At 45.9% G+C, this 57,671-nt stretch carries 47 protein-coding genes (2 of these 47 cut by a window edge); 26 read left to right on the top strand and 21 right to left on the bottom strand.

All coding sequences use genetic code 11. The features are described 5' to 3' along the window. Window positions 1-747 carry the 5' portion of a serine hydroxymethyltransferase gene (gene glyA / locus L5M37_RS06650; RefSeq protein WP_263199864.1) on the bottom strand. It extends 507 nt beyond the left edge of the window, so 747 of the gene's 1,254 nt are visible here — the first part of the coding sequence; its start codon is at window positions 745-747; its stop codon lies beyond the left edge, outside the window. A 189-nt stretch (window positions 748-936) separates the two neighbouring features. Here glyA and ettA point away from each other — a divergent pair, with 189 nt between their 5' ends. Continuing rightward, the gene (gene ettA / locus L5M37_RS06645) at window positions 937-2,604 is read left to right on the top strand and encodes an energy-dependent translational throttle protein EttA (RefSeq protein ID WP_259213291.1); all 1,668 of its coding nucleotides are present in this window, start codon (window positions 937-939) and stop codon (window positions 2,602-2,604) included. A gap of 149 nt (window positions 2,605-2,753) precedes the next feature. On the opposite strand, the gene L5M37_RS06640 is transcribed toward ettA, so the two are convergent. Then, window positions 2,754-3,695, bottom strand: coding sequence for a LysR family transcriptional regulator (locus L5M37_RS06640; RefSeq protein WP_263199860.1), 942 nt, complete (start codon window positions 3,693-3,695; stop codon window positions 2,754-2,756). A 288-nt stretch (window positions 3,696-3,983) separates the two neighbouring features. Here L5M37_RS06640 and L5M37_RS06635 point away from each other — a divergent pair, with 288 nt between their 5' ends. The 7 genes from L5M37_RS06635 (at window position 3,984) to L5M37_RS06605 (ending at window position 13,279) form a co-directional block, all read left to right on the top strand. After that, the gene (locus tag L5M37_RS06635; protein WP_263199859.1) at window positions 3,984-4,907 is read left to right on the top strand and encodes an MBL fold metallo-hydrolase; all 924 of its coding nucleotides are present in this window, start codon (window positions 3,984-3,986) and stop codon (window positions 4,905-4,907) included. 188 nt (window positions 4,908-5,095) lie between these two features. Then, a complete protein-coding gene (locus tag L5M37_RS06630) occupies window positions 5,096-5,788 on the top strand; it encodes a DsbA family protein (RefSeq protein ID WP_263186094.1) in 693 nt (230 codons plus the stop codon). A 2-nt stretch (window positions 5,789-5,790) separates the two neighbouring features. Then, window positions 5,791-6,261, top strand: coding sequence for a nuclear transport factor 2 family protein (locus tag L5M37_RS06625; protein WP_263186092.1), 471 nt, complete (start codon window positions 5,791-5,793; stop codon window positions 6,259-6,261). 462 nt (window positions 6,262-6,723) lie between these two features. Further along, entirely contained in the window at window positions 6,724-7,773 is a 1,050-nt protein-coding gene (locus L5M37_RS06620) for a metallophosphoesterase (protein ID WP_263199959.1), read from the top strand. Between the two features lie 248 nt (window positions 7,774-8,021). Then, window positions 8,022-8,816 (top strand): substrate-binding periplasmic protein, encoded by a 795-nt coding sequence (locus L5M37_RS06615; protein ID WP_263199857.1) that lies wholly within the window; start codon window positions 8,022-8,024, stop codon window positions 8,814-8,816. A gap of 210 nt (window positions 8,817-9,026) precedes the next feature. Then, window positions 9,027-10,136: an efflux RND transporter periplasmic adaptor subunit gene (locus L5M37_RS06610; RefSeq protein WP_028761398.1), complete on the top strand. Its 1,110-nt coding sequence runs from the start codon at window positions 9,027-9,029 to the stop codon at window positions 10,134-10,136. Next, on the top strand, window positions 10,136-13,279 hold the full coding sequence (locus L5M37_RS06605; RefSeq protein WP_263199856.1) for a multidrug efflux RND transporter permease subunit: 3,144 nt from the start codon (window positions 10,136-10,138) through the stop codon (window positions 13,277-13,279). Before L5M37_RS06610 ends, L5M37_RS06605 begins: the two co-directional genes overlap by 1 nt. A gap of 76 nt (window positions 13,280-13,355) precedes the next feature. Here L5M37_RS06605 and L5M37_RS06600 read toward each other — a convergent pair whose 3' ends face one another. Further along, the gene (locus tag L5M37_RS06600; RefSeq protein ID WP_259589612.1) at window positions 13,356-14,519 is read right to left on the bottom strand and encodes a multidrug effflux MFS transporter; all 1,164 of its coding nucleotides are present in this window, start codon (window positions 14,517-14,519) and stop codon (window positions 13,356-13,358) included. 142 nt (window positions 14,520-14,661) lie between these two features. On the opposite strand from L5M37_RS06600, the gene L5M37_RS06595 reads away from it, so the two are divergent. Then, window positions 14,662-15,429 carry an AraC family transcriptional regulator gene (locus tag L5M37_RS06595; protein ID WP_263140183.1) on the top strand — a complete coding sequence of 256 codons (768 nt, stop codon included), beginning with the start codon at window positions 14,662-14,664 and terminating at the stop codon, window positions 15,427-15,429. 72 nt (window positions 15,430-15,501) lie between these two features. Here L5M37_RS06595 and L5M37_RS06590 read toward each other — a convergent pair whose 3' ends face one another. Beyond that, window positions 15,502-16,413 (bottom strand): DMT family transporter, encoded by a 912-nt coding sequence (locus tag L5M37_RS06590; RefSeq protein ID WP_263140181.1) that lies wholly within the window; start codon window positions 16,411-16,413, stop codon window positions 15,502-15,504. A 192-nt stretch (window positions 16,414-16,605) separates the two neighbouring features. On the opposite strand from L5M37_RS06590, the gene L5M37_RS06585 reads away from it, so the two are divergent. Both L5M37_RS06585 and L5M37_RS06580 read left to right on the top strand, forming a co-directional pair. Then, on the top strand, window positions 16,606-17,469 hold the full coding sequence (locus L5M37_RS06585) for a helix-turn-helix transcriptional regulator (protein WP_263140179.1): 864 nt from the start codon (window positions 16,606-16,608) through the stop codon (window positions 17,467-17,469). Window positions 17,470-17,761: 292 nt separating this feature from the next. Beyond that, complete coding sequence (locus tag L5M37_RS06580; protein ID WP_263199854.1) at window positions 17,762-18,235, top strand: NYN domain-containing protein; 474 nt, start codon at window positions 17,762-17,764, stop codon at window positions 18,233-18,235. A 112-nt stretch (window positions 18,236-18,347) separates the two neighbouring features. On the opposite strand, the gene L5M37_RS06575 is transcribed toward L5M37_RS06580, so the two are convergent. From L5M37_RS06575 to L5M37_RS06550, 6 genes are all read right to left on the bottom strand, one after another. Continuing rightward, window positions 18,348-18,824, bottom strand: a complete 477-nt coding sequence (locus tag L5M37_RS06575; RefSeq protein ID WP_263199852.1) for a group I truncated hemoglobin — start codon at window positions 18,822-18,824, stop codon at window positions 18,348-18,350. Beyond that, on the bottom strand, window positions 18,821-19,702 hold the full coding sequence (locus tag L5M37_RS06570) for a DUF3034 family protein (protein ID WP_263199850.1): 882 nt from the start codon (window positions 19,700-19,702) through the stop codon (window positions 18,821-18,823). Before L5M37_RS06570 ends, L5M37_RS06575 begins: the two co-directional genes overlap by 4 nt. Before the next feature lie 76 nt (window positions 19,703-19,778). After that, window positions 19,779-22,085, bottom strand: a complete 2,307-nt coding sequence (locus tag L5M37_RS06565; protein ID WP_263199849.1) for a GGDEF domain-containing phosphodiesterase — start codon at window positions 22,083-22,085, stop codon at window positions 19,779-19,781. After that, window positions 22,075-22,752, bottom strand: coding sequence for a methylamine utilization protein (locus L5M37_RS06560; protein ID WP_263199848.1), 678 nt, complete (start codon window positions 22,750-22,752; stop codon window positions 22,075-22,077). The genes L5M37_RS06565 and L5M37_RS06560 overlap by 11 nt, the downstream gene beginning before the upstream one ends. Before the next feature lie 443 nt (window positions 22,753-23,195). Beyond that, window positions 23,196-26,354 carry an efflux RND transporter permease subunit gene (locus L5M37_RS06555; protein WP_263199847.1) on the bottom strand — a complete coding sequence of 1,053 codons (3,159 nt, stop codon included), beginning with the start codon at window positions 26,352-26,354 and terminating at the stop codon, window positions 23,196-23,198. Window positions 26,355-26,367: 13 nt separating this feature from the next. Next, a complete protein-coding gene (locus tag L5M37_RS06550) occupies window positions 26,368-27,606 on the bottom strand; it encodes an efflux RND transporter periplasmic adaptor subunit (RefSeq protein WP_263199846.1) in 1,239 nt (412 codons plus the stop codon). Window positions 27,607-28,024: 418 nt separating this feature from the next. Between L5M37_RS06550 and L5M37_RS06545 the strand changes: the two genes are divergently transcribed. Further along, window positions 28,025-28,648: a TetR/AcrR family transcriptional regulator gene (locus L5M37_RS06545; RefSeq protein WP_028761413.1), complete on the top strand. Its 624-nt coding sequence runs from the start codon at window positions 28,025-28,027 to the stop codon at window positions 28,646-28,648. A 93-nt stretch (window positions 28,649-28,741) separates the two neighbouring features. Here L5M37_RS06545 and L5M37_RS06540 read toward each other — a convergent pair whose 3' ends face one another. After that, window positions 28,742-29,629 (bottom strand): LysR family transcriptional regulator, encoded by an 888-nt coding sequence (locus L5M37_RS06540; RefSeq protein ID WP_263178741.1) that lies wholly within the window; start codon window positions 29,627-29,629, stop codon window positions 28,742-28,744. Between the two features lie 90 nt (window positions 29,630-29,719). On the opposite strand from L5M37_RS06540, the gene L5M37_RS06535 reads away from it, so the two are divergent. Beyond that, the gene (locus L5M37_RS06535; protein WP_263161960.1) at window positions 29,720-30,154 is read left to right on the top strand and encodes a PACE efflux transporter; all 435 of its coding nucleotides are present in this window, start codon (window positions 29,720-29,722) and stop codon (window positions 30,152-30,154) included. Window positions 30,155-30,747: 593 nt separating this feature from the next. Continuing rightward, on the top strand, window positions 30,748-31,572 hold the full coding sequence (locus tag L5M37_RS06530; protein WP_113939328.1) for a substrate-binding periplasmic protein: 825 nt from the start codon (window positions 30,748-30,750) through the stop codon (window positions 31,570-31,572). 28 nt (window positions 31,573-31,600) lie between these two features. Here the strand turns inward: L5M37_RS06530 and L5M37_RS06525 are convergent, their stop codons facing one another. Then, complete coding sequence (locus L5M37_RS06525; RefSeq protein WP_028761417.1) at window positions 31,601-32,491, bottom strand: LysR family transcriptional regulator; 891 nt, start codon at window positions 32,489-32,491, stop codon at window positions 31,601-31,603. Between the two features lie 140 nt (window positions 32,492-32,631). On the opposite strand from L5M37_RS06525, the gene L5M37_RS06520 reads away from it, so the two are divergent. Next, entirely contained in the window at window positions 32,632-33,888 is a 1,257-nt protein-coding gene (locus L5M37_RS06520; RefSeq protein ID WP_113939327.1) for an adenylosuccinate synthase, read from the top strand. A 152-nt stretch (window positions 33,889-34,040) separates the two neighbouring features. Here L5M37_RS06520 and L5M37_RS06515 read toward each other — a convergent pair whose 3' ends face one another. Beyond that, the gene (locus L5M37_RS06515) at window positions 34,041-35,021 is read right to left on the bottom strand and encodes a chemotaxis protein (RefSeq protein WP_028761419.1); all 981 of its coding nucleotides are present in this window, start codon (window positions 35,019-35,021) and stop codon (window positions 34,041-34,043) included. A 341-nt stretch (window positions 35,022-35,362) separates the two neighbouring features. On the opposite strand from L5M37_RS06515, the gene L5M37_RS06510 reads away from it, so the two are divergent. Then, window positions 35,363-35,794, top strand: a complete 432-nt coding sequence (locus L5M37_RS06510) for a thioesterase family protein (protein ID WP_168822859.1) — start codon at window positions 35,363-35,365, stop codon at window positions 35,792-35,794. Window positions 35,795-36,000: 206 nt separating this feature from the next. Here L5M37_RS06510 and L5M37_RS06505 read toward each other — a convergent pair whose 3' ends face one another. Continuing rightward, complete coding sequence (locus L5M37_RS06505; RefSeq protein ID WP_263199957.1) at window positions 36,001-37,494, bottom strand: putative bifunctional diguanylate cyclase/phosphodiesterase; 1,494 nt, start codon at window positions 37,492-37,494, stop codon at window positions 36,001-36,003. Window positions 37,495-37,584: 90 nt separating this feature from the next. Beyond that, a complete protein-coding gene (locus L5M37_RS06500) occupies window positions 37,585-38,427 on the bottom strand; it encodes an HDOD domain-containing protein (RefSeq protein WP_131523262.1) in 843 nt (280 codons plus the stop codon). A gap of 328 nt (window positions 38,428-38,755) precedes the next feature. Here L5M37_RS06500 and yegQ point away from each other — a divergent pair, with 328 nt between their 5' ends. From yegQ to L5M37_RS06485, 3 genes are all read left to right on the top strand, one after another. Beyond that, window positions 38,756-40,123: a tRNA 5-hydroxyuridine modification protein YegQ gene (gene yegQ / locus L5M37_RS06495; RefSeq protein ID WP_263199844.1), complete on the top strand. Its 1,368-nt coding sequence runs from the start codon at window positions 38,756-38,758 to the stop codon at window positions 40,121-40,123. Window positions 40,124-40,127: 4 nt separating this feature from the next. After that, complete coding sequence (locus tag L5M37_RS06490; RefSeq protein ID WP_263199842.1) at window positions 40,128-40,379, top strand: YfhL family 4Fe-4S dicluster ferredoxin; 252 nt, start codon at window positions 40,128-40,130, stop codon at window positions 40,377-40,379. 521 nt (window positions 40,380-40,900) lie between these two features. After that, window positions 40,901-42,790 carry a S8 family peptidase gene (locus L5M37_RS06485; RefSeq protein ID WP_263199840.1) on the top strand — a complete coding sequence of 630 codons (1,890 nt, stop codon included), beginning with the start codon at window positions 40,901-40,903 and terminating at the stop codon, window positions 42,788-42,790. 109 nt (window positions 42,791-42,899) lie between these two features. On the opposite strand, the gene L5M37_RS06480 is transcribed toward L5M37_RS06485, so the two are convergent. Then, window positions 42,900-43,433 (bottom strand): SCP2 domain-containing protein, encoded by a 534-nt coding sequence (locus tag L5M37_RS06480; protein WP_105251724.1) that lies wholly within the window; start codon window positions 43,431-43,433, stop codon window positions 42,900-42,902. 138 nt (window positions 43,434-43,571) lie between these two features. On the opposite strand from L5M37_RS06480, the gene L5M37_RS06475 reads away from it, so the two are divergent. Continuing rightward, the gene (locus tag L5M37_RS06475; protein WP_113939322.1) at window positions 43,572-44,582 is read left to right on the top strand and encodes a peptidase U32 family protein; all 1,011 of its coding nucleotides are present in this window, start codon (window positions 43,572-43,574) and stop codon (window positions 44,580-44,582) included. A 37-nt stretch (window positions 44,583-44,619) separates the two neighbouring features. Next, complete coding sequence (locus tag L5M37_RS06470; protein ID WP_263167027.1) at window positions 44,620-45,507, top strand: U32 family peptidase; 888 nt, start codon at window positions 44,620-44,622, stop codon at window positions 45,505-45,507. Between the two features lie 36 nt (window positions 45,508-45,543). Here the strand turns inward: L5M37_RS06470 and L5M37_RS06465 are convergent, their stop codons facing one another. Further along, window positions 45,544-46,257, bottom strand: coding sequence for a hypothetical protein (locus L5M37_RS06465; RefSeq protein WP_113939320.1), 714 nt, complete (start codon window positions 46,255-46,257; stop codon window positions 45,544-45,546). Between the two features lie 706 nt (window positions 46,258-46,963). On the opposite strand from L5M37_RS06465, the gene L5M37_RS06460 reads away from it, so the two are divergent. Then, window positions 46,964-48,322, top strand: a complete 1,359-nt coding sequence (locus L5M37_RS06460) for a YjiH family protein (protein ID WP_173243401.1) — start codon at window positions 46,964-46,966, stop codon at window positions 48,320-48,322. Between the two features lie 301 nt (window positions 48,323-48,623). Here the strand turns inward: L5M37_RS06460 and L5M37_RS06455 are convergent, their stop codons facing one another. Together L5M37_RS06455 and L5M37_RS06450 are read right to left on the bottom strand one after the other, a co-directional pair. After that, window positions 48,624-49,343 carry a hypothetical protein gene (locus tag L5M37_RS06455; RefSeq protein WP_263199838.1) on the bottom strand — a complete coding sequence of 240 codons (720 nt, stop codon included), beginning with the start codon at window positions 49,341-49,343 and terminating at the stop codon, window positions 48,624-48,626. Between the two features lie 140 nt (window positions 49,344-49,483). Further along, window positions 49,484-49,921 (bottom strand): hypothetical protein, encoded by a 438-nt coding sequence (locus L5M37_RS06450; RefSeq protein WP_263199836.1) that lies wholly within the window; start codon window positions 49,919-49,921, stop codon window positions 49,484-49,486. 804 nt (window positions 49,922-50,725) lie between these two features. Here L5M37_RS06450 and L5M37_RS06445 point away from each other — a divergent pair. The 3 genes from L5M37_RS06445 (at window position 50,726) to L5M37_RS06435 (ending at window position 54,246) form a co-directional block, all read left to right on the top strand. After that, window positions 50,726-51,823 (top strand): UDP-2,3-diacylglucosamine diphosphatase, encoded by a 1,098-nt coding sequence (locus tag L5M37_RS06445; RefSeq protein ID WP_263199834.1) that lies wholly within the window; start codon window positions 50,726-50,728, stop codon window positions 51,821-51,823. After that, window positions 51,813-53,699, top strand: coding sequence for a lysophospholipid acyltransferase family protein (locus L5M37_RS06440; protein WP_263199833.1), 1,887 nt, complete (start codon window positions 51,813-51,815; stop codon window positions 53,697-53,699). The genes L5M37_RS06445 and L5M37_RS06440 overlap by 11 nt, the downstream gene beginning before the upstream one ends. A gap of 115 nt (window positions 53,700-53,814) precedes the next feature. After that, window positions 53,815-54,246, top strand: coding sequence for a CBS domain-containing protein (locus tag L5M37_RS06435; protein WP_113939315.1), 432 nt, complete (start codon window positions 53,815-53,817; stop codon window positions 54,244-54,246). A 62-nt stretch (window positions 54,247-54,308) separates the two neighbouring features. On the opposite strand, the gene L5M37_RS06430 is transcribed toward L5M37_RS06435, so the two are convergent. Further along, complete coding sequence (locus L5M37_RS06430) at window positions 54,309-55,661, bottom strand: NCS2 family permease (RefSeq protein WP_263199831.1); 1,353 nt, start codon at window positions 55,659-55,661, stop codon at window positions 54,309-54,311. A gap of 692 nt (window positions 55,662-56,353) precedes the next feature. Here L5M37_RS06430 and L5M37_RS06425 point away from each other — a divergent pair. After that, entirely contained in the window at window positions 56,354-56,725 is a 372-nt protein-coding gene (locus L5M37_RS06425; RefSeq protein ID WP_173243387.1) for a PilZ domain-containing protein, read from the top strand. A 75-nt stretch (window positions 56,726-56,800) separates the two neighbouring features. Here L5M37_RS06425 and radA read toward each other — a convergent pair whose 3' ends face one another. Beyond that, window positions 56,801-57,671, bottom strand: the 3' portion of a protein-coding gene (gene radA / locus L5M37_RS06420; RefSeq protein WP_006082696.1) for a DNA repair protein RadA. It continues 494 nt past the right edge of the window; 871 of the gene's 1,365 nt are visible here — the last part of the coding sequence; its start codon lies beyond the right edge, outside the window; its stop codon occupies window positions 56,801-56,803.

Below are 57,671 nucleotides of genomic sequence, written 5' to 3'. Positions count from 1 at the left end.
GTACAAGTCTTCATCGTCAGCAGCAGATAGGATCACGCCACCACGAGGACCCGCTAAGGTTTTGTGGGTCGTAGATGTCACAACGTGCGCGTGTGGTACTGGGTTTGGATAAACGCCCGCAGCAATAAGACCGGCAACGTGCGCCATGTCGACAAATAAATAAGCACCGATTTTGTCTGCGATTTCACGCATTTTTGCCCAATCAACGATACCTGAATAGGCAGAGAAACCACCGATCATCATCTTAGGCTTGTGTTCTATGGCAATACGTTCCATTTCGTCGTAGTCGATTTTGCCAGACTCGTCGATACCGTAAGGAATGATGTTGTACAGTTTGCCAGAGAAGTTAACCGGTGAACCGTGGGTCAAGTGACCACCGTGGGCTAAGTTCATGCCCAGTACGGTATCGCCAGGTTTTAACAATGCCATGTAAACCGCGCTGTTTGCCTGTGAACCTGAATGAGGTTGTACGTTAGCGTAAGTTGCGCCAAACAGTTCTTTCGCACGTTCAATCGCTAAGGTTTCAACTACGTCCACATACTCACAACCACCATAGTAACGCTTGCCTGGATAGCCTTCAGCGTACTTATTGGTTAACTGTGAACCTTGCGCTTCCATCACGCGTGGACTGGTGTAGTTTTCAGAAGCAATCAGCTCAATATGCTCTTCTTGACGCAGAGTTTCATTCTGAATTGCCTTAAACAGTTCCGGATCATAATCTGCGATATTCATATCTTTTTTCAGCATTGCTTACTCCAGCTGCCAATTCTTATAGGTAGGGTTGCGCGGTATTCTACTCGGAACGCGGTCACAATCCCAGTATTTGAAACATGAAATTCCTGCAGATAGTGCTTGAACTTGGCTCATTGTCGAGTTGAGTTCGGCGCGCAATCGAGTAGAATTAGCCGCATCATTAGTCACTTAAGATAGAGAAAAATGGCTCAGTTTGTTTACAGCATGCTGCGGGTGGGTAAAATTGTTCCGCCTAAGAAGCAGATCCTTAAAGATATTTCTTTAAGCTTTTTCCCCGGCGCCAAAATTGGCGTACTCGGTCTCAACGGTTCAGGTAAGTCGACACTACTGCGCATTATGGCGGGTATCGACACCGAAATTGAAGGTGAAGCGCGCCCAATGCCGGGATTGAAAATCGGTTACCTGCCGCAGGAACCTAAACTCGATCCGAATCAAACCGTGCGTGAAGCGATTGAAGAAGCGGTAGCAGAGGCAAAAAATGCCCTGACTCGCCTCGATGCCGTTTACGCAGCCTACGCCGAGCCGGACGCCGATTTCGACGCCCTTGCAAAAGAGCAAGGTGAACTCGAAGCCATTATCCAAGCCCAAGATGCCCATAACTTAGAGTACGTCCTTGAGCGCGCCGCCAACGCCCTGCGTCTGCCAGATTGGGATGAAAAAATCGAAGTATTATCCGGTGGTGAACGTCGCCGCGTAGCGATATGTCGTTTGCTGCTTGAAAAACCAGAAATGCTGTTACTGGACGAACCCACCAACCACTTGGATGCTGAATCTGTGGCGTGGCTTGAGCACTTCTTGCAGGAGTATGCTGGTACTGTGGTCGCGATTACCCACGACAGATACTTCCTCGACAATGCCGCTGGCTGGATTTTAGAACTCGACCGCGGTGAAGGTATTCCGTGGGAAGGTAACTATTCTTCATGGCTTGAGCAGAAAGATGCCCGTCTGAAGCAAGAATCAGCCACAGAAAGCGCTCGCCAAAAGACCATTGCCAAGGAATTGGAATGGGTACGTCAAGGCGCGAAAGGCCGCCAGTCTAAAGGCAAGGCCCGTATGGCACGCTTTGAAGAACTGAACACTAACGATTACCAAAAACGTAACGAAACCAACGAGCTGTTTATTCCGCCCGGACCTCGTTTAGGTGACAAGGTTATTGAAGTGAATAACCTGACCAAATCTTACGGTGACCGCGTTTTGATCGACAACCTGTCGTTCTCTGTGCCTAAGGGCGCGATCGTCGGCATTATCGGTGCCAACGGCGCGGGTAAATCGACCCTGTTCCGCATGTTATCCGGCGCTGAAACGCCAGACAGCGGCAGCATTGAGCTAGGTGAAACTGTGCAACTGGCCTCGGTTGAGCAGTTCCGCGATTCGATGAATGATAAGAACACCATTTGGGAAGAAATCTCCGGTGGTCAAGACATCATGCGTATCAACAACATGGAAATCCCGAGCCGTGCCTATGTAGGCCGCTTCAACTTCCGTGGTGGCGATCAGCAAAAAATCATCGGCACTCTGTCGGGCGGTGAACGTAACCGCGTGCATTTAGCCAAACTGCTGCAAGCAGGCGGTAACGTATTATTACTCGACGAACCCACCAACGACTTAGACGTTGAAACCCTGCGCGCACTGGAAGAAGCGATTCTGGAATTCCCAGGTTGCGCTATGGTGATTTCGCATGACCGTTGGTTCCTCGACCGTATCGCGACCCACATTCTGGATTATCGCGACGAAGGTCAAGTGAACTTCTACGAAGGTAACTACACAGAATACTCGGCATGGTTGAAGAACACCTATGGCGCCGATGTGGTTGAGCCACACCGCTTGAAATACAAGCGCATGATTAAGTAGATCTAGAATCTAGAATCTAGAATCTAGTCAAGCATGTATCTGAGGAGTTTAACTCGAAAGGGTTAAGCTCCTTTTTTATGGCATCCCGTTACGCTATAAGTGACGCAAGCTTTGGCACTATTTCAAGCTAACACTATTTTAAACTGGCACTATTTCAAACTAGCAAAATAGGCCACCAGCATGTCCATCATCACCCTAAGTGCAGGCTGCATATGTTTGCGGGATTGATACACGCCATACACACCGAGGGACTGAGGCTTAAACTCAGTTAATAAAGGCACTAGCTGACCCGAGTCTAAATAGGGTTTCGCCGCCCAAACGGGCTGCATGGCAATCCCCTCACCTGCCAGCGTGGCATTGAGCACCACCATTGAATCATTGGCGCTAAAATTCCCATTCACAGGCACGTTAAACGCCTGACCTTGGTTTGACTTAGGATCGGAGTTCAACGCTTGAGCCTGTTTCGGCCCTACATCGGTTTTATAAAAGCGCCACATCACATCGCCAAAATAAGAATAGGTTAAACAGTTATGCTGAGTTAAATCCTCGGGATGCAGCACGGCGGCGCGCGCGGCAAGATAACTCGGTGCGGCGCATACCACAGACTCACACTCCCCTAAGCGCCTAGCGATAAGATTGGGATCGAGTTCATTGGTGATGCGAATAGCCAGATCAATACGCTCGGCGACTAAATCGACGGTTTGGCTGCTCACGTGGAAATTCACGCTCGCCTGCGAATAACTGGCTAAATATTGCTGTACCACGGGCGCTAAAATCTGATGCGCCAAAAACTGGGAGCAACTAATACGCAACAAGCCCCGCGGAATCGCCACAGCGGCGTGGCTTACCGCAGGTACTTCGTTAGCCAGTTCGAGCAGCCGATGGCAATAGTCCAGCACTTGCTCACCCGCGGGCGTTAAGCTGAGGCTACGCGTCGAGCGATGCAACAACCTAGCACCAGACCATTCTTCCATTTCGCTCAAGTAACGGGTCACCATAGAACGCGACATATCTAAGGCATTGGCGGCGCTTATCATGCTGCCGCGCTCAACAATAGTCACAAACACCTTAGCCGCTTCGAGTCTATCCATGATTTATCTCCACTCGCGTTCAATCAATAACGTTCAATCAATAACGTTTAATCACTCACTTTCAAATCACTCGAAGGTTCACTCACATACTCACGTCACCACATGAATAATAACTAAGAGTACACGCAGCCATTCGTCCGATTAATGCAACAAACATGGGCAGATACTCGCATTTATCTATTGATTATTGCAACCTATACTTAACTCACTTTTTGCAGCAGCTGCAAATCAATGAATGCTAAATCGAACCTTTTACTCTTTCACCCTGTGACTATAAGTGAGCCCCAAATGAACACATCGACCTATGCAATACGTAACACAGTTAACGCCACATTGAAGGCCTCGTCTAAAATAAGCCTAGCCGCCACCTTGTTGCTAGCAGGACTTAGCGCGGTCAATGCTGCGCCATTGCAAGTGAGCCATTTTAATCCGGGCGAAAACAGCATCTTTGCCGTGTCATCGATCTTTATCAGCGGCGAACACGAAATGATGCTAGTCGATGCGCAATTTCAAAATAACGATGCCCAAACATTGGTCGACACCATTAAGGCCAGCGGTAAAAAGCTGACTCAGGTGTATATCAGCCATAGCGATCCTGATTTCTATTTCGGCTTAGCCGTGATTAAAAAGAATTTCCCCGATGCACAAATCGTCGCGACTCAAACCACTGTCGATGCGATTAAAGCCTCAATGGAAGGCAAACTCGCCTACTGGGGGCCGATTTTAAAAGATAATGCGCCAAGCGAATTAGTGTTACCTAAGGCGATTCACAGTGACACTTTTACTATCGACGGTGAGCAAGTGATTATCAAAGGTTTTAATGATAAACACCCTAAACACACTTTCCTGTGGGTGCCATCGGCAAAAACCATTACAGGTGGCGTGGAAGTATTTGATAACACGCATGTTTGGATGGCTGACACTCAAACAGCCTCTGAGCGTCAGGAATGGTTAACCCATTTAGATGCAATGGAAAAACTGCTGCCGACCACAGTGATCCCAGGGCACTATTTAGGCAAAGCGCGATTTAATACCCACGCCATCGGTTTTACTCGTGAATATGTAAAAGCCTTTGAAATCGCTGCAAAAGCCTCGAAAGATTCAGCTGAATTAATCCAAAAGATGCTGGCGCTATACCCACAAATGCCAGCCGATGCAGGGCTTGAGATCAGCGCCAAAGTTTACATGGGCGAAATGACCTGGCCTATGTAAGCCCAGCCATATCTATCTAGGCGATTAGATACAAGCATTTAAGTGCAAATAGTTAAAGACAGGCACGTGAGCGATTGCGTGCCATTTTTTAGCTAAATAACGGTACCAACCTAACTATTTTAATCGATTTTCTCAAAGGGTTTAAGTCGCTAATGTCGCGACGAACTTAAGCCAAAAGGTTTAACACTATGACTCAGCCAACAACTCATTCAGCAAATTCAGTCAACAGCGCACAGGCTGCCAAAGAGCGCACTCTGCACGCCATTATCGACCCTTTATGTGGTTGGTGTTATGCCGCAGCGCCTTTACTCGATGCCGCCGCAAAAGCAGGCTTTACCATTAAGCTCCACGGCGGCGGTATGCTCACGGGCCCAAGACGTAAACAAATCGATGCTAACTGGCGCGACTATGTTATGCCCCACGATCTGCGTATTGCCGAGCTAACTGGACAACCTTTTGGGGAAAACTATTTTGATGGTCTGCTGCGCGATACCACAATCGTACTCGACTCGGCGCCTCCTATTAAAGCCATGCTCGCAGTCGATGCTATGGGTGGCGACAGTTTGGCCTATCTACACTCAGTACAACTGGCCCATTACCGTGATGGTCACAGCGCCAGTGATGAAGGTAATCTCGCAAGGTTAGCCGCTGAACTTGGGCTCGACCCTATAGGCTTTGCGCAACATTATGCCCAAGGTGAAGACAAGCTATATGAGCATATTGTTGAATCCAGAGCATTACTGAATCTGATGGGTGCCCAAGGCTTCCCTTCAATGGCTATAGAGGATGATGACGGCAACATCACCGCCATTAATATCAACCGCTTTTATGGCCAACCCGCCCAGTGGTTAAGCCATCTTGAAGCACAGTTTGAGTCGTAATCATGCCAACGCTTAATAGTGTTCCAACAAGCTCTTTAGTGAGTGAGCCTGCTCAGTTAAATCTTATCGAAACAGCAAGGCAAACTGATGCGAATCTTGCACTTGTCAAAAGTACTTACGAGGGACATAGCTCAGCCGAAAATGCTAAAAATCTTGAGCATGCACTGGCAAATGACGCACGCTGGACAGAGGCGGCAGGTTTTCCCTATGCGGGCACTTACATAGGTTTTAGCGCGATAGCCGCCAATGTGTTCGCCCGCCTCGAAAAAGAATGGAATAACTATCGCGTCGATATCGAAGACTATGTGGCGCAGGGTGATAAGGTTTTTGCCTTCGGCACTTATTCAGGTACCTATGTCAAAACGGGCAAGTATTTTAGCGCCCGAGTCGCCCATTTATGGAAAATACACAGCGGAAAAATCGTCAGTTTCGAGCAGTTTGTTGATAGTTATACCGTCGTCAATGCCATGTAACTGCCAATACAATGTAACGACAGTCATGCACTTATAGACATGCAATGATGGAATCACTGAATAATGAGGCGGGCAAGTTTAATTTAGCCCGCCTCACGACTTGCCGATGATAAGCCTTATCCGTATGATTTAGTATTTTCAATAGGTTGAGCACTTGACATTAAGTACTTAAGATTAAGCACTTGCGATTAAGCGTTTGGATTAAGCGCTTGAAATTGAATTCGTCACGCTGCACGTTCGAAGACTCATCAACTTAAGTGTCTAAAATGACAAAATAAATAACTAAAACAAGAACAAGGATGCGGTCTAATGCAAATCAATTCGATGCCAGTCGGGGCTCACCCAATCATGCTATCTATGACGTGACTTAGCCGAGCCAGCCAATGGATACTCAAGCAACATAGAAAATTCACGCCCCTGTTATGGCTTGTCACCGCACTCCCCTTTACCTCACTTGCGTTTATCTCACTGACGACCAATGCAAGTGAAACTGATACAGAGTTAAAAATTCAAGAAAGCAGCATCACCGATGGCCCTTATGTGTTTTTAGATGATGCTCAAAAAGACACAGCCTATTGGATTTGCCAAAGCGAGCTAAAACAAACAAGGATTGCGAAGGCGCAGTTAACTCGCCCTGCCAGTTGCGGTGAATTACCCCAACCGCACCTTTATACACAAGCTGTCACGGTTGAGCCAGATACCTTCACCCATGTCAGCAAAATTGTCGCCCTTAGCGATGTACACGGCCAGTTTGATGTAATGATTAACTTGCTAAAAGCCCATCAGATTATCGACAAAGATAACCACTGGGCCTTTGGTGACGGTCATATGGTGATGACGGGCGACATGTTTGACCGTGGTCATCAAGTCAATGAAGTATTGTGGTTTTTATATACCTTAGATCAAGAAGCCCAAGCTGCGGCCGGACGCTTACATCTACTCATGGGCAATCACGAGCAAATGGTGTTTCGCGGCGACTTACGCTACGTCAACGAACGCTATCAAGTCTCGGCAGATTTACTCAAACGCAGCTACGATGCGCTCTACAACAAAGACACCGAAATAGGCCAATGGCTTCGCAGCAAACATACCTTAGTCAAAATCAATAATATCTTGTTTATGCACGGTGGCATCAGCCCTGAATGGGTCGAGCGTAAATTAAATATCAGCGATGCTAACCAATTATTTCGTCAGCATTTAGATGATAAAAAAGCCGATTTAAAGCAAGACGATTTACTCAACTTTTTGTTTTTTACCAATGGTCCAACTTGGTATCGTGGCTACTTTAAAGATGAACTGAAAGAGTCGGATATCGATAGCATACTGAGCTATTTCAAGGTCGATCATATCGTCGTAGGGCACACATCGCAGGAACAAGTACTTGGGCTTTATCATAATAAAGTCATTGCGATAGATAGCAGCATTAAGAATGGTAAATCCGGTGAGCTGTTACTTATCGACGCTGGAAAACTCCGCCGAGGTTTGTATCAGGGTGAGCAGGTTTCGCTATAACCTGCCTCGCTAAAATCCTTTGCCCCAATACGTGAATGAGCTAGCGCCTTAATCCATAAATTCGCTGGGGCAAATAAGGCATGAATGAGCAAGGGTAAAACGGGCGCACGCCATGGTTCTCAATCGGCACAACGCTCAATCGTATGGCTCTCAACATGCACCCATCTTAATATCCATAAGTTCGCCTGTTTTAATTAACTCTGACTATACTCAAGCCAAGTGCGACTCACCTAAGTGCTGGAGTAGAAATGGGGAAGAAATTACTCACATTATCTAGCTTTTGCTTGTTTCTATTCAGCTTCTATCCCCCAGCATTTTCGGGCAGGGAACTCCAATTAGTCGCCACTAACTATCCTCCTTTTTATGCCGATGCCTTACCTGAACAGGGCGGCGTTGCGCAAGTCGTCAAAGAAGCTTTTAAACGTCAAGGTTACACTGCCAGCCTCAAGTTTTATCCCTTCGCCCGCGCGGCTTTACTCGTTAAAACTGGCCAAGCTGATGGCATCATTGGGCTCTGGTATCGTAAAGAGCGCGAGCAATGGGCCCAATATTCTGCGCCTATCCAACCCGTACAAATTGTGTTTTATAAACGTAAAGATTCACCGCTGAGTTTCAGTCAACTTTCAGATCTTAAACCTTTCACTATTGGTATAGGTCGCGGTTACGCTAATCCACCAGAAATCTTCGCCGCGGGGCTCACCACAGAGGAAGGAAATTCGGATGAGATGAATCTCAAAAAGCTGTTTTTAAAGCGTATTGACTTAGTCTTGATTGGCCATAACTTAGCGAGGTATTTAATTAAAAAAGGACCAAGTGAATATGAGGGGGCCTTTGAGCAAGTCGGCCAACCCATAGCGACTGAGGTATTTCATTTAGGGATCTCTTTGGCTGTAGCGGATCATCCGCAGTTAGTGACAGATTTTAATCAAGGTTTAGAGAGTATGCGCCGCGATGGACGATTAGCGGCAATTTTAAGCCAATATCCTCAGGTTGAAACGACTCAAACGCCGATTGAAAAAACGCGAACGGAAGTCCATCCCTAAAGTCCGTCCAGCTTTTAAAAAGCAATAACAGCACAAAAAAACAGCACAATTCTCGTTGAATTGTGCTCAATGCTCAAAAAACACAATTTCTTTCATTTTCGTTCGCTTACCTTTACAAACTTTTACCCAACTGGCGTACGTTATTCACTAGAATAGCGCCATTAGAGCGATTACCTTTTTAAACTGCCTTTGCGCGAGATAATAATTACAATGAAAAAAACCATTATTGCCATTGCCCTGCTTGCGATTATCGCCACAGCGGTGAGTTTTAGTGATGTCCTTCAAGCGGCTAAACCCGAGAACGCGCCACATCTTATGCGTACCGTTCCTGTGGTCACGGGTGAAGTGATTGAATATCCATTAGCGCAATCTATCTCTCTTATCGGCAAACTCGCGGCTGAACGTGCAGTGATCATTGCACCGCAAGTCACAGGTAAGATTAAACAAGTCGCAGTGACCTCAAACCAAGCGGTAAAAAAAGGCCAGTTACTGATCGAACTCGATGATATGAAAGCCCAAGCCGCCGTCGCCGAGGCCAATGCTTTCCTCAATGATGAAAAACGTAAACTCAAAGAATTTGAAAAACTGATCAGCCGTAACGCCATTACCCAAACCGAGATTGACGCACAAAAAGCCAGTGTTGATATCGCCCAAGCACGCTTATCCTCCGCCCAAGCAGATTTACATTACCACTCGCTGATAGCGCCTTTTGCAGGTAATACTGGCCTGATTAATTTCAGCGAAGGCAAGATGGTCAGCATGGGCACTGAGTTGATGTCGCTAGATGATTTGTCCAGCATGCGCCTCGACTTACAAGTGCCTGAGCATTTCCTATCGCAACTGAGTATTGGTATGCAAGTATCAGCCACCAGTCGCGCTTGGCCGAATGAAATCTTTACTGGCAAAATGGTAGCTATCGATCCCCGCGTCAATGAGGAAACCTTAAACCTCAAAGTACGAGTGCTATTCGATAATCCGAAGAAACGCTTAAAACCGGGCATGATGATGTCGTCAACCATCACCTTCCCTGCGATTTCAGCACCTATGGTGCCAGTGCAAGCTCTTGAATATTCAGGAACTAAACGTTACGTATACGTAGTTAGCGCCGACCACATTGCCCACCGCACAGAAGTGACACTCGGGGCACGTATCGATAACCAAGTCTTAATCGAAAGCGGTTTAAACATAGGTGACAAAGTCGTGGTACAGGGCTTAGTCAATATGCGCGATGGACTGCAAATCAATGAAGTCACGCTCGATGATAAAGCCTCAGCCCGTGCGACAGAGCTTTCAGGTCCTAAAGCAACGGAGACGAAATAATGTGGTTATCCGATGTTTCGGTTAAACGCCCTGTCGTTGCCATCGTTTTAAGCTTACTGCTGTGTGTATTTGGCATAGTGTCGTTCACTAAACTGTCGATACGGGAAATGCCCGACGTCGAAAGCCCAGTGGTCACCATCAGCACCAGTTACTCGGGTGCGTCGGCGGCGATTATGGAAAGCCAGATCACTAAGACTTTAGAAGATGAGCTAACAGGGATCAGTGGTATTGACGAAATCACCTCGACCACACGTAACGGTAGCTCGCGTATCACAGTTAAATTCCTCCTAGGTTGGAACTTAACCGAAGGAGTCAGCGATGTGCGTGATGCAGTGGCCCGCGCCCAACGCAGACTCCCTGAAGATGCAAAAGACCCCGTCGTCTCAAAAGACAACGGCTCCGGCGAACCCTCTGTCTATGTGAACTTAAGCTCGAGTGTGATGGACCGCACTCAATTAACGGACTACGCCCAGCGAGTACTCGAGGACAAATTCAGCTTAATCAGCGGTGTGAGTTCTATCAGCATTTCCGGCGGCTTGTATAAGGTCATGTACGTCAAGCTCAGACCCGAACAAATGGCAGGACGTAATGTCACCGCAACGGATATTATCAACGCCCTGCGTAAAGAGAATATCGAAACGCCCGGCGGCCAAGTGCGCAACGACACCACAGTGATGTCGGTGCGTACCAAACGCTTGTACTACACGCCGAAGGATTTTGACTATCTTGTAGTGCGTACCGCCAGCGATGGCACGGCTATCTACTTAAAAGATGTCGCCGATGTGGCTGTTGGAGCACAAAACGAAAACTCGACCTTCAAAAGCGACGGCATAGTTAACATCAGTTTAGGCATTATTGCCCAGTCCGATGCCAACCCTCTGCTCGTTGCCAAAGAAGTACATAAAGAAGTTGATCGCGTACAAGACTTCCTGCCCGAAGGCACTAGCCTAGTGGTCGACTTCGACTCGACCGTATTTATCGACCGCTCGATTAACGAAGTGTATAGCACCCTTTATGTCACGGGCGCCTTGGTCGTACTCGTGCTGTATATCTTCATTGGACAAGCGCGAGCAACGTTAATCCCAGCGGTGACGGTTCCAGTATCTTTGATCTCGGCATTTATCGCCGCCAACATGCTAGGTTATTCGATTAATCTACTGACATTGATGGCATTAATCCTCTCCATCGGTCTAGTGGTCGATGATGCGATTGTGGTGGTCGAGAACATTTTCCACCATATCGAAAAAGGCGAAGAGCCCTTACTCGCCGCCTACAAAGGTACTCGCGAAGTGGGCTTTGCCGTTATCGCCACTACGGCGGTACTGGTGATGGTATTCCTCCCAATTTCATTTATGGAGGGCATGGTCGGGCTACTATTTACCGAGTTCTCCGTGATGCTGGCGGTGTCAGTGCTGTTCTCCTCCTTAGTAGCACTCACACTTACGCCTGTACTGAGCAGTAAATTACTCAAAGCCAACGTCAAACCGAATCGCTTTAATCGTTGGGTCGACAGCGGCTTTGCTCGCATGGAAAGCGTTTATCGTGTCGCCGTGACTCGAGCGATTAAATTTCGTCTACTCGCACCGCTAGTCATCCTCGCTTGTATCGGCGGCAGTGCTTGGTTAATGCAACAAGTACCGACACAGCTCGCGCCGCAGGAAGACCGCGGCGTGTTGTTCGCCTTTATTAAAGGCGCCGAAGGCACCAGTTATAACCGTATGACAGCCAACATGGACATAGTCGAAGACAGGCTCATGCCCTTGCTAGGTAAAGGTGTGCTGCGATCCTTCAGCGTACAAGCTCCCGCCTTTGGTGGCCGTGCTGGCGATCAAACTGGCTTTGTCATCATGCAGCTAGAAGATTGGGAACACCGCGATGTGACAGCGCAGCAAGCCCTTGGAATTATTAGCAATGCCTTAAAGGATATTCCAGATGTAATGGTTCGCCCTATGATGCCAGGCTTTAGAGGGCAATCGAGCGAACCCGTGCAATTTGTACTTGGTGGTTCGGACTATGCCGAACTGTTTAAGTGGGCGCAGATATTGAAAGAAGAGGCTAACGCTAGCCCTATGATGGAAGGGGCTGACTTAGACTACGCAGAAACAACGCCAGAACTCATTGTTACTGTCGATAAAGAGCGCGCCGCAGAACTGGGGATCAGTGTCGACCAAGTATCGGAAACCTTAGAAGTCATGCTGGGTGGCCGCACCGAAACGACCTTTGTTGATCGAGGCGAAGAATACGATGTGTATTTACGCGGTGATGAAAACAGTTTCAACAATGTCGGTGACCTGAGCCAAATCTACATGCGTTCCGGTAAAGGCGAATTAGTGACGCTTGATACCGTGACCCATATCGAAGAGATTGCTTCGGCACAAAGATTAAGTCACACCAATAAGCAAAAATCGATCACCCTCAAGGCTAACGTCAGTGAAGGTTACACCTTAGGTGAAGGCTTAAAGTTTCTTGATGCTAAAGCCATTGAATTATTGCCTAAAGATATTTCCATTGGTTACACGGGCGAATCCAAAGACTTTAAGGAAAACCAAAGCAGTATCTTCATCGTATTTGGTTTGGCCTTACTGGTCGCTTACTTAGTGTTAGCCGCGCAGTTTGAAAGTTTTATCAACCCATTAGTGGTGATGTTTACTGTGCCTATGGGCGTGTTTGGTGGTTTCTTAGGTCTATTGCTCACCAGTCAAGGGATCAACATCTACAGTCAGATAGGCATGATCATGTTAATTGGTATGGTGACCAAAAACGGTATCCTTATCGTGGAGTTTGCTAACCAATTGCGTGACCGCGGCTTTGAACTCGATAAAGCCATTATCGACGCTTCATCCCGTCGTTTGCGGCCAATCCTAATGACAGCCTTCACCACCTTAGTGGGCGCTGTACCGTTAATTTTCTCGACGGGCGCAGGCTCAGAAAGTCGTATCGCTGTGGGTACTGTAGTGTTCTTTGGTATGGCATTCGCCACCTTTGTGACACTACTCGTCATCCCTGCCATGTATCGATTAATCTCGGCAGCGACCCATTCACCGGGTTATGTTGAAGCTAAGCTTGAAGCGGCAATTAAAGCACAAGAGTTAGCGGCCCAAGAGGCGGCGGCAAAGCAGCAGGAGCTTGCATCTAAAGCCTAACGCTACTCATAGCTGTTGATAATCACATAACAAAAAGCCAAGGCACTGAGTGCCTTGGCTTTTTTTCATTTACGTCTTAAGCATTTTTTACTTTATTGGCTAAGCCTAAATGTAAACCTAAGCCAACACAAAGCAGTGCACTTAACGTAATCACCATACCTAAATGGTGAACGATTCCCGTGCCGCCTAAACCCAGTCCCAACAGAATGTAATAAAACAGTCCGAAGAGTGCGCCAGCAGAGCCCGCATAGGTACGGTAGTCTGCCAGAGCCGAGCTGAGTATGTTCGGAATAGCGATACCGTAAGCAATCACAATCAATAGCATAGGCGCTAAAAAGTAAACATTATTCAGCCCTATAAAGGTCGATTGGATCAGCCAAATCCCCAATCCACCGACAAGTGCAATAGCACTGGCTAAGCGAACCAGTCGTGCACCGGTGTGGCCTCGACCCAGCATTATTTTATTAACATAACTGCCAAGGAATGTACCAAAGCCTAACAGTAAGCCACTGGTACCAAAGGCAAGCGTCGATAACCCTTGCGCCTCAAACATAAATGGCGCCAGTGAAAAGTAGCTAAACCACATCAGATTAAACGCCGCTACCAACAAGGTGTTCTTAATAATCCCGCTGTCACTAAGCATCTTAATCGCTAACTCGCCTATCGCGATTTTCTGGGTGTGTGCGGGCTTGGTTTCGGGTAGATATTTTACCGACAAAAATAACAACACGATTGCAGAGACCATGAGTGCGACAAACACCCCTTGATATCCCCAATACGCGCTGAGAATACTGCCCAATAGCAATCCGATAACTGGGCTTATTCCAAGTGACATCCCCATCACAGAAAAAACTTTCGCTAATTCCTCTCCGCTATAACTGTCACGCATCATAGTTTGGGTAATCACAGACCCCACTGCCGCGCCAAAGGCCGACAATATGCGGGCCATCAACAACAGGCTAAAGTCGCTAACCATCAAGGCTAATGCTGAGCCAATGGCATAACAGACTAATCCCGCGAGCATAGCTTTACGGCGACCAATAATGTCGGCTAAGCGGCCCCAGCAAAATACGCCGATGGCAAAGGCCATAAAGTACACAGATAAGGTTTGCGATGCAGCGGCAACCGACACAGCAAAGTTTTCTGCAATATTAGGCAAAGCTGGGCTATAGATGGTTTCCATAATTTGCGGAAACATCATTAGCAGCACAACGAGCCCTAATGGTGGTTTTATATTCATGATTTTTAGTCCATTTCAGTCATCCAAATGAGTTGGTTTACCGAAATGTCGCTCCATACCTGTCAAAGATGGCGCAGTATAGATAAAATCCAAATGTGCCAATTAGCAACACTTAAACAAAAAACATCAAAAATAGGACAAAATGGCCTTTATTCTACCTGAACAGCAATTTAATCCAGACCAGCTGGATAATCTGGTCATTGGCATTGCCGCAGATATGGGCGAACACGACTCGGGAGTGCATCACCACAGGAAGGCGCAACTGCTGTACGCCCCCACAGGCGTGATAAGATTCACCCTAGCCGAGACTCAAATGGTGTTACCGCCAACGCGTGCGGCTTGGTTGCCAGCTGGCGTTAAGCACAGCGTCACCATGCGTAATGTGGTTGCCTATCGCTCACTCTACTTTGAACCAGAAACCGTCACTTCATTACCCGATAAAGTCACTATTTTCCATGTAAACCCGCTACTCAAAGCGTTAATCGACACTATGTCGTTTTGGCCTTGGGACAAACCAAGAAGCACTCAGCACAATGCCTTTTTGCTGCTCTGCGAAGAATTGGGCCATGCCGCGGAAGAAAATCTGGCTTTACCCCTCCCACAGGATAAACGTTTAAAAAACTGGCTTGCGCAACTGCAACAGCACCAAAAACCGCCAGCCAATCTTAAGGATATGGCAGTAGAAATCGGAGCCAGTGAACGCACAATTAGCCGCATTTTTAGCGCACAGACGGGAATGGCTTATCAAGCATGGCGCCAGCAATGGCGTTTACTCTCGGCCATTGAACAATTGGCGGCGGGGGCATCGGTAGCGCAGGTGGGCTTTAATTTACAATTTTCCAGTGACAGTGCCTTTATCAGCTTTTTTAAGCAATATACCGGCACCACACCGGCACAATATTTCAAATAAGTACTGGCTCGACTGACTTACAATCGTCGAATCGAGCCTTTCCTCATGTGCATCATGACGCTAGCTGCGACGTTAGGCTTTCAGCGCTGGCGTGGTAGAAGACTTAAACCAAGCAAGCGGTCTTTGACGGCGCGTTAACATGTTACCGAGCGCGACCAGCAAGAGTCCCACACTTGAATACCAAGTCCAGTGATAATCCTCAAACACACTCGATACACTAAGCGCCACCACAGGGGTTATCACCAACAGATACGCCGCTGCGTTAGCGCCAATTCGCTCAACCAAGATCAAATAAGCGGTAAAGCCAATCACAGAGGCGACAACGGCTAAGTAGAACAGGCTGCCAAGATAACTCGTTGTTAGCGGTAAACTAAAGCTTAAACCTTTAAACCAGATGATCAGCAGTAACGCCGCACTGCCGTAGCACATGGCATATGCTGTCGAGGTAAAAGGCGACACATTATCGCGCGAGTTACGCATGCTGATCATATTGCCAATCGAGAAAAACCACGTACCTAGCAACGAAAACAGTAAGCCCCACACTAAGGTTTGTGACCACTGAGTCGCGAGCAAATCGGCGCCAAAGAGTAAGATAATGCCCCCCAGACCGACACCGACTCCTAACCAAAAGTTGCGGGTAGTGGGCGTGCCGTAAAAAATGCGGCCATGTATCGCATTAAAAATGGGCGCAGTGGCCATAATCACCGCCGTTAAACCGCTGGCGATATAATGGGTTGCGGTATAGAACGCGATAAAGTTCAAACAAAATAGACACACGCCTTGCAGTGCAAACCAAGGATGCAGCCTAAGCTTTACCGCTTGCAGCTTGTTAAAGGCAAAGCCGATGGCGAACATCAACAGGCTCGCTATCGCGAAGCGATAAAAAATCGAGACTTCCGTCGCCACCTCACCATGCTGCCACTTAATGGCTATCCACGAAAAACCCCACACAAAAATCATCAGCAAATACATCACAGCAGCCATAATGAGCCCCCTCACCTTCATAAAATACTTAATGAGGCGAACTATACAGCGATGGCTTTCGTCCTTATGTCACCATCTTGTGGGTCATAACACGATATTGCGGTTTTAATCGCGAGCGAACGTTGAGCCGCGTTAATAAGTGCGATAATTTGGACAGACAAAACACTTAGCCAGTGAGATAACAAGGACCCCATGGAGCCCAAATACACCAGTTTTGATAAATCTGCTAAAACCTGTCTTCGCAAACAAGTGATTACGGAGGATTTATCTTGGGCCCATTATCAAAATGCGGGCGAGCGTTTGTATTACCAAAACGATACACAACACACGCTGAGCATGTATCTGGATGGCGGCTACGAAACCCACAGAACCGATATCAAAGCCGACTATGGTGCGCCAAGCAAGTTTTGCCTTATGCCCCAAGGCTGCCAAAGCCATTGGCAACTGGGACAACCGCAGCAGTTTATGCATTTGTATTTTAGCGATGAACATCTGAAGAAACTGGCCGTGCGAGTCTTTGATAAAGATCCACGCCAAGTGCGTTTACCTGAGCTGACCTTTGTCGACAATCCGAGGTTAGAGGCGCTATTTCGGCATCAAGTTGCCGAGCTCAATTGGCAGACCAGTGATAACCATCTGATGATGGAACAGGTAACCGACACTGTGCTGGTGACGTTACTACAAAGTTCCGGCTTTAATTTGTCGGTGGGGCCAATCAAGGGCGGGCTAGCACCTAAAGTGGCGAAAGCGATCAAAGAGTTTATTTATTGCCATTCACATCGGCAGATTTACTTGTCTGAACTGGCCGAGATTGCCCAGCTTAGCGAGTACCATTTTTGCCGCATGTTTAAATGCCAATTTGCGATGACGCCGCAGGAGTATTTGCTGCAAGTGCGCATCGAAAAGGTCAAACAAAGCTTAAGTCATTCAACGCAATCCTTGACCGATATCGCCCTCAATAATGGCTTTGCCAATCAAAGCCATATGGGCCGCTACTTTAAAAAACTCAGCGGCATGTCACCGGGCGAATATCAAAAACATCATCAAGGCCGCTAAGGTACTCAAGTGATTTCCCTGCTCGATTCAATCCTGCGTTAATCTTTGCCCACAGCCTGAGTTAAGGCACGCTGGTTAAACTCGCATTAAAGGGATTATTTTTCAGTCGTATATGAAGTAGCAATGCTGATAAATCAAACGGTTCATTGGCATTATGAGCGTGAAGTGTAAGTACAGAGAACATGCTCGCGCTGGAAATGACTCAGTAAAGTTCACACTTTCGCGCCTTTCAAAACCGCCACACCAGTCTGTGTTATAGTCATCACTTAGCTGCTACTGACGTGAGTACTCTGTGAAGAAAATCGCTTTATTTGTGGATGTACAAAACATCTATTACACCTGCCGTGAGGCCTATGGCCGCCAATTTAATTACCGTAAATTATGGCAACACTTAGGTTACGAAGGCGACATAGCGTTGGCCGTGGCTTATGCCATCCACAAGGGGGACGATGGGCAGTTAAAATTCCAGGACGCGTTAAAGCACATAGGTTTTGAGGTGAAGTTAAAACCTTTCATTCAGCGCAGCGATGGCTCGGCCAAAGGCGACTGGGATGTGGGGATCACTATCGATATTATGGAAGTGGCGAGTGAAATGGATACTGTTATCTTATTGTCTGGTGATGGCGATTTCGATTTATTGCTGCAAAAAATTCATAAAAAGTATGGGGTTGAAACCCAAGTGTATGGCGTCCCTACCCTAACAGCTAAATCCTTAAGGGATGCAGCGAGCCAGTTCCATCCCATAGATGAGGCGTTATTGCTCTAGTCACAAGACAGAATGCGGCTATCCATCACGCTAACCGTATCTGACTCATTCACTCTTTCGCCCCACAATGTCGAGACACTATGTAGAGCTTCTACTTTAAAGATGAAGCAAGTCACTGATAGGTAATGTCCGTATACATAGGGGCGAGACGTTTTAGAAAGGCATTACGGGTAGATAGCGGAATATGTTGCTCTTTCATCGATTCAATCAAATGGCCGACTAAGGCATCGAAATCCGCTTGAGTAATATTCAAGCCTCTATGACTGTGCTGCATACTTTCGCCGTGATACACGCAGCCGCCATCGGCAACCAGACAGAAATGTTCAATGGCACGCTCACGAAATAACGCAATATCAGTCTCTTGAAAGTGATGCACTATGCGTGGATCTGTGGCAATACGTGCCAGCAAACCATCGACTATCGCCGATACGCCTGCGTTACCACCTAGCTCTTGATATAAGGTCTGATGGCTTGCGGTTTGACGACTCGAGTGAGTTTGTGATGCTGAGGTTTCGGTCGTTGGCAGCGCACAGCCAGTGAAAAAAAACACTGCGACCAAAGGTATTAGCTTCACCCGTAAACGCCTCATAACGCCCCCTCCACCGACAGGTACCAACCCCGTTGCTCTTCAAACCCCGCAATACTGCCCAAATTCGCATAGGCCGTAACCACGGAAAGATGCTTATTGATAAACCACGCTAAAAACACATCTTGCCAATCATCCTCACGGGCAAAAGCTAACTCATCGGGTTTCTGGCGATATTCGATACCCAGTGCCACATTATCCGTCAGCAATACCGCGGCAGAGGCTTCGAGCACAAACTGGTAATCATGATTGGCTTGAGTACCAAAACCCAATAAACCCGTTTGATTCGCCTTGGTCGCGCGCACGGTCCCATTGAGTAATACATTTCGTCCCGCTACCGCATCAAAAAATACTTTGCTGGCAGCAACATACAAATCTAAACCCCAATCATCCCGCGCCCCAACCGCCTGAGGAATCGCAAAGTCATCGACTCTTTTATACTGGGCACCTAAGGTAATTTGCGGCATACCCGTATAAAGTAGCTCTCCGGCAAGCTTGTATTTTACGCCGAAGATATCTTGGCCTAACTCGCCGCCCATAGTATCTAAATCAAAGGTTTGCCGCGCAACGCTCAGCTCGAATCGATTATCAAAACTCAAAGAAGCGCCGATCACTTTCAGCGTAAAATCATCGACATAGACACCGGTCGCCATCGTCGTTGCCGACCATTCACCGCTACTGCCATAACCGTTGATCACGGCCCATGGCACTATGCCACCGCCAGCACTGCTTTCAATTATCGTCCCGCCGCCAGTCGCGACCACACGGCTACCTTCAGCAAACGTAGGAACAGTGCCCAATAGTAAAAATAGGCAAAACAAAGCCTTAACATAAGTCCAAGTTAATGAATTCAACTTCAATGCATTTATGGAAATGTTCACTTGATGCTCCGCTCTAATTCTGTCGACGATGAATCGTTAGTCTAGCGTCTTTGCATATTGACTTGAGTAAACGCGCTTATGCATCAGCGGTATTTGGATGGTTAAACGCCTCGAACCACAGATCAAATTCAGCCGCTTTTAAGGGTTTCGAAAACACGTAACCTTGAATGATATCGCAATCAAGATTACGCAATATCTCAACACCTTCTTGTTCTTCAACGCCTTCGGCTACTACGGTAAAACCTAAGCCATGGATCAATTTAATACTCGTATCGACTATCATCACATCCTGGCTATCCGTGAGCATGTCTTTGATAAAGCTGCGATCAATTTTCACCTCATTAACGGGTAAAATTTTCAAATAGGCTAATGATGAATGACCTGTGCCAAAATCATCAATGGCAACAGACACCCCCATGTCACGGAATCGCTGTAATACACTCACCACAGTCTGTGCATCTTTCATCACGGCGCCTTCAGTGACTTCGATACAGAGTGCACCGCTTGGCAGATTATTATCTTTCAGTAAAATGGCGATTTGATTCGGTAAGCGAGTATCGACTAAATCATGGGCCGACAGGTTAATAGCCAGTTTTAGCACTATACCCCGCCGCTGCCATGTCACTAATTGCTGAATTGCCTGCTTCAATACCCACTGGCTAACAATATCAATGTTGCCTGAATTTTCAGCCAGTTGGATAAATTCATCGGGCGGAATAAACCCTAGCGTAGGATGTTGCCAGCGGATCAATGCCTCGGCGCCAGTGCACTGGTTTAGGCGTAAATCCACTTTAGGTTGGAACACTAAATACAATTGGTTTTGCGCCAAACCTATAGGCAAATCACGGATAATCGTCAGCTCACGCTGATACTTTTCATCGGCGCCTTGACGATAACTGACAATACGTTGCTCTTCGAGACAGGCTTGATTGAGGGCAATTTCGGCGCGGCGCACTAACACATCGATATCAGCACCATTACCATCGATTTCAAGTAATCCCGCCCGCACGGTAAGAGAAATGTTTGAGCCTTGGATTGGAAAAGGTGACTCCAACATATCCAATGACTTCAGTAAATGTTCGGGGCGAATACCTTGACTATACAGAAGTAAAAATGAGTCACCGTCTAAACGCGCCAGTAAATCCGGAGTGGGTGCTAATTGCTCTAGGCGACGAGCAAAAAGCAGTAACAAAGTATCGGCATTGGCAAAACCAATAATATCGTTGATATGGCGGAAATGTTTAATATCTAACAACACCATAGCACCGGATAATTTATCGTTAAGATCCGCCAAATGCTGTTTTGCGGCAAAACGATTGAGTAAACCTGTCAAGCTATCGTGGCGAGATTGGTAGACTAAATCCTTTTCCCGCGCTTCAATATCATCGCGCATTAAGGATAAACTCTTAGCCAACACCCTAAGCTCTGCTGGCGCACCTTGAATATTGGCAGGCTGCTTACCTTGACCGATTTTGCGGGCATAATTCACAAGTTGATGCACGGGTTCAGTCAAACTGCCCGACAACCAAATCGCAATCGCAATCGCCAGTGCTAAGGTCAAAGCAAAAATCAGCAGCATATTATTGCGTAGTTGCTGATAACTTTGCTGCCACTTGAGGTTTGATTGGTGTAGTAGCGCTAATTGGCTGCCGTTGTGATCATAAAGTTTGATGCCCATAGACAGATGATCTGCGGGAATACTTTCACTAGGCATTTTCAGCAAGCTAGGCAATAAGCTCGCCTGCTCAATTACGCTTAACTTTTCATTATCAGATAAGGTTGAAGCGATTTCAGTGCGGCCCGTTGCCTGATTAACAAAACTCACATCGATGCCCGTAATGGCTTTAGCTTGTTGAGCGACCTTCTCATCCAATAAAAAACCCATGCCAACCCAAGCGATTAAGGTCGGCGCCTTCACCGGCTGCAGCACAAACTGATAGCTAGCATGATCAAAATTAAGGATAGCTAACGCATTATGATTGCTGGTGGTCATATTAAATAAGGATTGAATATCATCCTGAGTGAGTCCGGGCAAACTCGAGGTCAAGAGCTCCCCTTTAGGTGATAACAATACAGCGGCGTCGGCACCAATACGAGAGCCGTGATTAGATAACACTGACTCAATGGTTTCTTGCTCACCAGTAGCAATCGCGCGCTTAAAACCAAAATCGGCACTGAGTACGGACAAACTTTGACTGAGCTGAATACCGCGATTCGATAACACTTCGAGAAACACATTCGCACCAATATCGAGGCTTTTCTGTTGCTGTAAAAAGTTATCTTTTTCGGTCGCTGTCAACACGGAAAATGCCGTGGCAAATTGCACTAACGTCAGCACAATAAAGAAAACTAAAATCAGCCGAGCGCGAAAACTATTTAGCATGTAATGGCTTACCTTCAGAATCGTAGTGACCAAATCCCGACGGCGGAGCCGACGGTTTAGCTTGACGCTCAATGTCTAAGGGCAGGCTGAGTTGATTAGGGCCATTAACTATCAGTAAATCCGTTGGCTCTGATGCCGCCTTCTGCCATGGATGCCAGCGCTTAACTTTATATTGACCGGCGGTAAGTCCCTTAAACTGGATCTCACCTTTCTCGTCCGTCACAGCGACAATAGGGCTATCTGCCACATAGATAAATGCCTGCATATAATCGTGAATATTACAGCCAAGCGCGACCAAACCGGATTTATCAAACTGAATCGGCGCTTCGGCCTGACCCACATACAATTTAAGTTCGAAAGGCTTCGCTTCTGAAAAAGAATACACATGGTGGCGAGTACGATCTAAGTTGGGGAAATCCACCTTTGCACCTTTAGGCACCGCCAGTACAAAGGGGATAAAGGTTCGATTTTTTTGCGACATTTCATAATGCTCGACAGGTATCGCATTATCGGGCATTACAGCAGGGATCAGCTCCACAACAGTATCGGCAATGGCCTGTTGTTGCAGATCTACTACATTAATATTGAGTTCAGCAGCCATGACTTGAGGCGTGAAATAGATCAAAACGCAAAGTACTAACGCATATAAAACGCGATATAGGATCATCCGTTACCTCGGGCATAGTGATGCAAGGTCAACAAGTACCTTAGCTGAGTTCTGCGTAAAAAAACGATCTAGATTCATCTAGCATTGTACATTACTAATGTATTGAATAATCATCAAATTATATAGAAAAGTCGTAAAACAGTAACCATTCTAATCATTCTGTGATAATGACGCGCTCAAGTGGCAATAAGTTATAAGCTAACAGAATGGTCTGGTAATAGTTATTCATTGTTTCTTATTGATGATCCAGAAAATACCAACGATATTCCTCATTTCTGGTTTTAGTTTTAATCTGGCGAGCAATACCATCACTAAGCATCAATTGACCTAATGTTATTTAATCCCAGCTAAAGATAGTCAAATCTAATCGCTCTCGCCGTGAATAAACAAAAAAGGCCTACTCAATGTAGACCTTTCATGTGTTTTTCAACTAGAAAACAAGCTTAACCGACTGTTATCTCTTTATACTCATCGGCTTTTTTATCGCCTCTCTTTGCTAAGGCATAGTAAAACAGCGGCGTTAGGATAAGACCAAAAACTGTCACCCCTATCATACCTGCGAATACTGCCACGCCCATGGCTTGGCGCATCTCGGCGCCCGCGCCAGTGGAGAACACCATAGGCACCACTCCCATGATAAAGGCGATAGATGTCATCAAGATAGGACGTAAACGTAATCTTGCTGCCTCTAATATCGCCTCCATAGGTGCCATACCATGGTCTTGTTTCTCCTTTGCAAACTCGACAATCAAAATAGCGTTCTTAGTCGCCAGCCCCACCAGCACTATCAGGCCAATTTGGGTGAAGATATTATTATCCCCACCGTAAATCAGCACACCACTGAGGGCTGAAAGTAAGGTCATTGGGATGATTAAGATAATCGCCAATGGCAAGCTTAAGCTCTCGTACTGGGCGGCTAGCACCATAAACACTAAGATGATCACCAGCGGGAAAACCAAAAGACCCGTATTGCCCGCGAGAATTTGCTGATAGGTCAGCTCGGTCCACTCATAAGTCATACCATTAGGTAACGTTTCAGCCAAAATTTTCTCAATCGCCGCCTGCGCTTGGCCTGTACTCACTCCGAGCGCTGGACCACCGTTGATTTCAGCGGTCGTGAAACCGTTATAGTGCATCACTCTGTCTGGGCCTGAACTTTGGCTGACGTTGATGAACGAACCTAGCGGGATCATGTCACTATTCAGATTCGGCACCTTTAGCTGACTTATCTGCTGCGGACTTTGACGGAACGCCTCATCGGCTTGCATATTCACCTGATAGGTTCGACCAAAACGATTGAAGTCGTTGACATAAGTCGAGCCCATATAGGTTTGTAATGTCTGGAAAATTTGATCGAGCGACACTGCCTGCTGTTTCGCTTTAGTACGATCGATATCCAGTTCAAGTTGTGGCACGTTCACTTGATAGCTAGAGAAAACGCCAGCTAACTGAGGATCGGCCCACGCCTTGTACATCACTTGTTGGGTCACCTGATACAAGGCCTCATAACCAAGGTTGGCTCTGTCTTGAATTTGCAGACGGAACCCTCCTATGGTGCCGAGGCCTTGCACAGGTGGCGGCGGGAAGATGGCAATAAACGCGTCTTGAATAGCAGCAAATTGCTGATTCAATTGTCCTGCAATGGCATTCGCCGACAGTTCAGGACTGGTACGCGAGTCAAAATCATCGAGCGCAACAAACACCACGCCTGAGTTAGGACTATTGGTAAAACCGTTGATGCTAAGGCCAGGAAAGGCAATCGAGTGCGCCACACCTGGGTGATTAAGGGCAATCTCAGACATCTTCTTGATCACACTATCCGTACGTTCAAGGGATGCCGCATCGGGCAACTGGGCAAAGGCCACTAAATACTGTTTATCTTGGCCGGGCACATAACCCGTTGGTGTATTGGCAAATTGCACTCCCGTTAACGCCACCATGCCTAAATACACTAGGCCGATAATGCCGCCAAAACGGATCACCTTACGCACTAACCAGCCATAACCATCGGATGCACGGTTAAATAAACGATTAAAAGGCACAAATAACCAAGCACCAAACAACTTATCCATTAGACGGGTTAAGCCGTCCTTAGGTGCATCATGGCTCTTGAGTAACAGCGCCGATAATGCCGGACTTAAGGTCAGTGAGTTAATCGCCGAGATAAAGGTCGAGATAGTAATAGTCAAGGCAAACTGTTTATAGAACTGCCCGGTTAAGCCACTCATAAACGCCGTGGGAATAAACACCGCCGCCAGCACTAAGGTGGTTGCCACAATCGGGCCAGTCACTTCCTTCATCGCCTTTTGCGTTGCCGCAACTGGGCTTAACCCTGCGGCAATATTACGTTCGACGTTTTCCACCACCACGATGGCATCGTCAACCACGATACCGATGGCGAGCACCAGCCCAAAAAGCGACAAGGCGTTTAACGAGAAACCGAGCAGATGCATAAAGGCAAAGGTACCGACCAAAGACACAGGCACGGCCACCAGCGGAATAATCGATGCGCGCCAAGTTTGCAGGAATAGCACCACCACTAACACCACCAGCAACACGGCTTCGAGCAGGGTTTTTACCACAGCTTCAATCGAGCCACGCACGAACACTGTTGGGTCGTAAACGATTTCGTATTCGAGTCCTTCAGGGAATCCTTTAGACAGCTCTGCCATTTTGGCGCGCACATCGTCGGAAATCTGAATCGCGTTAGAACCAGATGCTTGGAACACAGGAATCGCCACGGCATCCTTGTTATCCAGCAGTGAGCGCAGCGCATAACTCGTTGCACCCAACTCGATGCGGGCAACATCCTTTAGGCGGATCACCTCAGCATTCTGACCAACTTTGATGATGATATCTTCAAATTCAGACAGTTCAGTTAAACGGCCTTTCACGTTAATTAAAAGTTGAAAGTCAGCACTGCCACTGGGCTGCGCGCCTAAACTACCCGCTGCTGCCTGTTGGTTTTGCTCACGCACAGCGGCAATAATGTCCGCTGGCGATAAACCCAGCGCCGAGACTTTATTCGGGTCGAGCCAAATTCTCAGGCTGTATTCGCCGGCGCCAAACAAACGCACAGCACCGACACCGTTAATCCGCGCTAACTCGTCTTTGACGTTAAGCGCCGCATAGTTAGACAGATACAACATGTCATAACGGTTATCCGGCGACAACAAATGCACCACCATGGTCAAGTCTGGCGATGATTTTTCAGTAACAATACCAAGACGTTGTACTTCCTGCGGCAGACGGGGCATAGCGCGATCGACTCGGCTCTGCACTTGGGTTTGAGCCTTATCCACATCCGTGCCAATCGCAAAGGTGATAGTCAAGGTCATGCGTCCATCGGACGTCGCCTGCGATGACATGTACAACATGTCTTCGACGCCGTTGATTTCCTGCTCCAGCGGTGAAGCCACTGTTTCGGCAATCACTTTAGGATTTGCGCCAGGATAATTAGCAGTGACCACTACCGTTGGTGGCACTACCTCTGGATATTCGGTAATAGGCAACTGCCAAACGGCAATCGCCCCAGTGATAAGAAACAGCAATGACAGTACGGCTGCAAATATCGGTCTTCTAATGAAAAATTGCGACAACATAGTGTGTTATTCCTTAACCGCGGCTCGCCGTTTCGACCGCTTGCGCCGTCAAATGCTCTTGATTTTTATCGAGTATTAACTGGGCTTGGCGCAGTGCCTCGAGCTTGTCGCTGTCGACCATGTCCACTATGTTTGGCTCAATTTGCATCTTAGGGCGTACGCGTTGCATACCATTAACGACGATCTTGTCATCGGCAGCTAAACCTTGAGTTACGATGCGAAGCCCTTGAACTTTCTCGCCTAAGGTCACACCGCGATATTCGACCGTGCCATCATGAGCGACGACCAGCACAAACTTATTATTGAGATCTGTGCCAACCGCTTTATCGTCAATCAAGATCCCCTCATAGACGCCACTGCCCGCAGTACGAAGACGCGCAAACAAGCCTGGCAATAGATTATTGTCTTCATTGTTAAAAGTGGCCCTCACTCGAATAGTACCCGTCTGCTTATCCATCGCATTATCCACAAAGTCGACCATGCCAATATGGTGATAATCGCGCTCATTGGCTAAAGCCATGTACACAGGATTATCGCCAGCACGAGGATCGTTACGTTTGTTCTGCGCAGTCAACTTCACGTATTTAAGGTAGGTTTGCTCGTCCACATCAAAATAGGCATACATGCTGGCGGTAGAGACTAAGCTGGTCAGCACACTCTGCCCTGCGGTGACATAGTTACCCGCAGTGACGTTGGCGTAGGATACTCGGCCATCAATCGGCGCTTGTACTTGGGTATAAGCTAAATCAAGCTCGGCGCGCATGAGTGCTGCTTTCAGCGAAGCGACTGCGGCTGCAGTCTGACGTTTGTTCGACTCACGGGTATCGAGTAATTCGGCCGAGACCGCCTTTTGGTCAAATAATTTATGTGCCCGTTCAAAATCATTAGTGGCCAGTTGCTCTGCAGAGAGTGCGCTAGCAAGATCTGCTTTTAACCGGGCCACTTCCACTTCAAACACGCTTGGATCGATGCGAAATAACACCTCGCCTTTTTTCACTAAGGCGCCTTCTTTAAAATTTACTGAGTCGATATAGCCCGACACCCGCGGGATAAGGGTGACACTTTCTGGCGCCTGTAAACGACCGGTAAACTCATCCCATTCGGTGACTCGCTCATGCAATACCTGAGCGACATCCACCTTAGGCGCACTCGGTGCAGGTCCCTGCTGCGCTGTTTGCTCACCACAAGCTGAAAGGACGAAAGCAGCCACAGCCGTTAACATCATTATTCGTAAAGGTTTGTTACTCATCATATTACTATCCTCAAAGTGGCGGGCATTTCACGCTGTTCGAACCACACACATGCAGCTGTGTTACAAACCAAACCAATTAAATACCGACTGGTAAAAAATATTCTGTACTGGACGGTAATATATAGCGTAAAATGATGCTGTCAACAAATTTATGTACCGAACGGTATTTAATTAAAAGTGTGCACTTACCCTAGGCATACAATGCGTCCAGAGGCAAAAGGCTACGAGTTTGAACGGCAAAGCATTTTGATGAATATTGAAGCAAACACTAACTAACGCAGATAACATGCTGAACTTAGGTGACACCTTGAATGACTAAGTAGACATATCCCCCTAAGTCCGTCATAGGTGGCAAGTGTGGCTGGACAGGGACTAAACCCATGTCTATCCTAGGGGCAATTGAGAATTGAGGAGCCTAATGATGTCAACCGTCACCCAGACGCCCTGTGTTGGTCGCCCACGAGCTTTTGACACTGACGATGCATTAGCAAAAGCCTTAGAAGTCTTCTGGCTCAAAGGTTTTGAAGGTACATCGTTAACCGATCTCACCCAAGCTATGGGCATTAATAAACCTAGCCTTTATGCCGCTTTCGGTAATAAAGAACAGTTATTTCTCAAAGCGATAGAATTATATGAACAGCGCCCCTGTGCGTTTTTCTACCCGGCACTGGAACAAAAAACCGCCTATCAGGTTATCGAGTCAATGCTACTCGGTGCGGCAAGCTCTTTGGTGGATAAAAGCCATCCACAGGGATGTTTGATTGTTCAAGGGGCACTCACCTGTAGTGAAGCAGGACAAGCGATTAAAGACACTTTGATTAATCGTCGCCGCGACGGTGAAATAGCCCTGTGCGAACGACTGCAACGCGCCAAAGATGAAGGTGATTTGCCCGCTGACGCCGATCCCTTGCTGCTTGCCCGTTATATAGGCACTGTATTGCAAGGTATGGCCGTACAAGCGACCAGTGGAATTTGCCCGAATGAACTGCGCAAAGTGGCCGAGCTAGTGCTGGCTAACTTTCCGCGTAATGATGAATCCTGATTCACCAATCCTGATCCACAAAAACTAAACCCCAGTAGAGTACTCACTTAACTGGGGTTTTATTTATGCTTTGCTTTATTTCTGTCCAACCATTTATTTCTGTCCAACCAAGAGTTCTCTAAACAGTTGCCTGAGTCGTTTCAATAATGGCAGGCTGCTTTTATCTTGATGCTGGATCACATCGACGTTTGCATACCAGCCTATCTGCTCAAATTCTATGGGGACGCGAGTTAAGTTACCCGATGAAACTAAATTGGACGCCATATGCTCGGGCAATAGACACCAACCATGGCCCTGTAATGCGAGCTCCAATAACACGTAATAGTTATCGGCATACCAAACATCAGGACTGAACGCCTGCTGAAAACTACTGGTTTTAGTATTCCGTGAGCGGATGAGTAATTGTCGATACAGTCGCAATGAGTCCATGTTCGGTGCAACTGATTTTGCTAAGGGATGCGAACTCGCCACATAAAGATCGAATTGAATCACCCCAATACTCTCAAAATCTATACTACTTGGCATAGATAATTCACTAAAAATCAATCCTGTAGATGCTCTTCCCGAATGCACCATGTCGATAATATCTATGCTTGAGGCACTGAGAAACTCGAGTTCGATATTAGGGAAATCACCTTCTAACAACCGAATAATTTCAGATATTCTCTGTATCGGAATGCCTTCATCCATCGCAAGGCACACTTCTGAAGATTGACTACTGAAGAGCGATAAGGCGGTATGTTTGAGCCTACGATGTTGAAGAATCGTCGCTCTTGCGTAGGGCAGTAATTTACTACCTTCGGCCGTTAATACTGGATAACGACCCGAACGGTCAAATAACTCAACCCCACAGTCAATTTCAAGATTCATCACATGCTGGCTAATCACGGATTGTGCTTTCTTAAGTTGCCTTGCGGCATTCGAAAATGAACCAGATTCTACGGTTTCCATAAAGGCTTCGAGTTGCTCGAGACTAAACATATCGCTTTTACCGATACTATCTAACTATAAATTATCCCTATACTAGATAAAATTATGGCCATAGTCACATTAAATGAATGGGAAATAGCCATGAAAACGACAGAACGTATCTTTAACGCCTTACTCTTTGAAGCGATTGCACTCGCTATTATTATCCCCTTTTCTGCCCTTATATCAGGCAAGGGAACCAGTGAACTTGTCATAGTTGGTATCGCTTTGAGTCTTTATACCGTGGTATGGAACTACTTCTACAACCTAGGATTCGACAGGGTATTTGGGGCAAATCGAGAGCAACGCACTTTGAAAACCAGAATACTGCATACCTTTGGATTTGAAGGGGGACTTATTTTCATTAGCATACCGACCATCGCCTGGTTTCTACAGATAGGTTGGTTGGCAGCCATGGGCTTAGAAGCGGTTTTTTTGATCTTTTTCTTCTTCTACAGCACCCTATTCCATTGGTGCTATGACAAATATCAGCCCTACAAGACTTGGTTTACTATGCAAGCCACTAAGGTCAAATAGCGCAGCTAAGATCAACACACATCACCATCAAACGAACCTCACTAAACAATTTAGCGATTCGTTTGATGGCAACATTGAAACTTATCCATTTCAATTTCTTCTACTTATACCAATCACATTAAATATCTAATCAGTTCAGAGCCTCACAGGCATCTCAATCCAAGGCGCATTGACGCAGAAATGGTTATTCCCTTTTAAGTCAATGCAACACGGGAGTGGGATGCCTGTGAGGCTCCCGAAGGGCGGGTTTTAACGCGCTTTATACTGCGTTCAAGGCTTTCGACAGAGCACCACTATGCCTTCAAGCCTTCGCCTTGTCTAAAGCGCGTTGAACTCCCGCTGAATGAACAGATATTTAGTACGATTGGTATTAGCAAGAAAGCTAAACCAGTTCATGTGTTGCCCAGCGTAAAATTCCCCTTAAACACAGTACATAAAAATAATAGACCCGCACACAGTAAACTGAGGTTGTTGAAATATCCTATAAACGTCACAAAAGGACTAACTATCAGTAATTAATATTCAAATCATTAGTCTAGATATAATTCTTTATGCTATAAAAGCCATATATTAAGCGGGGAGATGGAAGCAAAATGCGCGCAGGGAACAGAATGAGGCTCAGGATGCAGCAGGCATTAAATTTGCCGTCAGCATTGATACTTAGCATCGTTTTATTGCTCGTATCCATTATTTGTAACATGGCACTCGCTAAAGAAAGCAATGCAATACCAGCAGAATCGCAACCTCAAGCCATAACCTTAGCTGCAGAAGACAGTTGGCCACCTTTCGCCAATCAGTTTGGTCAAGGTATTTCCCATCGTTTAATCCAAGCCGCATTTAGACAGTCGCATATTGAAGTAAATAGCTTAGTTGTACCCTACTCCCGCGCCTTAATGATGGCGGAAAAAGGTGCAGTTGATGGAGTATTTAACGTCACCCGCGAGAACAGTACTGAGCAACGCTTCATCTTTGGAAACACCCCATTATTTATCGCCACGGCTTCTTTTTATCAAAAGAAACAAAAACCTATTCTGGCAGACAATAAATGGGCGCTACCTAAAGGCACCGTTATCGGCGTGATTAAAAGCTATGAATATGGCGATGAATTTCCCAAATTAGTTAAACAGCAACAGCTCAATATCGTCACCGTCGCCAACCAACAACAGCTCATCAATTTATTATTGATTGGTCGCATAGATGCCGCCTTGATGTTCGACTTAGTCGCCAAGGAAAACCTGAAAAAAATGGGGGTAGATGATGAGATTATTCCTGCATTTGCTAACCACAGCAGCGATATTTTTTTGGCCTTCTCGAAAGGAAATCCGCAAGCACAAACCTTAGCGACCCAACTCGACGCTGGCTTATCACAGCTAAAAGCCACAGGCCAATACGACAAACTGCTCTTAGTCGCTGACTAATCCACTATCGCTACAAGCGAATGATAGATTACCGCTGCGAGCGAATGATCTCTTGATTCACCCAATATAACAGCTGCTTAATAGCCTTCGACAGGATCTGATTCTGGCGCACAATATAACCTAAACTCGTTGTAGGGAATTGCGGTAGAGGAGTGACTTTAGTGGTGAGATTCGCCTTAGTGTAAACCGAAAACTCCGGTACGATAGCCACACCAAATCCCGCCTCAGCCCAATCGATTTGCGCGTCAACACTACCGACTTCCATTATTCTGTAATTCGATAAGTTCAGCGACGGCAATGCGGGATCGAGCAATTCGCGGGTTCGCGTATCGTGTCCTAATAAAATCAACGTCGGTTGCTCGGCTAAGGGCGTATCCACAGAGGGTTTTGCCTGCTGCCATTGCTGTAAATTATCTCCGATTGCACACCATTTAATCTGTTGTAGCTCAGTAAAATGCAGTGGCTGACTTTCCTTCTGCGCAATCACAAACCCTAAATCTGCCTCGGCATTTTTCACCAATTCAGAGGCTTGTGATGAGGTTGTGTTGAGCAGTGAGAAATCTATTCCCGGAAACTCCGCCTTAAAAAGCTGAAACGGCTGGATCAACAATAACCGCGAGATAATGTCGCTGGCGGCAATGGTCAATGTGCCTTGACTAAGGTCATTAATCGCATTGAGATCCGCCTGACAAATTTGCAGCTCCATTAACGTCTTCTGACTGCTCTCTAACAGGCGAAATCCCGCTTGCGTTAATCGAAAGGGATTACGGTCAATCAACTTGACTCGAGTGCTTTGCTCTAACTGCTTAATATGCAAGCTAACATTGGGCTGCGTCATGTGCAGCGCTGTGGCCGCTTTCCCAAAATGCTTGTATTCAGCTAAAGTCACGAAGGTCTTTAACCAATGGATATCGAGCATAACGTCACCTTTTGCAAAGTATTAGAGTTAATGATAGCCAATGATATATGAAATTCTTATTGGGATGATAACCATAATTAATTTCTCTTATTCAAATGACGGGTCTAGCATAGCGTCTTAATCAATGAGGAGATGTTGTTATGCCGTCGATCGTGGTTGTGGGTGCAAATTGGGGTGATGAAGGCAAAGGCCGCATCGTAGATTATTTAGCCGCGGATGCCGCTGCCAGTATTCGCTTTCAAGGTGGTAACAACGCTGGCCATACCGTCGTCAACGACTATGGCACCTTTAAATTACACCAATTACCGAGTGGCATTTTCAACCCTAACTGCGTTGCAGTTTTAGGCCCTGGCATGGTGATCAGCCCTGAAAAACTCAGTGTAGAAATTGCTGAAGTGCAAGCGGCTGGCATTGAAGTCAAATTATGCATTTCTGACCGTGCTACCCTGTGCTTACCTCTACATGCATTAGAAGATACCTTAGAAGAACAACGTCTTGGCGACCTCGCCTATGGTTCAACCCGTCAAGGGATTGCACCAGCCTATGGCGATCGCGTGATGAAAAAAGGCATTTTAGTCGGCTGGTTAAACCAACCTGAAGTGCTGCAAGAGCGCATTCAATTTATGCTCGACTGGAAATTACCGCAGTTAAAAGCACTTTATCCAAGTTGCGATTTTAATCAAACCGCCGCCGAAATGACCGCATGGTTATTAGAAGTGACGGCACCTTGGCGTCCGTTTATTTGTAACGTGACAGAGCCATTAAAAGCATTACAAAAACAAGATGCGAGCTTACTGTTTGAAGCGCAATTAGGTGCTGGCCGCGACTTAGTCTACGGCGAATATCCTTATACCACATCTTCAAACGTGACTGCGGCTTACGCGGGTATCGGCAGCGGTTTACCAGCTCTGCGTCCAGAGCGCGTAATTGCTGTCGCGAAAGCCTTTAGCTCATCAGTCGGCACAGGTACGTTAGTGACCGCAATGGAAGAGCAAGACGCCTTCCGCGAAAATGCCAACGAGTTTGGTGCAACGACAGGCCGTCCACGTGACATGGGATATTTTGATGCTGTTGCCACCCGTAATGGTGTTGAGCTACAAGCAGCAACCGAAATTGCCCTGACTAAGATTGATTGTCTTTCTGGCATGAAAGATCTGAAAATCTGTGTTGCCTATGCTGGTGAACACACTGAGAACCCAATTTGGCCACAAACTGCTGCGTTAAGCCCAGTGTATGAGCAAATGCAAAGCTGGAGCGAAGATATTACTAGTTGTCGCACCTTCGAAAGCCTACCAGTCGCCGCACAACAATATGTTGAACGTATTGAAGACTTAATGGGTGTACGCGTTAGCATGGTTTCTGTTGGACCAGAGCGCGATCAAATGATCATTCGCTAGTAAACAACGTTTACCCTACAAAAAAGCCATATTCGCCTCGGTGAATATGGCTTTTTACTTTGATATGGTTTGTCATTGAAGAATCACTAAAGACGTTGATAGCGATGACTCGAATACCCCATATTCAAATATCGCCGCTAAATGAAATGGCATTACTCTTCGAATACGTATTTATCTATCATACCGACCATACGACCAATTTCTGGTTTAGTAATGGTATCGTTAGCACCTAATGCCATCGCCTTTGCGCGGTTATCTTCACTCATTAAAGAGGAAAACATCACAATTGGCATTTGTCGATACGCCTTGGATTCTCTTAAGCGTTTCACCAAATGCATGCCATCCATGCGAGGCATCTCAACATCTGTAATAATGGCGCTGACAAAATCAGAAATAGAAGCATTATCTTGGTCAGCAAGATTCTCAAATTCCATTAGCATTTCAAGGGCATCACCACCATCTTTGGCTGTGATAATGTTGTAACCTGCGCTGCGAAGGGTATTTTCGATCATCTTACGAATAAAAGCGGAATCATCGACAATTAAAATCGTTTTCGCTTCACGTTTCGCCAGCATTTTATCATTGATCAGTACACTTCTATCGAGCGTGACATCGTACTTATCCATACTCAGTTCAGGATTGATATCGGCAATAATCTTCTCAAAATCCAATATCATAATGAGCATGCCATCACGGCGCACTACGGCAACGACACAATCATTTTCACCCGCTTCTAAAAATTGACTCGGCGATTCAACTTGCTCCCACGACACTCTATGGATGCTACGAACACTATCGATTAAGAACCCATTAATCATCTTATTAAAATCAGTCACTATGACCACTTTGTGGGTTAAATCCTCTGGTGTCGATATTCCGAGCCAACCGGCAAGATCGACCAAAGGGATCAACTTTTCTCGCAGCGAGAACACCCCAACCATGTGCCGCTGGGCATTGGGATAATCTGACGTTTCTGGCACCCTAATCACTTCTCTCACTTTGGCGACATTAATACCGTAATGGCACACCTTATGGCCACCGTTAGGAAGTGTCTTATGTAGATGAAACTCAATAATTTCGAGTTCATTTGTGCCACTCTCTGTCAATATTTCTGATTTTTTAATTTCGCTCATATAAAGCTCTCAACCTAGCAAATCAACGTAAGAAAGGGATTGCAGTTATCAGTATAGGAAGGGATTAATGAATTAGGCACGATAGTGTGATTTTACTGCCTGATTAGCGTGATATTTTTTGGGTAACAAGCATTTTATCTATAAGCAGAAAAACGTCACATAATCGAATCTAATAACTATTTCAGTCGTCACATTGTCAATCATGTCCAGCCGTTGCCGACCTAAAGTAGTCTGCACATTTCCTTTAACAGCGCTTTTGTCTCTCCGCATTAGAGGTTTTGTTTTAAGAGATAAGCCGCTAAACTATTGCGCAATAAAACTATCTAGAATAGCCGTACCCCATGCCGCAATTTAGCCCGACCTTTTCTTTCCCAGTGCAAATCTACTATGAAGATACTGATTTTTCTGGCGTGGTGTATCACCCCAACTTTTTGAAATACTTCGAGCGAGCCCGTGAGCATGTGATTGGTGCTGAGCGTTTAAGTGCATTATGGCAACAAAACCAACTGGGTTTTGCTGTGTATCGTAGCGATATGCTATGCCATGAGGGGGTGGAATTTGCCGATATTATCGATGTACGGACTAAATTTTACTTTGAGAGCAAGTATCGCACTGTGTGGCTACAGGAAATTTGGCGCCCTCAGGGCAAAAAACCTGCTGTCACTGCAACCATAGAAATGGTGTGTATGAATCAAGCCCGTCAATTAGCGCCTATGCCGGCAGAGTTAATCGCCATATTAAGTCTTGGTTTCACATCAAGCGAACAAAGCTAATACTCTTACATACAAGTACGCGCGATTTCCTGAGCTTATTTTGACATCAGCAAAGGCAACAAAAATCACTCAAAGAAGTACAACTCAAATAGCGATAACTGGACAGTATTAAGGCTCGGCTGCAAGCCTTAATACTCTTGATTTGACGAGCATTTGATTTAACGAGCATTTGATTTAACGAGCGCTTACTTTAATGAGCACAAGGTTTAGATTGTATTATGTAGTTGGGCCCAGTTCATTTCGAGTTCGGCGGCACTCATGGGCTTCGCGTAATACATACCTTGTATAGTATCAACCCCCATAGCCACTAACCTATCTCTAATCTCAAGCGTTTCAATTCCTTCAACAGTTACCTCATAACCGAGTTTTTTGGCGATATTAATACTGGCTTCGAGGATGTATTCCGACGGTTTATCCTGCTCCAGATCCTTTAAAAAGGCTTTATCGATTTTGACTTCATTGACGGGTAAATGCTTTAAATAAGCTAAAGAAGAATGACCTGTACCAAAATCATCAATTGCAAGTCTAACTCCTAAGGCACGTATCTTTCCTAACGTCTCAACCGCCTTAGTTAAATCCGCCATTAAAGTGCTTTCAGTAATTTCGATCATCAAAGATTCGGGTGGGAGCTGGTAATAGGCTAATCTTGCAGCAATTTCTTGGGGTAAGGTTTCACTGTCAAGATCCCGTGTCGACAGGTTAACTGCAACACACAATTGTATCCCCGCCGCGCGCCATTTTGCCTGCTGTGCTAAAACCTGATCGAGTGCCCATTGGCTGACTAAATCAATCATGCCAGCATATTCAGCTAAGGGAATAAATTCTCCAGGAGAAATAATCCCGAGTTCGTCATGCTCCCAACGCATCAAGGCTTCAACCTGAAAACATCGACCCGTTACAATATCCTGTTTAGCTTGATACACCATATATACTTGATTACGTTGCAAACCTTTAGGCAAACTATCGATAATTTTCAGTTCCCTTAACTGACGAATATCATCATTTTGGGCATAGTAAGCAATCGCGCTACGAGAATGGCGGGCTTTCTTCAGCGCCAAATCGACTCGACGTAGCATCTGACTCGTGTCGGCGTGGTGTTCTTGTAAATGCATACAACCGATTTGAAGCTTAACGCTGACGGGTGTGTTCTTAATGTTAAAAGGCACTTGCAACCGCCCTCTTAAGTGGACTAATTGCTCCTCAGTCAACGCTTGCTCGTAATATAAACAGAATTCATCACCATTGAGGCGTGCGATTAATCTCGGGGATAAACTTAAGCTATTTAAGCGTTCGGCAAATTGCTTCAGCAGGATATCGCCAAACACAAAACCAAAGAGATCATTTACATAGCGAAATCGATAAATATCAATTAGCACTAATGTCCCTTGAGTCAGCGGCATCATGCCGGTAAGAGTACGTTTCAGGCCGACACGATTAACAAGTCCTGTTAGCTTATCCTTGCCCACACTTGCCGGTAACGCCTTTAATAATTCATTTAAAGTATGGTAGAGAGGAGCAAACGCTTGGGGGACGATGCCAATGTCTAAAGCTTGGCGTTCAACCTTTTGCTGCTCTAGCTGGGTACAAAGCTGTGCTAAGAATTTTTGCTGCGACCGTAAAGATCTGTATTTTGCCTGCAGGATATACAATGAAAATATCAATAAAGCGAGAGAAGCGACAACTAACCCGATTACGAACATACCTTGGCCTCTGCCATACCACGTAAGCTTTTTCTCAAATGACACGATAAAAGATATCAGCGCCATTTGAATTCCATTTAGGCCTAACGATTATTGGTAACTTTCTCTAATTGAATGGAATTTATCCATAAACTCATCACTGGCTAAATCATCGGTCGTCACAGGTAATCCACGGGCGACAAACACACCGAGACGTTGCTCTAGTTCAGTGCCCGCTCGCAATTCACCAGTATAAAAGGCCGCTGCACGAATAAAGTCAAGATAGGTGACATGATCGGGTAGATAAGGTAAATCAGCCCAACGCTCAACCACTTCCATCACTTCGGTAGAGAAATCCCAACTTTTCAAAACAGCACGACCCAAAGGCCCTTGCATTTTACGTACGAGCGCGCGTAATTGATCAATGCTAGTGAATAAATGGGGATGCGCCTCCGCTTCTGTTAATACAGGTAAGGCGCCAATGTTATGCACGAGTCCAGCTAAGGTTAAGGTATCAAAATTTAACCGACTGGTTGAATGACGCTTATTGTACATCTGCAGCATGGCACAAGACGCAGCGGTTACATCGATTGAGGTACGCCACACTTCGTCCATGACTTCCCACACCATTTCATTGGTGGAAATGAACAATTGCTCCATCGCCACCGAAGTGGCAATGCTTTTAATCTGAATTAAACCAATACGAGAAACCGCACTGTTGATACTTTCAGCGGGTACGCCTCGGCTATATAGCGCGCTGTTGGCGACCTTAATAATACGCGCAGAAATCGCTGCATCTTGGCCGATCACTTCTGCCACTTGTTTAAGGCTCGCATCGGAGCGTCCAACCACTTCTTGCACCCGCATCGCCACTTCAGGCAAGGTCGGTAGTACTAAGGCATCGTCTTTTAGTTTTTTTAATAAACTGACTAACAGTAGATGTTCGGTAGACATCTTAACTCCCATCAATCTGTAAACATCAACATTGGATTGTTGGAGTATATCAGTTGGCTGTCATTAGATGCCTAGAAAAAACAGCAGACGTTAATAATTTGTATGATTGCGTTATCAATTTTGCCTTACTTCTCTGTCTTGATCATCGACCTCAATCATCACTCAAGTTGAAATATTCCGCTCCAGTTGATCTAAGCCAAACTCACTATATTCGTAAAATGTGAAGTACTGCTAAAGTTAACTAAGCCAATTTGCATACCCCTACTTTCATTGTGTAAAATGCCGCCCCCGCGCACCGCGTCATTTATTAACCCATTTGAGAGTGATTATGTTTAAACCTGAGCTGCTGTCTCCAGCTGGAACCTTAAAGAACATGCGCTACGCCTTTGCCTATGGTGCAGATGCCGTGTATGCCGGTCAGCCAAGATATAGTCTAAGGGTACGTAACAATGACTTTAAAATGGAAAACCTTGCCACTGGGATTGAAGAAGCCCATGCACTCGGTAAAAAGCTGTATGTGGTGAGCAATATCGCGCCCCACAATGCCAAGCTAAAAACCTATATCAAAGACATGGAACCCGTAGTGGCGATGAAGCCTGACGCACTGATCATGTCCGATCCCGGTTTAATCATGATGGTGCGTGAAGCGTTTCCTGAACAAGTGGTGCATTTATCCGTGCAAGCGAATGCCATCAACTGGGCCTCGGTAAAGTTTTGGCAAACCCAAGGCATCAAACGCGTGATCCTGTCACGCGAATTGTCCTTAGATGAAATCGAAGAAATTCGTCAGCGCTGCCCCGATATCGAGCTTGAAGTGTTTGTGCATGGCGCCCTGTGTATGGCGTATTCAGGCCGTTGTTTACTCTCAGGTTATATCAATAAACGCGATCCTAACCAAGGCACCTGCACTAATGCTTGTCGCTGGAAATACGATGTACACGAAGCGCAGCAAAATGACAGCGGTGACATCATTGCCATGCCAAATGCGGTGCAAATTGAAACGCCAACGACCTTAGGCGCAGGCGCTCCCACAGATCAAATTTACCTACTACAGGAAGCCAATCGCCCCGGCGAATACATGCCCGCCTTCGAAGATGAGCACGGCACTTATATCATGAACTCTAAAGACTTACGGGCCATTCAGCACGTTGAGCGCCTGACTAAAATGGGCATAGACTCGCTCAAAATTGAAGGCCGCACTAAGTCCTTCTATTACGTTGCCCGTACAGCACAACTGTATCGCCGCGCGATTGAAGATGCTTCATCGGGTAAAGATTTCGACCGCAGTCTAATGAATCAATTAGAAGGCCTAGCCCACCGTGGTTATACCGAAGGCTTTTTACGTCGCCATGTGCATGATGAATACCAAAATTATGACTATGGCTACTCAGTTAGTGACACCCAACAATTTGTAGGTGAACTGACGGGAAAACGTAATCTTGCAGGATTGGCCGAAATTGAAGTAAAAAACAAGTTCTCCGTTGGCGACAGTGTTGAACTGATGACGCCGCAGGGCAATATCAGTTTGACGATTGAACAACTCGAAAATCGCAAAGCTGAAGCGGTTGAAGCCGGTTTAGGTTCGGGGCACACTGTGTATCTACCCGTGCCGAAAGAAGTCGATTTGAGCCACGGTATTTTGCTGCGTAACTTGCCCCAAGGTCAGGATACTCGCAACCCACATGAACTAGGTTAAGATCATGGCACTACTGATCGACGATAGCTGCATCAATTGCGACATGTGTGAACCTGAATGTCCTAATCAGGCCATCACTATGGGCGAAGAGATCTATGAAATCGATCCAGACCGTTGCACCGAATGTGTGGGTCACTACGACAAACCGACTTGCGTGTCTGTCTGCCCCATTGATTGCATCGACCCAGATCCAAACCGTGTCGAATCTAGCGACGAATTGTTAGTGAAATTTGCCGTGTTAACGCAAAAAGCTTAATCACGTCACCAGACCGAGTGGCTATAATGCCTCTCGGTCAAATCTACCCTAATACCTGCCATAACCTGCGCAAAACAACCCGCATAAAAAATCACAATAAAGATGCATTTAACGGTATGAGGAACCTTTAAATCGCTTAAATCCAAGCCTTTATTTCAGCATTAGTCAAAACACTACTTTAGACTGACTTCTTTTCAGCGGTGAATGTCAAAAAAGTAGCAGACGGAATTTATCGCTGCTTCACAGTTTGTGATTCGGACAAAATGTCGCTTGATAAATAACCACTTTTACAAACTCGGTTGTTTTAATAGACTAATAGTTATTATTTTGACGCTTATTTGTACACTTCACTCTTTAGCTAAGTAAAAATCCACCCACGGTCAAATTGTAAATCAAGTGTTACATTTTAACCTTGTAAATTAGATACGCCTTAAGCACCGAACTGGGCAGGTTGAAAATACCTTCTACATTGAATTATGTCTCGAAGTCCGTGGAGACATAAAAAGAAAATGGAGTTCAACATGCATAAGAAACATTTAATTGCAGTCGCGGTCGCAACTGGACTTGCTTACTTCCCTGTTAACGCTAATGAATACCAAGCGAGTATGGTAAGTGTCCCGCAATCTAAAGCCATCAAAGATACTTACATTGTTGTATTCAATACCCCAAGCGTTCTTAATCTAAGTAATAACAACACCATAGCTGAATTCTCGACGAAACAAGCCGAGAGTTTAGTCAACCAATATGATGTCACTGTGATGAAAAACTTTGGCAATGTGCTCAATGGTGTACTCATCAAGGCCAGCGCCCAACAGATTAAAGCACTGCGTAAAGATCCAAATGTGAAATACATAGAACAAGATCAAATCATGTCAGTAACGCCTATGGTTGAAGCCAATGCCAATCAACCGAGTCCGACCTGGGGCATAGACAGAATCGATCAACGAAACTTGCCATTGGATAGTAACTATCACACGGATTTCGACGGCTCTGGTGTAACCGCCTTTGTGATCGATACTGGCGTGCTTAATACTCACAATGAGTTTGGTGGTCGCGCCAGCAGTGGCTATGATTTTGTGGATAATGATTACGATGCGACTGACTGTAACGGCCATGGAACCCATGTGGCAGGAACTGTTGGCGGCGCTACCTACGGTGTGGCTAAAAACGTCAATCTTGTGGGCGTCAGAGTACTCAACTGTTCAGGTTCAGGCAGTAACTCTGGCGTGATTGCAGGGATAAACTGGGTGAAAAACAATGCTTCCGGCCCCGCCGTCGCAAACATGAGTTTAGGAGGAGGAGCCTCCCAAGCAACTGATGATGCAGTCAATGCCGCAGTTGCCGCAGGGGTCACTTTCGTAGTGGCGGCGGGTAACGACAACAGCAGCGCTTGTAATTACTCACCCGCACGGGCGGTAAATGCCATCACGGTTGGTTCAACCACCAGTAACGATTCCCGCTCGAGTTTTTCTAACTTCGGGACTTGCCTTGATATCTATGCGCCTGGTTCGAGCATTACGTCCGCTTGGTATAACTCGAATTCAGCGACTAATACCATAAGTGGTACCTCAATGGCAGCCCCACATGTGGCAGGCGTTGCCGCATTATACTTAGATGAAAATCCAAATCTATCTCCCGCACAGGTGACAAACTTACTTACGACACGCGCCACGTCAAATAAAGTTACAGACGCTAAAACAGGTTCACCCAATAAATTACTCTTTTCACTCGCAGGCGATGATGGTGGCTGTGGCAATAATTGCCCCGTCGATGAAACACCGCTGCAAAATAATGTGGGTGTCGCAATCAGTGGTGCCACAGGTTCTGCGACGTATTACTACATCGATGTCCCAGTCAATGCGGCAAGTTTAGGGATCAATCTAGCGGGTGGTTCTGGTGATGCGGATATTTATGTCAGCCAAGGGCAAAAACCGACGACAACAAGCTACCAATGCCGCCCCTATCAAAATGGCAACAATGAGAGCTGTAATTTCACCACACCTACGGCGGGTCGGTGGTATGTGATGGTGCAAGGCTATAATAATTACGCCAATGCCCAACTGACAGCCAGCTATAACCTGAATGGCGGCGGAAGCTGCACCGATGCAAACTGCTTAACCAATGGCGTACCTGTCACGAATTTAAGCGGGGCAACGGCAACAGAGAAACTGTATAAGATAGTGGTTCCAGCCAATAGCCAACTCAACATTGCCACCAGTGGCGGAACTGGAGATGTAGACCTGTATGTTAAAGCAGGCACTACCCCAACGACCACCAGCTATGATTGCCGCCCCTATAAAAACGGGAACAATGAAAGCTGTTCGATTTCCGTGACTCAAGCGGGAACTTACCATGTGATGTTACGCGCTTATTCGAGCTACTCGGGACTACAACTGAGTGCAAGCTACTAACTCATTGACCAAACCATACAATAAAGTTTAAATAAAAATAAGCCCACTAAGATAACAACTTAGCGGGCTTCTTTATGGAATTAGCAGTGTGTAGTCTCACTAAATAACGTTAAAAGCTTGGGGATTTGGCGAGAATAATTGTCGGTTTCGCTTCAATTTGCAGACGCTCAATCACAGCGGCAAGCTTTTCAACACTAAGACGAATTGGGGCTGGCATACTGGCAAATTCGATACTTAACAGCAGGTTTTTCACTTCGAGTCCTAATTCTGTATCACCTTGAATACTCAGCTTACGCTGGAAGAATAGCGTGTCGGGATCTTCCTTCGCCGCCGCCACTAACACTAGCTCAGCAGAGTTGGCACTGAAGGTCACCTGCGCATTGGTGAGCTCTCTGACTTGCCACTTGCCATTAAAACTGACTTCGAAGGCTAAGTTTATATCTTCCACTCGAATCGCGACCCATTTATCCGTCAAAAATCCAAGCTCATCGCCAGCAGCTTGCTCGGCAAGTAAGAGTTCAAGCAATTGGCTGATGGCTTTTGCTTTGAGGCTAAACGGCATCTTAGCAAGGGGAAAGCCGATGGCTTTTGGGGTGAACTCTAAAAGTTGCTGAGCAAATTTTGCGAAAAAAACAGCGGACATAGCGGGAACCCTACAAGAATAAAACATGATATATCCCAGTTTATCGGGATTTTATGATCTTAAACCTGTTTTAAATCAATTCATCGCCATTCAATCTTACCTACACTCAGCGGCTATCATTTTATCGGGAGCATCACTATGGAGCTGTTGTGTCCAGCAGGAAATCTGGCCTCGCTAAAGTCGGCATTACATGCCGGAGCCGACGCTGTGTATCTAGGGTTAAAAGACGACACCAACGCGCGCTCGTTTGCAGGATTAAACTTCACCCCCGCAAAATTGCAAGAAGCCACTGAGTTGACGCAAAAGCACGGCAAAAAAATCTTTTTAACCTTAAATACTTTTCCAAAGCCCGGTGAAGAGCATCGTTGGTATCAGGCTATCGATTTAGCGGCAAAACTGGGTATGGATGCATTAATTGTCGCCGATCTTTCTTTACTCGATTATGCCCATAGGCACTATCCAAACCTGCCACTGCATTTATCGGTGCAGGCCAGTGCAACCAATCTGGGTGCGCTGAGCTTTTATAAGGAAGCCTTTAACATCGCCCGAGTAGTATTGCCACGGGTGTTATCCATGAAACAAGTACGGGATCTTGCTAAAGTCAGCCCAGTGGATTTGGAAGTATTCGCCTTTGGTAGTCTGTGCATTATGGCCGAAGGGCGTTGCCAGCTGTCATCCTATGTAACGGGCCAATCGCCCAACACAGGTGGATCTTGTTCACCAGCAAAACACGTACGCTGGCAAGAAGAAGGGCAGAACAGATTAACCCGGCTCAACGATGTGTTAATTGATAAATCGGCCCTCGACGAACAAATGGGTTATCCCGTGGTATGCAAAGGCCGTTACATCACAGCAGATCAAGATTCGCCGCAATATTTACTCGAATCACCAACCAGTTTGAATACCTTAAGCTTACTTCCAGAGCTAGCCAAGGCGGGCATAGTGTCGCTGAAAATCGAAGGACGTCAACGCAGCCCCGCCTATGTTGAACAAGTCACTCGAGTATGGCGTCAAGCCATAGACACCTATCTAAATAATCCAGCGCTGTACTCACAAAGCCAAAATCAACCCCATTGGGAACAAGCCCTAGCGAAAGTATCCGAGGGTCAGATCACTACGCTTGGCGCCTACGAGCGCGATTGGCAATAAAAGGTAAATAGAGAGCAAGATTGACAAAGGACACCTTATGAAGATTTCCCTAGGACCACTGTTATATTGCTGGCAGAAACAGCAAGTCGCTGACTTTTACCAGCAAGTCGCCGCCAGTCAAATTCCCTTAGTGTATTTAGGTGAGGCGGTTTGTAGCCGCAGACGCGAACTCAAGTGGGGCGATTATCTGGAGCTGGCGCAAATGCTCAAGCAGGCGGGTAAAGAAGTCGTGCTTTCGACGCTGGCCTTAATCGAAGCGCCATCTGAATATACTGAGCTCAAACGCCAGGTCGATAACGGTGAGTTTATCGTCGAAGCAAACGATATGGCGGCAGTGTATCTTGCCAAAGAGCGTAAGTTACCCTTTGTCTGCGGCGCGAGTATCAATAACTACAATCGTGCTAGTTTAGACATTTTGCAGCGGTTTGGAATGCAAAGATTTGTCATGCCAGTGGAGCTATCTAAGGCTTGGTTACAACAAGTAATTCAAGAGCAGCCATCATTTGAGGTGGAAGTGCTCGGCCACGGCTATTTACCACTCGCCCATTCGGCGCGCTGCTTTACCGCTAGGCACAAACAGCTCACGAAAGATCATTGCGAAACGGTATGCCGTGAATACAGTAAAGGACTACTCGCGCAAACCCAAGAGCAGCAACCTTTACTCAGGCTCAATGGAATTCAAACCCAATCCGCTAGCTGTTTAGATTTACGCAGTGAAATAGCGGCAATGACACAAATAGGGGTCGATGTGTTTCGAGTATCACCCAGTAGTCTTGACTGCATCACTAAAGCCAATACTTTGGTCGATACGATTCAAGCGACTAAAAATGTTCAGGATTTTTCGATGAATAGCAATCTTGGTATAACCCAGTGCAACGGTTATTGGTTTGGTGAAGCGGGCCTTGCTGTGCATGTGAATCCATAGCCTAGAGCTGAAGATAAGTCTAAATTCAAAGATAACTCAGCCAATGATTTTGGGATCTTGGCTGAAGTTTAACTGGCTAAAAAGCAGCACACTTGTCCAGCACAATAAACTTCCCAGTCCAATCCATTCTAGTAGGGCTGGCCACCACAAAGTAGGACGCGGCAGTTGCAATACCATCTCCTGATAAAACGGTCTATCGCCTTCGGTCAAACCTAAATTGAGCTGTGGTGCATACAGAAACGTCAACATGCTACATAAGACTATTAACGCCAACAACCCAGTCCAACGGCCAAAGTTAGACTTGCCGAAACAGACCAAGGCTAAATAGAAGATCGCACTCAAACTCCCCAGATAGAAAAACCATTTCAGCCCAAGAACATGCAAGTGATACACGTTCACCGGAAATAATCCCACGCTCGCTAAAGCCAGAAAAGTGAGAGCCAAACTGATAAAGAAAGGGTATCCCCAGCAAGAAGTCACCTGCTGCAAAGAAGACAAACAATAGAAAACGAGGCTTAAACTGCCAAAAAACAACCCACCGTTGAGAATGACAGCGAAAGACGAATGACCATAAGTCCCTAATTCACTTAGGGTGTGATTCAAAAAATTGAAGCGATGGAATTCAGAATCATCGAACCCCAAAACAGTAATAACAATGCCAATTAAAAGCCCAAAGATCCCCAAAAAACCAAACTTAATGGCCAGTGTTGAGCCGCCTTTAATCGTAACCTTCTGTACTTTTGCGATCATGAATACTAGAGCTGGATGGGAGTAATACTAACTTACATGGAAATGAGAAGATTTAAAGCGGCGGGTATCCGCTTTATGAATAATATTTTTACTTTCATCGTTATTTGCGACTTTTTAGTCAATCACAAAAGCATCAAGATAATGGAGAAGGTCACTTTTAGAGATAGGTCGATTTAAAGGCTTATCGCATAAAAATGTGTCCTAGTGCCCAAGACTCCTTAACATTACCGCGATATGCACAACAGGTTCTCGTCAACGCTATATAGCCAGAGTTATCTCTATTGCACTTTCAAATCGAACAGAAAACCAGCCAACATGGCAGTAGCGCTAAAGTTGCTGATGTTTTTTTGTGCAGAAATAACATCTAGATAGTTTCACACACATCAGTAAACAAGTAATTAACCAGTCGTTAACCAACCTAAGGTAATTGATGGTAAGACCATGTTTAATAATGCTTTTACAGTAATGCAAGCCAATATAGCCACTCTTAATTTATCGACAACTGAAGTAAAATAACTATGCTGTTTTGCTGCTTATATCAAACTAACTAGCGAATCGTTTTACATAGAGAAGCTAAGCGAGTAATCTTCCCCATTCTCGTTTTTGAGTTGAATTTAAATGCACCTTAATTAGCGTCGACAGCTTGTTACGTGCGGCTATTTATTCAAATTTACCATGTACGACTCGTACTTTAAGGTGTACAACATTGGCTACTGAAAATAAAAACCGAAACATTAAGACGATACTCACCTTTATCGTCCCTTCGCTGATTGGTCTGTTGTTATTTATGACCCCTATCAGCTACAACGATGCGATCACAATTCCTATCGCTATCATATCTAAAGCACTGCAAGGCGCATTGAGCGGTGTGCTAACCCTCATAGTGACTATTATTGTTGTGACTACGGCGCTGGCCTCTTTGCTGTCAAAAGTGTTTAAGCCCACATTCGTTACACAAAATCACTTCCTTAATGGTTTATTGAATGTCAGCCCTATGTGGTTGACGACTCGGATCTTAGGTGCAGTGTTTATCGTACTGACTTACTTAGGTTTAGGTCCAGAGATCATCAACTCCTCGAGCACTGGCGCATTAGTCTTAAACGACTTATTACCTGTGTTGTTTTCGGTATTTATCTTTGCGGGTATGTTACTGCCGCTGCTGCTGAACTTCGGCCTACTCGAGCTCTTTGGCACACTCTTAACGAAAGTCATGCGTCCCGTGTTCAATCTACCGGGTCGTAGTGCTATCGATTGTATGGCCTCATGGTTAGGTGATGGCAGTGTCGGCATTTTGCTGACCAGCAAACAATACGAAGCCCGTTTTTATACCCAGAGAGAAGCCGCAGTTATTGGTACAACCTTCTCGGCGGTATCGATTACCTTCAGCTTAGTGGTGATCTCTCAAGTTAAGTTAGAGCATATGTTTGTGCCCTTTTATTTGACTGTGTGCCTCGCGGGTTTTGCCGCCGCTGTGATTGTGCCTAAGTTGCCACCATTATCGTGGAAGAAAGACAACTACATAGATGACACACCACGCATGCCAGATGATGAGCTGATCCCAGCTGGACATGGCGCCTTATCTTGGGGCTTTGATAAAGCCTTAGAAAAAGCCGCCAGTGCTGGTGGCATAAAAGCGGTCTTAAATGAAGGTATTAAAAACGTTGTCGATATGGTGTTTGGTATTATTCCTGTGGTAATGGCCATTGGTACGCTGGCACTGATTATTGCCGAGCACACGCCCATATTTAACTATTTGGGTATGCCGTTTATTCCATTACTCGAATTACTGCATATTCCAGAAGCCACTGAAGCCTCTAAAACAATCGTGGTCGGTTTTGCGGATATGTTTATTCCGTCAATCCTTGCCAGCTCAATTGAATCAGATATGACCCGCTTTGTAATTGCAGCCTTATCTGTGACTCAGTTGATCTATATGAGTGAAGTCGGTGCACTGCTTATCGGCAGTAAAATTCCCGTCAACTTCGTTGAGCTTTTCGTGGTGTTTATTCTACGCACCTTAGTGACACTACCTGTTATCGCAGGTGTAGCCCATTTATTGTTCTAACATTACGCTAGTTTGGGCCTAACGTAGGTTTTAATGTAAGTCCAACAAGCGTTCCAAAAAAGGGGAGTCAGATTAACTGACTCCCCTTTTTGCACTAACTCATACACGAACTGGCTGATTTGATTATATAGCGTGACTTAATCGTACAATCTCCACTCGACACCACACAACTCACTTTTGGACAAAAATGAGTTAGGTTATTAACTCTAACTGATGAGTTTCGGATTACCATTTCTATGGAGATAATGCCCCGGTTTGGAGCCGCGAAGCGGAGGGAAATCGGTCGCTGTGCAGCCGATTGCTAGCGCAATCTTTCATTACTTAACCCTACCTCTCGAAGTAATAGCCTGCCAAGCGAGGTAATTTTGTAGCCCTTAGTTTTCAGCTTAACCCCTCGACTCGACGTATCCATGTCAATGTCTTTTTCTAGCAAACCCAGGGATGCAAGATGCTCCTTATAGCTATTCTGCAGTGTAGATTTGTCGAGTACTGGCTGAGATGACCCAAGATGTGCTGCAACTGGATTAAGTATGTGATCATGCTTCTCTCGAAACTCCGTATCACCACCCATTACGCGATTTAAATAAAATCTCAGCCAAATAATTTCAATATCATTCAGCTCTCCGAGAATACGAAGTAAATGCTTGGACTCATAGTGTTCTATATCATCTGACGAGATACTATTGGAAACAAGCGATGATATGTAACCTCTCCTTTCATCTGTTAGCGATCTCGCTGCTTGCCGCAAGCTTTCCTCTACCAAATCTGTAAAGTTCTCATCAGACATGTTTTGTTTAACAGCGTCCTGCTCGATTTTCGATAACCTGCTTTCGAGAGCTTCCGCATATTTTACAATTCTATCTATTCGCTGATTTGGTATTACATTCCCGGCAATTTCTGCAAGTAATGACCCAGCGAAAGGAACCATACCAAGTGCAGACTTTGCAGCAGAAGCGACATAATCGGCACGCGAGTTCTGTAAAACGATTCCTTCTTTATTGGGGTTCTCAGATTGATCCATATCGTTTCTCTCCATCGCGCTAACGCCGCATTAAGGTGTGAGCAACGCTACCACGAAACCTAACCATATCAACTTAAAAACCTAACCATGACACAAAAAAGCCAAGCGTTGGGAATCACTCTTAAATGCTTGTTTGGAGTTTACACACCCCAAGTACATAACTTATCTTCATACATAGATGTATAAGTAATTCGGAAGCTAAACTGTTCTTCTACTAAATCTAATAACTCATCACCCTCTTTCCCGAAAGTAACTTTAAGTAGTTGTACTTTGTCATTAGCCTTTATAGTCGAGTTGACCGTTGGTATGAAGTATTCGTACTCAAAGCTAGTGATTTCCCTAGCACCAGACAAAACCCAGTTCTTGTAAGGATCGTTATTAGGATTCACTACTTCTTTATTGCCTAACTTAACATAGAACCCCTTAATTAACGCAGGACCTAAACCATCATTACGAAGATAAATTAGAATCGCATTTTTATCCCTTTCTATATGAGATATGACGAAAGGTCTGACCGATAATCTATTGTGTTTTCTTCCAGCCATTAATTGTAAAATTGAAACGACCAATGCTAGCAAAGCAATAAAAGTTGCAATGACTGAAATATAAGTTGAAGTTTCGATATATCCTCCTGAGTCCTAACATTTTATTAGTGCGCATGCGCATTTATCATGTTAGACCAGTGAAAGCGCGCACAGTTAACTATCTGTATGTAAAGAACTTATCAGCTTTCTATCAAGTACACCATCTGGAAAAATGCGCATACGCGTTTTCCAAACCTATTAACTAAAAATCAGCTACTATAGTTACTTGATTTTATAGAATTTTATTTGTTGCCGATTGAGTTAATGCGCACTGATATTGTCTTAAAATCATCCCCAAATATCTAATTTTAAATACGACTGTATACCCATACATTGATAGTCGCTTTACGGTAGAGCCAAACATTAGGCAAATAGATGAGATTTTGTAGGGCAACTCGTTCAGCAGTTTTCGATTGACTAAACGAGTGCTAAGAAGCTTTGGGGCAATAGCTTTTTAGCTAAACGAACAGCAGAAGTGTTAATTAAGATTGGCATTGTTGCAACTGTGACCGTTGGCGGCATGGATGCCGTCGTCGAGCCCTCAGGGACAAGTTTATGGCGAGTCACAAGGGAAACAATGACAATTCATGCTGCAAACTGACAACAAAGTTATCTTGCTTTGGGGCAGAAGTAAGTTAAACCAACCTATCGGATCTAATTGCATCCTGATGTGAATCTTGCAGGTTCAGTCCAGGCTAATTCACCTTTTGTCATCTGCATGTCATCTAAACTTCATCATTCGGTCAAAGCCCCCCACTAAGCTCATATTCGTTAACAGCCTAATGGGGTGAATACGAGATGACAGGATTTAATTTCAGGAAACTTGAGAGGTCTACACGGGAAGAGATAAATGACCCCAGCCTTTCCCCTACCATCTTTAATCGCTCAACACAAACGCCAACATTAGCACCAACATCCTCAAATCAATTCAATTGTGCCGCGATTACCCCATCCGCATTAACTTCAGCCCATACAGCAAGCATCACAGTTAACGCCCTCTGGTTGTCAGATATCCATTTAGGCTGTAAGGATTGCAAGGCTGACTACCTGCTCAGCTTGCTTGAAACCGTGCGTTGTCAGCACTTGTATCTGGTCGGTGACATAGTCGATTTATGGGCGTTGAAACGTAAGCTGCACTGGCCCGATAGCCACAATAAGGTACTGCAGAAATTCATTGAACTGGCACAAAACGGCACCCAAGTGATTTATCTGCCGGGCAACCACGACGAACTGATTAAACCCTACGCCGAGCTAAGCCTGTGGAATATTAAAATTGCCCGCCAACATATTCACCACGGAATTGGCGGCCATAAACTCTTGATGCTCCACGGGGATCAGTTTGATGCCGATGTGTGTGTCGGCCGTTTCTACGCCATATTGGGCGACCATTTATATGACCTATTATTGTTCCTCAATCGCAATCTCCATAGCTTGCGGGAACGCTTAGGTTACTCCTATTGGTCACTGGCAAGTTATATCAAGTCCAAAGTGGGCAAGGCTCAAGCCGCTATTGGACATTACCGTCAAGCGGTACTCAACTATGCCCAGCACTTTGATGTTGACGGTGTGATCTGCGGTCATATCCATCAGCCCGAACTCTCGACTCACCCCAGAGCAGCCCAATATTACTCACCACTCAGTCCCCTTGAAAAGAGGCAGATCATCTACGCCAACGACGGTGACTGGGTCGAAAACTGCAGTTTAATCACAGAAACCTTAAGCGGCGAATTACAACTTTGCCGCTGGAACGAGCAAACGCTCAAGCTCGATATTCTCAACAGTATAGCGCTGGTACAACAGCCGCCTGAGACGCACAAAGACAAGCAACAAAAAACGGCAGCGCAGCAAATGCCAGACATAAACACCGGCGAAACTCGCCCAAGGGATGTTGCCTAACACTATGAATCAATTACATAACGCTATGGAATACAATGAAAAAATGCTAAACAGCAGCCTTAGCCATAACAAGCATACTGTGCCGTTTAAGGCGAATAACATGATTTTTACCGTTGATAATGTGGTTGAACAAAATCTGCCAGCGATCAATGACAAACCTTGGCTCGCTAAACCTGCCAAGGCCATGCTGCGTTACCTGCTCAATGAAAAACAGTGCAACGATATCGCCAGTCAATATACCTATTTACAGGGCGTAGACTTTGTCGAACAAATGCTGACGAGTTTTGACTTTAGTTTTACCGTGCCCGCCAACGAGATAGAAAATATTCCCTGTGAAGGCCGAGTGGTCATATTCGCGAACCATCCTATAGGTTCACTCGATGCATTAGCGCTCATCAAACTCATCAGTGAAGTTCGCCCTGATATTAAAGTCGTCGCGAATGAACTCTTGATGGCGCTGGAACCGCTGCACTCAATCCTACTGCCGGTACGCAATATGACTGGTGGCACACCGAAACAACATTTAGAAAAAATCCACCAGCACCTGCGTAACGAAGGCGCAGTGCTGATTTTCCCGTCGGGCGAAGTCTCGCGTCTGCGCCCTAACGGCGTGCGTGATACCCAATGGCACTCAGGCTTTTTAAAGATGGCGATTTCCTGCAATGCGCCCCTACTGCCAATATTTTTAGATGCCAAAAACTCTGCCACTTTCTACGGCGCATCTATGATTTACAAGCCACTTGCGACACTGCTGCTAGTGAAGGAAATGTTCAAGCAGGCTAAACGTAATATGCCGATCCGCATTGGCGAGCTCATTCCCAATGAAGCCGTACGCTCAATGGACTTTCCACTCAAGACCAAGATAAAACTGCTTAAAAATCACTTGTATCGTATTGGCAAAGATAAAGATCCACTGTTTATCACTCAGAGCGCTATCGCCCACCCCGAATCGCGCCGTGAACTGCAAGCGGCACTGCAACAATGTGAACTTCTAGGGGAAACGCAAGATAACAAGTTGATTTATCTCTACCAACACCACGACAGTAATCCCATCATGCGGGAAATTGGCCGCCTTAGGGAAATCGCCTTTCGCGCCGTAGGCGAAGGTTCGGGCAAGCGCCGCGATATCGATAAATACGATTCCTACTACCAACACTTAGTGTTGTGGGATAAAGAGCAGTTTGAAATTATCGGCGCCTATCGTTTTGCCAGTGGTGAGCAAGTCTTAGCAAAATATGGCGACAACGCACTCTACAGCCAATCCCTATTCCAATACGCCGACAGCTTTATGCCCTTTGTGAAGCAAGGGTTAGAACTCGGTCGCAGCTTTGTGCAGCCTAAATATTGGGGTAAACGCAGTTTAGATTATCTGTGGTTTGGCATTGGGGCTTATCTCGCCAAGCATCCTGAATATCGTTATCTATTTGGCCCTGTGTCCATCAGTAATCAACTGCCTGGAAGTGCTAGGGAAATGCTAGTGCACTTTTATGCGCGGGAATTTGCACCTGCGCAGCAGATGGCAGTTTCCATGTCACCCTTTGGCTTATCTAAATCCCAAAAAGCTAAGTTAGATGACTTGTATTTCTCCGAGGATTATCAGAGTAACTTTAAGCAACTCAAACAAGTGCTCGCGAGTATGGGGGCGGCCGTACCTACGCTCTACAAACAATATGGTGAACTGTGTAAAGCGGATGGGGTTAAGTTTCTCGCCTTTGGTATCGACGCCGACTTTGGCGATTGTATCGATGGCTTAGTACTGGTGGACACCCACAAACTGAAAGGTAAAAAGTATCAACGCTACATAGGTGCACACTTGCCCGAATCGGAGCGGATGCCAATCACAGCGGATGATGAGCCAGAGGTCCAAGATCTTTGAGTTAAAACTTTGTAATGGGTGTTGGCTAAACTTGCACCACTCTGTTATAAGTAACTGTAATGCAGCGCATTAACAGAGCGCATCTTAGGATGCGCAAGCTTAACAGGGGATCATCATGCCGATCATTATCGCCGATATTATGAGTACCCGAGTCGTCACGGTTGAAATGGACGATCGATTAACTGTGGCGAAGGAAATCTTCGACCAAGCAAGCTTTCATCACTTATTGGTCGTCGATGAGTATCAACTTGAAGGCGTGTTATCGGAGCGGGATCTATTGCGTGCGATTAGCCCGAACTTGGGCAGTAGCGCCGAAACCGCAAGAGACTTAGAAACCCTGCAAAAACGTGTGCATCAAGTGATGACGCGTAATCCAGTTACCGTCGCACCTCACATCAATTTAGACACGGCCACCCGCATGTTATTAGATAACAATATAGGCTGCTTACCCGTGTTAGAGGACGGTAAATTGGTTGGGATTGTTACTTGGAAAGACTTATTACGTGCCTATTGTGAGTACAGAGCACAAAATCAAAGCGAGTGCTAATCCTAAGACTGCACTCGCTTCTGTTCTCAATAACTAAGTTCAACTCACTCAGTTTGCCTAACTTAAATAGCCCAACCACCCATATAAAACACCACTAAACCTAAGGTGATGGCAAGCACACCTAACTTCAGTTTACGCCATTCGCCACTGCAAATACGGCCTACCACCAGTGTCACAAAACCTAGCATAATACCGGTAACGATATTACAGCTTAAGATGATAAACACAGCGCAGGTTAAGCCCGACATTGCATCAACTTTATCGTCAAAATCGAGTTTCGCCACATTACTCAGCATCAACAAACCCACATACATCAAAGCAGGTGCTGTCGCATAGGCTGGCACTAAATAGCTTAATGGCGCTAAAAACATCATCAATAAAAACAGTACGCCAACTATGGTAGCCGTTAAACCTGTCTTACCGCCAGCTGCAGTCCCCGCCGCCGACTCGATATACACAGCCGCTGGTGCACCGCCGACTAAACCTGCCACCATACTGCTGACTGAGTCTGAGGTTAAGGCTTTACCACCGCCGACAATATTGTCGTCTTTATCGAGTAAATTTGCTTGCCCAGCCACAGCACGAATAGTGCCGGTCGCATCAAAAATCGCCGTCATCACTAACGCTAATACGATAGGCAAGACCACAGGATTAAAGGCTCCCATAATATCGAGCTGACCAATCAGTGAGTGCTCTGAGGTAAAATCAGGCAAGGCGAACAAACCTTGGTATTTAACGCTCGGATCGAACACTAAACCAAATACCGATAGCGCGATAATCACCAACAAAATACCGCCTGGTACACCGCGGCGCTCTAAACCAATTGTCGCCGCTAAACCTATAACGGTAGCGATAACAGGTAAACTGTTAATGTCGCCTAACTTCACCGGTAAGCCTGCGCTATTGGCCACAATCAACTGCACACTATTAGTCGCAATCAAAAGTAAAAACAAGCCGATACCTATGCCTGTACCGTGGGCTATGCCCTTTGGTAAATTCGCCAGCACCCACTGGCGAATACCTGTCACACTCACAAGTGTGAACGTCACACCCATTAGGAAAATAGCGCCTAAGGTGACTGGAATCGACATTCCCTGACCTAGCACTAAGCTAAAGGCGGTAAAGGCAGTGAGCGAAATAGCGCAGCCAATCGCCATAGGTAAGTTAGCCCATAAACCCATGAGCAAAGAACCAAATGAAGCAATTAAACAGGTGGCGATAAACACGGCGCCGGGATCAAATCCCGCTTGGCCTAACATGTTTGGCACCACAATCACTGAGTAAACCATAGCAAGGAAGGTTGTGAATCCCGCAATCACTTCTTGGCGAACTGTGCTACCACGTTGTTGAATAGAAAAATAACTGTCCAGAAACGAACCAGAGGGTACGGCTGTTGAACTCAATTGCTCAGACATAATGTTGTTATACCTTGTGATCTCTTAAAATGGGGTCGGTACCAATTACCCTAAAACGCAATTGGCGACGCTGGCTGCGGCAGATTAGAGCCCCAAATCCATCAGACTTGGGTGAGAGATCCACATCATTTTCCTTCTGTGGGAAAAATCCATGATCTGCAAGCAGTGATGCCTCGCGATGATTAAAAAGCCATTAACCATGTAGACGCAGCCGTTGTTGGCCGCGGATGATACTGGAATCTCCCAAAGATAGCTAAGACATCGCCTACACTTCGATAAAAAATTAGCGGCAAAAACTGAAATCTGTTGTTTAAAAAAACGCCTAAACCTATGTAATAACTGCTACTTAATATCACATTAATCACGATAAGAGTCTGCCAGTGCCGCGTAAACGTACGCTAACTTCCCCCCTCCTTCATCTCCCAATATTAGAATATGGCAAGTCAACCAAACCTTGATACTTAGTGTATTGATACTTGGCGTATTAACGTTTCAGGGGTTGCTGTACAAGGAGCCACACTTACGCTGTCTGTAACGAACACCTCGTCATTCACCGCCTGCGTGAATATGCGATCTTGGTAGCTTTATTGAACAAAAAATTACTCTGCTTTTACAGTCACATCAATATGACTTATGCTTAGAGGCACTGATGGGACTACACTTAGCTGACTATGAAAGAAAAAGGATTGGGTATGGACGAAAGGCGTAAGTTTTCGCGGATTCTATTTGCCACGAGCGCACATCTACAACAAGGTGGTGCACAGTGGGAGACGACCATTCTCGATTTGAGTCTAAATGGCGCCTTGGTTGAAGAACCGCAAAATTTTATTAATTCGGGTGATGCTATTACCCTCAGTTTTGCCTTACCAGAATCTGACATTGAGATCCGTATGGAAACTGAGTTGGTCCATCAAAAAAATGCCCAATTAGGTTTGAAGTGTAACTTTATCGATGTTGATAGTATCAGCCACCTAAAACGTATGGTGGAACTGAACCTAGGTGATGCTTCTTTGCTGAATCGTGAACTCATGTTGTTTATCGAAAAACACAATATCACAGATTAAGACACTCGCTCACAAACAGCGCCTAATGGCGCTGTTTTGCTTGCTGGTGTTAATCTCACTCGCGAGCATTTGATGCTAAATCGCTTCTAGCGCTTCGGATAACTTAGAAACACCCACCACTTCCATCCCAGCTGGAGGCTTTTTCGGCACATTGGCCTTGGGCACTATTGCTCGCTTAAAACCATGCTTAGCGGCTTCGATTAATCGCTCTTGCCCATTGGGCACAGGACGAATTTCGCCGGACAGCCCGACCTCACCAAAGGCAACTAAATCGCTAGGCAAAATATCACCGCGAAAACTCGATACCATTGCCAAGAGTAACGTTAAGTCGGCACTGGTTTCAGTCACTTTCACGCCGCCCACCACGTTAACAAACACGTCCTGATCCGACATCTGCAAACCACCATGGCGGTGCATTACGGCAAGCAACATGGCCAAACGGTTTGCATCCATACCCACAGCCACGCGACGCGGATTAGACATGGCCGAGTTATCCACCAGCACTTGCAGCTCCACCAACAAGGGCCGCGTGCCTTCCCAAACCACCATGACAAGCGAGCCAGATGATTCTTCTTCACCACGAGAAAGGAAGATTGCCGAAGGATTGGCGACTTCCTTTAAGCCGCGCTCTGTCATGGCAAATACGCCTAATTCATTGATCGCGCCAAAACGATTTTTATGGGAGCGCAAGGTGCGGTAACGACTATCGCTATCCCCTTCAAACATCACTGAGCAGTCGATACAATGTTCCAATACCTTGGGCCCAGCCAAACTGCCATCTTTGGTCACATGGCCGACCATAATCACGGCAATGCCATTTTCTTTCGCAAAACGGGTTAAGTAAGAAGCGGATTCACGCACCTGCGACACACTGCCAGGGCTCGATGCCACATCACTCATATGCATCACTTGAATCGAGTCAACAACGATGACTTTAGGCAATTCT

This window comes from Shewanella sp. SM69, from assembly GCF_025653985.1.
GTDB lineage: Bacteria > Pseudomonadota > Gammaproteobacteria > Enterobacterales > Shewanellaceae > Shewanella > Shewanella oncorhynchi.
Note: the sequence above shows the minus strand (reverse complement) of the source record. Positions and strands in the feature narration are given on the sequence as shown.

Bases quoted from the DNA above. Each gene is read 5' to 3' on its own strand.
- ettA (WP_259213291.1), top strand. From the start codon at position 937: ATGGCTCAGTTTGTTTACAGCATGCTGCGGGTGGGTAAAATTGTTCCG.
- L5M37_RS06640 (WP_263199860.1), bottom strand. From the start codon at position 3,695: ATGGATAGACTCGAAGCGGCTAAGGTGTTTGTGACTATTGTTGAGCGC.
- L5M37_RS06635 (WP_263199859.1), top strand. From the start codon at position 3,984: ATGAACACATCGACCTATGCAATACGTAACACAGTTAACGCCACATTG.
- L5M37_RS06630 (WP_263186094.1), top strand. From the start codon at position 5,096: ATGACTCAGCCAACAACTCATTCAGCAAATTCAGTCAACAGCGCACAG.
- L5M37_RS06625 (WP_263186092.1), top strand. From the start codon at position 5,791: ATGCCAACGCTTAATAGTGTTCCAACAAGCTCTTTAGTGAGTGAGCCT.
- L5M37_RS06615 (WP_263199857.1), top strand. From the start codon at position 8,022: ATGGGGAAGAAATTACTCACATTATCTAGCTTTTGCTTGTTTCTATTC.
- L5M37_RS06610 (WP_028761398.1), top strand. From the start codon at position 9,027: ATGAAAAAAACCATTATTGCCATTGCCCTGCTTGCGATTATCGCCACA.
- L5M37_RS06605 (WP_263199856.1), top strand. From the start codon at position 10,136: ATGTGGTTATCCGATGTTTCGGTTAAACGCCCTGTCGTTGCCATCGTT.
- L5M37_RS06600 (WP_259589612.1), bottom strand. From the start codon at position 14,519: ATGAATATAAAACCACCATTAGGGCTCGTTGTGCTGCTAATGATGTTT.
- L5M37_RS06595 (WP_263140183.1), top strand. From the start codon at position 14,662: ATGGCCTTTATTCTACCTGAACAGCAATTTAATCCAGACCAGCTGGAT.
- L5M37_RS06590 (WP_263140181.1), bottom strand. From the start codon at position 16,413: ATGGCTGCTGTGATGTATTTGCTGATGATTTTTGTGTGGGGTTTTTCG.
- L5M37_RS06585 (WP_263140179.1), top strand. From the start codon at position 16,606: ATGGAGCCCAAATACACCAGTTTTGATAAATCTGCTAAAACCTGTCTT.
- L5M37_RS06575 (WP_263199852.1), bottom strand. From the start codon at position 18,824: ATGAGGCGTTTACGGGTGAAGCTAATACCTTTGGTCGCAGTGTTTTTT.
- L5M37_RS06565 (WP_263199849.1), bottom strand. From the start codon at position 22,085: ATGCTAAATAGTTTTCGCGCTCGGCTGATTTTAGTTTTCTTTATTGTG.
- L5M37_RS06560 (WP_263199848.1), bottom strand. From the start codon at position 22,752: ATGATCCTATATCGCGTTTTATATGCGTTAGTACTTTGCGTTTTGATC.
- L5M37_RS06555 (WP_263199847.1), bottom strand. From the start codon at position 26,354: ATGTTGTCGCAATTTTTCATTAGAAGACCGATATTTGCAGCCGTACTG.
- L5M37_RS06550 (WP_263199846.1), bottom strand. From the start codon at position 27,606: ATGATGAGTAACAAACCTTTACGAATAATGATGTTAACGGCTGTGGCT.
- L5M37_RS06545 (WP_028761413.1), top strand. From the start codon at position 28,025: ATGATGTCAACCGTCACCCAGACGCCCTGTGTTGGTCGCCCACGAGCT.
- L5M37_RS06540 (WP_263178741.1), bottom strand. From the start codon at position 29,629: ATGTTTAGTCTCGAGCAACTCGAAGCCTTTATGGAAACCGTAGAATCT.
- L5M37_RS06535 (WP_263161960.1), top strand. From the start codon at position 29,720: ATGAAAACGACAGAACGTATCTTTAACGCCTTACTCTTTGAAGCGATT.
- L5M37_RS06530 (WP_113939328.1), top strand. From the start codon at position 30,748: ATGCGCGCAGGGAACAGAATGAGGCTCAGGATGCAGCAGGCATTAAAT.
- L5M37_RS06525 (WP_028761417.1), bottom strand. From the start codon at position 32,491: ATGCTCGATATCCATTGGTTAAAGACCTTCGTGACTTTAGCTGAATAC.
- L5M37_RS06520 (WP_113939327.1), top strand. From the start codon at position 32,632: ATGCCGTCGATCGTGGTTGTGGGTGCAAATTGGGGTGATGAAGGCAAA.
- L5M37_RS06515 (WP_028761419.1), bottom strand. From the start codon at position 35,021: ATGAGCGAAATTAAAAAATCAGAAATATTGACAGAGAGTGGCACAAAT.
- L5M37_RS06510 (WP_168822859.1), top strand. From the start codon at position 35,363: ATGCCGCAATTTAGCCCGACCTTTTCTTTCCCAGTGCAAATCTACTAT.
- L5M37_RS06505 (WP_263199957.1), bottom strand. From the start codon at position 37,494: ATGTTCGTAATCGGGTTAGTTGTCGCTTCTCTCGCTTTATTGATATTT.
- L5M37_RS06500 (WP_131523262.1), bottom strand. From the start codon at position 38,427: ATGTCTACCGAACATCTACTGTTAGTCAGTTTATTAAAAAAACTAAAA.
- yegQ (WP_263199844.1), top strand. From the start codon at position 38,756: ATGTTTAAACCTGAGCTGCTGTCTCCAGCTGGAACCTTAAAGAACATG.
- L5M37_RS06490 (WP_263199842.1), top strand. From the start codon at position 40,128: ATGGCACTACTGATCGACGATAGCTGCATCAATTGCGACATGTGTGAA.
- L5M37_RS06485 (WP_263199840.1), top strand. From the start codon at position 40,901: ATGCATAAGAAACATTTAATTGCAGTCGCGGTCGCAACTGGACTTGCT.
- L5M37_RS06480 (WP_105251724.1), bottom strand. From the start codon at position 43,433: ATGTCCGCTGTTTTTTTCGCAAAATTTGCTCAGCAACTTTTAGAGTTC.
- L5M37_RS06475 (WP_113939322.1), top strand. From the start codon at position 43,572: ATGGAGCTGTTGTGTCCAGCAGGAAATCTGGCCTCGCTAAAGTCGGCA.
- L5M37_RS06470 (WP_263167027.1), top strand. From the start codon at position 44,620: ATGAAGATTTCCCTAGGACCACTGTTATATTGCTGGCAGAAACAGCAA.
- L5M37_RS06465 (WP_113939320.1), bottom strand. From the start codon at position 46,257: ATGATCGCAAAAGTACAGAAGGTTACGATTAAAGGCGGCTCAACACTG.
- L5M37_RS06455 (WP_263199838.1), bottom strand. From the start codon at position 49,343: ATGGATCAATCTGAGAACCCCAATAAAGAAGGAATCGTTTTACAGAAC.
- L5M37_RS06445 (WP_263199834.1), top strand. From the start codon at position 50,726: ATGACAGGATTTAATTTCAGGAAACTTGAGAGGTCTACACGGGAAGAG.
- L5M37_RS06440 (WP_263199833.1), top strand. From the start codon at position 51,813: ATGTTGCCTAACACTATGAATCAATTACATAACGCTATGGAATACAAT.
- L5M37_RS06435 (WP_113939315.1), top strand. From the start codon at position 53,815: ATGCCGATCATTATCGCCGATATTATGAGTACCCGAGTCGTCACGGTT.
- L5M37_RS06430 (WP_263199831.1), bottom strand. From the start codon at position 55,661: ATGTCTGAGCAATTGAGTTCAACAGCCGTACCCTCTGGTTCGTTTCTG.
- L5M37_RS06425 (WP_173243387.1), top strand. From the start codon at position 56,354: ATGGACGAAAGGCGTAAGTTTTCGCGGATTCTATTTGCCACGAGCGCA.